Raw genomic sequence first — 56,615 nt, 5'->3', positions numbered from 1 at the left:
AGCGCAGACACTGCAGCAATGGCTGGACAGTCTGATTGACGGTCTGATTGCCAGCGGAGCTGCCGAGCGGAAGCACAACGCAGCTGGCGCACCCGTTTTATGCAATCAGTGATGCACGGTGGCGGCCACCAGCCGCATCACCACAGGGCGCACCAGCACCACACAGCAAAAGGCCGAAGGCATGGCCACGGCATAGGCCTTGAGTACCGTCCACCAGTAACCCGCGCTCAACCCGCCATTGACGGCCACGATGATGCAGCACATGAAAAACGCCATGATCAGCGCCATGTAAAAGGCAAACACCAAGGGCGTAAAGCGCTTGTGCAGCTTGCGGCTCGGCTTCGCGGCCGATTGGCCCAAGCAGTCTGTTTCCGTCACCTCAGTCATTGGCATTCAGCTCTTCATGGTGAGCCGCTTCGCCTTGCTTCCAGTACGAGGCAATGCGCATGCGCCTGCGGTTGGCACCGGGCTTGGCCAGAATGCGCTGGCGCAAGTCGGCCATGGCGCGGTTCTCGCCAGAAGCCCAGATAAAGCCATCGCCCGCAGGCAGCTCCAGCACATCCGCCGCGTCTGCCAGCGAGGTCACCCACTGCAAATCCAGCGCGGCGGCGCTCGCCCATGCGCGTTGATCGGCAGGGTTGCTGATTTGCACCCGCACAATGGCACGGCTACCGGCGGGCAGCTCGGCCAGCCTGCGTTCCATGGCGGGCATGGCACTTTCATCGCCCAGTAGCACATGCCAGTCCAGATCAGCAGGCACGACCAAGCTGCCGCGCGGCCCGGCCAGACCCAGCCACTGGCCTATGGGGGCCGTGCGCGCCCATTCCACGGCGGGGCCGGTGCCATGCTCGGCAAACTCCATCTGCAGCGTGTTGCGCGCGGCGTCGTAGTTCAGCGGTGTGTAGTCGCGCATGGTGGGGCGCTCGCCATCGATGTGCGGGCGGCCATCAACCATCTGCGGCAAATTGGGCTTCTCCAGCCCCGCCTGCGGCAGGATGAGCTTGGTGTGGTCGTCAAAACCGGCGCTGACAAAGCCTTCCAGTTCAGGGCCGCCCAAGGTCAGGCGGATAAAACCGGGACTGATTTGCTCGCGTGCCAGCAGTTGCACATGGCGGGCGCGAAATTCGTGGCGTACACGTTGCATGATGGGTGTTACTTCGGTGTTGGACATTTTTCTGAAGAAGTTGATAAAGTCCACTAAATATCATTCAATAAGTTGACTAAGTCAACAAATAAACCTTTCCCACCATGAGTTCATCCCTTGCCGCCGATGTGTTTGAAGTGCTGCACGACCTGATGCACCTGTTTCGCGCGCGACTGCTCCAGTCCCTGGAGCGCATTCAGCCGGGGCTGACGTTCAATGAGTTCCGCATCCTGATGCACACCGGCCGCCACCCGGGCATTACGCAAAAAGAGCTGGTTGAGCACAGCCACACCGACAAAGCGCAGATGGCGCGCATGCTGACTCAGTTGCAAGACAAAGGCTGGCTGGAGCGCTCCGCCAGCGAGGCCGACAAGCGCGTGCGCTGCCTGCAGCTCAGTGCGCAGGGGCAGCAGTTGTTCGCTCAGCTCAAAAACCAGCGCGAACAAATCGCCGCCGAGCTGCTGGGCGACTTCCCCGCCAATCAGCAAAAACAGCTGCGCGAACTGCTAACACTGGCACTGAACAGCGCCCGAGCGACGGATTAATGGCACTTTGATGCATCCGCCGCAAGCGCCCACCCATCAATGCTTTTGGGCATAGCTACGCGCGGTGAGCGCATGTCTCCTTCTTCTGGGCCCAGAGCATGGGACGCGATGACGCCAAGCGTGTGCTGCTGTTCGACAGCTATCAGGCCGCGCAAAGCTTGGAGAAATGCCGAAAACCCTGAACCTGTCCAGCCACGATCACAACCTGCTGCGCATGCGGGTCGAGATCTGAAGCCCAGTCACAAGCTCAAGGCATGTGCTTTTCTATACATCCCAGCAGATGGTTGTGCATGCTGGTCATGCACTGGTACATATCGCGTGAACGGCCGGTAGCCGCCTTGCAATCGCTGACCGAAGCTTTGGTGCGCAGGTTTTTTAAACCTCCTGCCGTGCCGTCATGTTGCGCCTGGGTGATATAGCCGCTCTTGAGGTTTTTCTGGCCGTTTTCCAGCATGGTCTCGATCTGGCTGCGGATATTGTCCAGCGCCAGCGCGCAATTCAGCGGTACCTCCTTGCCATCGACTTTTTTCAACCCCTTGGTCAGACCATCGACCAGCTCCTGCGCCTCCTTGGGCAGTTTCTTCGTCCCGTCCGTGTTGCGCTGTTCACCAAAGCGCCCCGCGCCTGCTCCCGAGCTGCCATTGGGCGAAACCTTGAGCTGAGCCGCATCGGCCTGCTGCGGCGGCAACTGCGAGCCGTAATGCGTCTGGCCCTGCGCATCCACCCACTTGTAGACAGGCTGCGCCACCAGGGCACCGGCCCAGACCAGTCCCAGCACGGCGATGAACACGCGGCCTCTTGCTACTGACATTGCGACTTTCTCCCTCACTGGGTGACTGTCTGCAACATGCAGACTTGGCACCATGTAAGTAAGTGTAAACAATTGTTCGCAGATATAAAAAGGAGCTGCCAGCGCTTATTCATCATGCGCTTCAGAACTAAAAAACCCTGAAACCCTTGATTCGATTGCGCTGGCAGCTCCTGATTTACAGGCTCATGCCGCTATGAGGCGCTCAGCCTCAGAACTTCATGTTTGCCGTAACCCAGAAGGTACGACCTGCCTGTGTCACGCCAGACACGGAAGATCCGCCCTGGAAGTAGCTATTCACCCAGGTCGGCGTGCCGTTGACGCTGACCTGCTGGTACTTGCGGAAGTCCTTGTCGAACAGGTTGAAGATATTGGCGTTGATGCTCAGGTTCTTGTTAACCTGATAGCTGCCACCGAGGTGGAACAGCGCATAACCCTTGATATCGCCCACGGCGTCAAACACGGCCTTGTTGGCGTTGCTCAGGTTGTCGTAGGAGCCGCTGAAACGGGGGCTCTTGCTGCGGTACTCGCCGCGCGCCCACAGACGCCACTGGCTGCTTGGTGTCCAGTCCAGCTGGGCGCTGGCAATGTGCTTGGCGGTATTGGCCAGCTGACCATTCTTGCGGCCTCCCTCGATCACCTCGCTGTTGGTCCAGGTGTAGCCAGCCTTGACCGACCAGTCCTTGGTCAGCTGTGCGCGGCTGCTCAGCTCCATACCCCAGGTCTTGGCCTTGTCTACGTTGATCTCGTATTCGGCGGTGGGGTTGTAAGCGCAGCTGGAGATGTAGACTGCACCAGGCTTGCTGGCATCACAGATACCTCCCGAGGCAATCTTGTCCTTGACATCGTTATGGAAGAAGGTGGCCGCGCTGGTCCAGCCTGCCTTGTTGTCGAACAGGGCCGACAGCTCCACATTGGTGCTGGTCTCGGGCTTGAGGTTGGGGTTGCCGATGCTGATAGTCTGGCCTTGGCCGGTGACGCCTCTGACGCCGTCGATCAGCTGGTTCAGGCGCGGTGCCTTGAAGCCCTGGCTCACGCCGCCCTTGAAGGTCCAGTTCGTCGTCGCATCCCAGACCATATAGGCGCGGGGGCTGAACTGGCCGCCAAACGCATCGTGGTGGTCATAGCGGCCGCCCAGCGTGGCCGTCAGACCCTGGGCCAGACGCCATTCGTCTTCGGCAAACAGCGACCACATGGTCTGCTTGTGGCTTTGCGGCAGCAAACCATCTTTGAGCTTGGCATCCCAGAACTGGCCGCCCACAGTCAGCATATGCGCGTCGCCCAGAGGTGCGACCAGCTTGGAGTCCAGCACCAGATTGGTGGTTTTCAGCTCGCGGTCTGCGCCGCCACGCGGATCACCCTTGGGCACCGAGGCGCTGGGAATCGTGCGGCCAATGGTCTCGGTCTCGGTATGCATCAGGCTGCTTTCCAGCGTGCCAAAGCCCAGGCGGCTGGTGTGACCGATGCTGACCTGATCGCGGTTGAAGCGCAGTGCGTCACGGTAGCCAGGCAGTGCTGGATCACCATTTTTGTCGACAGGATTGAGTGCATCACGGCTGCCCAGTCGACCGTCTTCGTTGTTGTACCAGGTGCGGGCCTGGTCCACATCCAGCCAGATGTCATGATAGCGGTTGGGGGTCAGCGTCAGTTTTGCGCCCAGGCTGTGCTGGCGGCTCTCTGCCGGTGCAGGGTTGCGTGCCGCCGCGGGCTGGTTTGCGCCCGGCGCCAGCACCCAGTCCGAAGCGTCACGGCCACTGTAGCTGCCGCGCACGGCCAGGCCCAGCAAGTCTTGCTTGATGGGGCCGTTGATGTAGAAGTTGCTCTTGTACTGATTGCCCCATTCGCTGTCTTGCGGAATGCCAGCGCCGACGCTGACTTCGCCGCCCCACTCTTTGCTGACCTTGCGGGTAATGATGTTGATCACGCCGCCCATGGCGTCCGAGCCATACAGGGTAGACATGGGGCCACGAATCACTTCAATGCGCTCAATGGCCGACATCGGCGGCATGAAACTGGTCAACGCTGCGCCAAAGCCGTTGGGCGTCACGTCGCCCGCCACGTTCTGGCGGCGGCCGTCGATCAGAATCAGCGTGTAGTCGCTGGGCATGCCGCGAATGCTGATATCCAGGCCGCCGGTCTTGCCGGTGGCACCCATGACGTCAATGCCTTCCACGCCCTGCAGGGCTTCGGCCAGATCGCGGAAGTTCTTGGTTTCCAGTTCCTTGCGGGTCACGACGGAAATCGAGGCCGGAGCGTTTTTGAGCTCTTGCTCGAAACCGCTGGCAGAGACCACCACCTCTTCCATGGTGGATTCATTGGCTTGGGCGAATGCAGCCGTACTGGCGCAGGCAGCGGCTGCGGCCAGTGCCAGCAAACGGGGTTGCCAATAGGTGTGACGAGCGCGGCTTCGAGCTGCGTTGGACATGATGACTCCTCGACCTGACAGATCAGGTCGTTGCTATGTATTGAGAAGATGAGTCGGCCCTTGATGGACCTTTGGGACAGCTGGCGGGGCAGCTAAAGGGAGACAAAGCCGAGGTTGTATGTGGCGTTATGGGCTTTGACGGTTGCAATTATGTACTTTTGTAAACACAAACCAATCTCATTCGCCTTAGCTCTGCAAGGTATTCACCTACAAACAGTCTTGCGTGCTATTCACGCGCGCTCCGGCGCAGGCCTGCGCGGTTTTTTCTTGAGCCCATGCACACGCAAAAAAAGCGCTCAGCCCCATAAGGGATGAGCGCTTTTAGCGACCAATGAATGAACGATCAGCCCATCATGCAAGATCTTATGGCATATCCTTCATAGGCTCGGCCTCGTTACCGGGGCGTGGGCCAACGGTGCCCAGACGGCTCTTGAGCGATTGGGGCTGACCCGTAATCAGCGCCGCGTAGTTGGTGGTGTTGGAGAGCACCTTCTTCACATAGTCGCGCGTCTCGCTGAACGGAACATTTTCGGCCCAGATGGCGGCGTCCAGCGTGGGGCCGTTGCGCCAGTTGCGGGGACGACCGGGGCCCGCGTTGTAACCTGCGGCGGCCATGGCCATGGAGCCGTCAAAATCGTCCAGCGCCAGCTTGAGGTAAGACGTGCCGATGGTGATGTTGGTATCGCGGTCGTTGATCATGTCAGGCGTAAAGCCGGTCATGCCGATCTTCTTGGCCGTCCAACGTGCCGTGGCAGGCATGACTTGCATGAGGCCCGAAGCGCCCACACCCGAGCGCGCATCCATGATGAAGCGGCTTTCCTGGCGTATCAGGCCATAGACATAGGCCGGGTCCAGGCCGATGTTGCGCGACTTGGCCAACACGGTGTCGTGATAAGGCATGGGATAGCGCTGCTTCCAGTCCGCAAAAGTCTTGGTTCGCTCGCTGGTGTTGATGCAGCGGTCCCAGATCTGGCGCTCACAGGCCAGATCGGCCGCGGCATACAGCTCGCGGTCTTCCAGGCCCCCGGGCTGGTGCAGGTTGGTGCTGTAGTTCCACTCGCGCACGCCTTCGCTGCGCAGGCCCATGCCAATCGCATACAGGCTGCGGGCCAAGCCCGGGTTGCTGCGCGCTGCGGCCTTTTCCTGCGCCGTCAACGGTGCGGGGGCGGGCGGCACGGTAATGCGCTGACCGATCTCTTCAAGCGCCAGTTGCTCATAGAAGCTGCCGCTGCCCGCCGTGTCTTCCAGCAGCTGACGGGCTTCCGCCTTTTCTTCGGCACTGGGGCGGCCAGCCAGCATGGACTTGGCCTTCCAGTAAGCCCAGGTCGGGTCAGTGCGCTCGGAGCCCATGGCATCGACTGCGCGGCGCACGGCTTTCCAGTCACCCGCGCGCAGGGCGGCACGCACCTTCCAGCCCAGCAGCTCATCGCTCAGGTCTTCATTGCGGCGCACTTTGCCAAAGTAAGTGTTGGCATCCGGCGAGAGCTTGAACGCGGCTTGCTTGCCCGCCACGGCCCAGGCCCAGTTGCGCTCTTCAGCGCTGAGCTGTGCGCCCCAGCCACCTTCAATCTGACCGGCCGCGCCATCGGGGTCACTCGCAGCCATGCGAATCAGGGCCAGCAGCGCCAGCTCCTTGCGCTCGCGGCCACGGGCCTTGCTCTGCCCAGCCAGGTATTTCGCGGGTGAGGCGAAAACCTGCGCCACCTGGTCTGCCGCCTCAGGCGCGACGATGGCCACTGCATCACGCGCAGCCTTCTGGCGATTGCTCTCAGTCGCTACGCGGGCGCGGCGCCACACGTCTTCGGCGCTGATGAGCTTGCTGGCGTACATCTGGCCAGCGGCGGTGGTGCAACCGTCATCCGCATCTTTTTGCGCCATCCACAAATCGCGCACCTGCTGTCCCACATTGGGCGCGCCACGGCCTTGCACGGCATCGGCCAGCAAGGCGTAGCAGGTGACGGACTTGTCATCGCGCATGCGGAACTGCGGGTAGACACGACTGAAAGTGCTCCAGTCGCGCTGCTTGCCCAGCAGCAGCAGCCAGTCGTTGCGCAGGCGATCTTCCTGGTAGGTGCCGGCGTAACGGGTCAGGAAGCCCTGAATTTCATCTGGTGCCGAGGTTTCAAGGCGGTTCTTGAGTTCCCAGTAAGCGGCCCAAGGTTGGAGGGGGTGGCCGCTGGCCTGTGGCAGCAGCTGGGTCAGGGCCGCCTGATTGCGCGCGCGGAATGCTTTTTGCATATCCAGCAACACGGCATCACCCGAATTTTGTGCCTGCGCAAACGGAGCAGCTACAGTCAACATGGAAGCCGCACAAAGCGGTGTCAAAATCTTCAGCCAGTGCATGGAGGAAATTACCCGATGGACAAAGCAGCGTTACGCCGCAAGTTGATTGAACTGCGCCTCAACCTTCCAGATCGCCTGCAGCGTGCAGATGCGCTACAGCAGGTGATGCGCTTTTGGCTGATGGAGCGACCCGATACCGTGATTGGCGCCTATTGGCCCATCAAGGGTGAATTCGACCCGCTGCCTGCTCTGCATCGCTGGAAAGAAGATGGCGAGCTACAGGGTACCCCACAACGGCGCAGGATTGGGCTGCCGGTGATCGACAAACAGCGTAAGACGCTGAGTTTTCACGCCTGGTATCCCGGCTGTCCTATGGAAGAGGACGCCTATGGCATCCCCAAGCCCAAGGACACCGAGCTACTGGTACCCACGCTGCTGTTTGTGCCCTGCGTGGGCTATGCCGCTGGCGGCTACCGGCTGGGCTACGGCGGCGGTTTTTATGACCGCACGCTGGCCGAGCTGACCCCGCGCCCATTTACCGTGGGACTGGGCTACACCAATGGCTATGTAGATGACTTCCATCCTGAGGTGCATGACTTGCCCCTGGACGCCATCCTGAACGACAACGGTGTAGTCTGGCCCGTCTGAACCTTTGAACTGTTTTGCCATGAGTCGCCCGAACAAGAATATTCCCCAGCGCCGCTACCGCCCGCGCCCTCCTCTCACCGTGATGCAGCTACCGCTGACCCGCGAAGAAATGCACAGGCTGCAAGCCCATATGCGCCGCCACGGCGCGCTGAGCCTAACGCCGCGCCAGCACAACGCCATCTGGGATTTTCTGTTTGAAACGCCCGAGAGTCAGGCTTGGCTGACCAACATGACCAAGCAGATCCGCGCCGGGCAGATCGCGACACGACCTCACGTTTAAGGCAAAAAAAATGCTCCTCATTAAGGAGCATCTACCGCCATCATTCAAAGGACTTCAAAGGTCAATCGCCTTGAAGTCCTTTTTTATTGATCGCTATCAGCTATCAAATTCAGGTGACCACTTCTTCAAGCCGACTGGCTGGCGCGCCAGTTTTTCCATCCCGAGGCACGCAGCTCGCAGGCAGGGCAGCTGCCGCAGCCATAGCCCCATTCGTGTAACGCATCGCGCGTGCCCTGGTAGCAGGTGTGGGTCTCGACGCGGACCAGCTCCACCAGCGCATCACCGCCCAGGTCATGGGCCATTTGCCAAGTCTGGGCCTTGTCCAGCCACATCAGCGGGGTGTCGATACGCAGACGGCGCTCCAGTCCTAGGTTCAGCGCCAGTTGCTGCGCCTTCATGGTGTCGTCGCGGCAGTCGGGGTAGCCTGAGTAATCGGTCTCGCACACGCCGGTGACGATCACCGTCAGCCCACGGCGATAGGCCAGCGCACCAGCCAGGGTCAAAAACAGCAGATTGCGGCCCGGCACAAAAGTGTTGGGCAAGCCATCGGCCTGCATTGCAAAGGCCACATCGTCCGTCAGCGATGAGCCGCCAATCTGCTTGAGCACATCCAGCGACAGCACATGGTCTTCCCCCAGACGCGGTGCCCATGCCGGAAAGCGCTGCGCCAGTTGCTCGCGCACACCGGCGCGAACGGCCATCTCCACGCTGTGACGCTGACCATAATCAAAGCCCAGCGTCTCCACACGGTCGAACATGGCCAGCGCCTGCGCCAGACAGGTCGTCGAGTCCTGCCCGCCAGAGAACAGCACCAGCGCGCCCTTGTGATGACCGGCACCGGCCACATTGGCGGAGACATTTGCAGAAGTAGTGGAAGTATTTGCCATAGGTGTGCAATTACATCATTTGCCGCACAGCCCTGTGCATCAGTGCGGCGCTCGGAACGACAGACCGCCGCCAGCCAGCGTAATATGCTGAAAAGTATTGAAATTGGGGAACCGTCATGCTCAAGCTCTATATAGGCAACAAGAACTACTCTTCGTGGTCTATGCGACCCTGGATGCTGATGCGGCAAAGCGGCATTCACTTCGATGAGGTCAAGCTGCGCTTCGACAGCTTTGCACCGGACTCCCAGTTCAAGCAACAGGTGTTATCGCTGTCACCCATCGGCAAGGTGCCGCTGCTGGTCGATGATGAGCTCATCATCTGGGACAGCCTTGCGATCTGCGAATACCTGGCCGAACGCTTTCCCGAAAAACATCTGTGGCCCCAGCATGCCGCCCAGCGCGCCCGCGCGCGCAGTCTGGTGTCCGAAATGCACAGCGGTTTCAGCAGCCTGCGCAGCCTCTGCCCCATGAATATCGAAGCGCGACTGCATGAGGTCGGCGCCCAGCTCTGGGAGCAGCATGCCGATCTGCGCGCCGATGTGCGGCGGCTTGAAGCGCTCTGGCTGCCCCAGCTGCAAGCTGCCCATGGCCCCATGCTGTTTGAGCAGTTCAGCATTGCCGATGCATTTTTTGCCCCGGTCTGCATGCGCCTCAACAGCTACGGCCTGCCCACCTCGCAGATCGTCACCGCCTATGTGCAGCGCATCTGCCTGCTGCCATCCACACAGGAATGGGTGCAGGGCGCGCTGGCCGAAAATGATTTTCTGCCATTTGAAGAACCTTACCGCACGCAGCGCTGAGCAAAAAACCCGCCTGCACCGCGCCGAGTAACCACTACCATTGCAGCATGAGCGAATTCAAGGTTTACAAGGTGGGCGGTGCAGTGAGAGACCAGTTGCTGGGCCTGCCCGTCAACGACACCGACTGGGTGGTGGTGGGTGCCACGCCAGAGCAGATGACAGCGCGCGGCTTTGTGCCCGTTGGGCGCGATTTCCCGGTGTTTCTGCACCCCAAGACCCATGAGGAATATGCGCTGGCCCGCACCGAGCGCAAGAACGGCATGGGCTATCGCGGCTTTGTGGTGCACACCGCCGCTGATGTGACCCTGGAAGAAGACCTGGCGCGGCGCGACCTCACGATCAACTCCATCGCTGCCCCTGCAGACTGGAAAAGCGCCAGCGAGCTCAAAGACCTGGTAGACCCCTATAACGGCCAGCAGGATCTGAAAGATCGCGTGCTGCGCCATGTGACCGATGCCTTTCGCGAAGACCCGGTGCGCATTCTGCGTCTGGCCCGTTTTGCAGCGCGCTTCACCGACTTTTCCGTGGCACCCGAAACCATGGCGCTGATGCGAGAGATGGTGGAAGCTGGCGAGGTGGATTCCCTGGTTCCAGAGCGCGTCTGGCAGGAAATCAGCCGCGGCCTGATGGAAGCCCAGCCCTCGCGCATGTTCAGCATCCTGCGTGACTGCGGGGCACTGGCAAGACTGCTGCCTGAACTCAACAAACTCTGGGGCGTTCCCCAGCGCGCCGAATATCACCCCGAGGTGGACACTGGCGTGCACGCCATGATGGTGCTGGACATGTCCGCCCGCCTGCAGGCACCGCTCACGGTGCGCTTTGCCTGCCTGTGTCATGACTTTGGCAAGGGCACCACGCCCGCCGATGTGCTGCCCCGCCACATTGGCCACGAGCAGCGCAGCGCCCGTCTGCTGCTGCAGGTCTGCGACCGCTGGCGCGTGCCCAATGACTGCAAGGAACTGGCCGAAGTCGTGGCCCGCGAGCATGGCAACACTCACCGCAGCAATGAGCTGAATGCCGCCGCGCTGCTGCGATTGCTGGAGCGCTGCGACGCCATACGCAAGCCCGAACGTTTTGAAGAAGCCCTGCTAGCCTGCGAATGCGATGCCCGTGGCCGCCTGGGTTTTGAAGAAGCGCCTTACCCGCAGCGCCAGCGCCTAAGCCGTGCACTGAACGCCGCGCTGGCCGTAGAGACTGCCCCCGTCGCACAGGCCGCCGCCCAGCGCGGACTCAAAGGCAAAGCCATTGGCGATGCGGTAAGCCAAGCGCGCGAACAGGCAGTTGCACTGCAATTGCAACAACCACAAGTGACTGCAACCCATTGCCCCGACTCGGCAGCACCTGCCGCCTGAGCAGTCTCACACCAAGGGAAAACCCGCAGAGGGAAAACCGCCTCCATAGAGCACCAAGTCAGGCAGGAATATGCAGGACTGCAGGCTTCACGACCGCCGTGAAGCAAGGCCTGCACACCTTTTTATTCCCCCTGCTCTCTTGCTCTGGAGGTTACCCATGGCTTACGCCCTTCCCGGCCAGTCCGATGCGCTGCATACATACCAAGACCGCTATGAAAACTTTATTGGCGGCCAATGGGTTCCGCCCAGCGGGGGCGAGTATTTCGACGTAGTCACGCCCATCACCGGCAAGGTCTACACCCGAGCCGCGCGGGGCACGGCAGCCGATATTGAAAAAGCCATCGATGCCGCCCACGCCGCCGCTGATGCCTGGGGAAAAACCAGCCCCACCGAGCGCAGCAACATCCTGCTGCAGATTGCCGACCGCATTGACGCCAACCGCGAGCTGCTGGCCTATGTGGAAACCATAGACAACGGCAAAGCCATCCGCGAAACACTGGCCGCCGACATTCCGCTGACCGCCGACCACTTCCGCTACTTTGCCGGTGCCATTCGCACACAGGAAGGCGGTATCAGCCAGATTGATGGCGACACCGTGGCTTACCACTTTCACGAGCCGCTGGGCGTGGTCGGCCAGATCATTCCGTGGAATTTCCCTATCCTGATGGCGGCGTGGAAGCTGGCGCCCGCGCTGGCGGCAGGCAACTGCGTGGTGCTCAAACCTGCGGAGCAAACGCCCATCTCCATTCTGGTGCTGGCTAAATTGATTGGTGATTTGCTGCCGCCCGGCGTGCTCAACATCGTCAACGGCTTTGGCCGCGAGGCCGGCATGCCCTTGGCGCAAAGCAAGCGCATTGCCAAGATTGCTTTCACCGGATCCACCAGCACGGGCCGCGTGATTGCACAAGCCGCCGCCAACAGCCTGATTCCCGCCACGCTGGAGCTGGGCGGCAAGTCGCCCAATATCTTCTTTGCCGATGTGATGGATCAGGACGACAGCTTCCTCGACAAAGCCATCGAAGGCCTGGTGCTGTTTGCCTTCAATCAGGGCGAGGTCTGCACCTGTCCCTCCCGCGCGCTGATCCACGAATCCATCTACGAAAAATTCATGGAACGCGTGCTCAAGCGCGTGGCCGCCATCAAGCATTCCGACCCGCTGGACCCCACCAGCATGATGGGCGCGCAGGCCAGCAAGGAACAATTGACCAAGATCCTCTCTTACCTGGACCTGGGCAAGCAAGAAGGTGCCGAAGTACTGTGTGGCGGCGCGCAGGCCCAACTAGGCGGCGCACTCGATGGTGGCTATTACGTGCAGCCCACCATCTTCAAGGGCCACAACAAGATGCGCATCTTCCAGGAAGAAATCTTCGGCCCCGTGCTGGCCGTGACCACCTTCAAAACCGATGAAGAAGCGCTGGAGCTGGCCAACGACACGCTATACGGTCTGGGCGCCGGTGTGTGGAGTCGCAACGGCAACGTCGCCTACCGCATGGGCCGAGCCATCAAGGCTGGGCGCGTGTGGACCAACTGCTACCACGCCTACCCCGCACATGCAGCCTTTGGCGGCTACAAGGAATCGGGCATCGGCCGCGAGAACCACAAGATGATGCTGAACCACTACCAGCAAACCAAGAACCTGCTGGTGTCCTATTCCGAATCCAAACTCGGCTTCTTCTGAAGATGAGCGCCACATGACATCGTGGCGAGAGCGAGGCCTGTTTGAGCAGCATCAAATGCCTTTAAACACCTGAGGCTTCATAGTGCATGGAGATCGTTGCCCTCTCCCAGGGAGAGCAACAGTCTTCTGCACAGGGCCATCCGACCTGCGTACAACATCCATGCCTACCCGCATGGTTCTTTGACAAGGTGCACGCACAGTCCACCGGCTGTGGTCGTGCTCCCTACTTCAAAAAGGTACTCTGATGTCTTTACCCCAGACCATGAAAGCTGCCGTGGTGCGCTCCTTCGGGAAGCCCCTGACCATTGAAGAAATGCCCGTACCCCGCCCGGCGGACGATCAGATTCTGGTCAAGATCGCCGCCTCCGGCGTCTGCCACACCGACCTGCATGCGGCAGAAGGCGACTGGCCTGTCAAACCCCACCCACCCTTTATTCCCGGACACGAGGGCGTCGGCCATGTCGCCGCCGTGGGCAAAAACGTCAAACATGTCAAGGAAGGCGACCGCGTGGGCGTGCCCTGGCTGCACAGCGCCTGCGGCTTCTGCCGCCACTGTATCGGCGGCTGGGAGACCTTGTGTGAATCCCAAACCAATACCGGCTACTCGGTCAATGGCGGCTTTGCCGATTACGCGCTGGCCGACCCCAACTATGTGGGCCACTTGCCGTCGAATATAGGTTTTATCGACATCGCTCCCGTACTCTGCGCCGGGGTCACCGTGTACAAAGGTCTGAAGGTCACCGATGCCAAGCCCGGCGACTGGGTGGTGATTTCGGGTGTTGGCGGCCTGGGCCACATGGCCGTGCAATACGCCAAGGCCATGGGCTTCAATGTGGCGGCAGTGGACATTGACGACTCCAAGCTCGCCCTGGCGCGCCAATTGGGCGCCACCGTCACCGTCAATGCCATGACGACGGACCCGGCAGCCTATCTGCAAAAAGAGATTGAAGGCGCCCATGGCGTGCTGGTCACGGCCGTGTCGCCCAAGGCCTTCGAGCAGGCGTTGGGAATGGTGCGTCGCGGCGGAACGGTTTCCCTCAATGGCTTGCCACCAGGAGATTTTCCACTCCCGATCTTCTCCATGGTGCTTCAGGGCATCACGGTGCGCGGCTCCATCGTCGGAACCCGGCTGGATCTGCAGGAGTCACTGGACTTTGCCGCCCAGGGCAAGGTCAAGGCGACGGTATCGACCGACAAACTGGAGAACATCAACGATATCTTTGCCCGCATGCACCAGGGCAAGATTGAAGGCCGCGTAGTGCTGGACATCGCCGCTTAAAGCAACGCCTAATATGCATTGCTGCGCCACCCTAGCCCATGCTCGGGTGGCGCACTCTCACAGGGAGAGCATCATGGTCTACCGCGTCATTGCCACCCCGGCCACACTTGCCTTGATCGACGTGCTGCGCGCCAAGTATGGGCCGCATCTGTTCTTTCATCAGTCCGGCGGCTGCTGTGACAACAGCGCGGCCAATTGCTATATCGAGGGCGAGCTGACCATCGGCCCCGGCGACGTGAAGCTGGGCGAAATTGGCAGTCTGCCGTTTTACATGAGCGTCTCGCAGTTTGAGTACTGGAAGCACACCCAGCTCATCATCGACGTGATCGACGGTCACGGCGGCGGCACGCTATCGCTGGAGGGGCCAGAGGGAAAAGCATTTCTGACCCGCTCCCGCGTATTCAGCGATGAGGAAGTAGCTGCATTGCGCCAGCAAACGCCGGGGTGAAGCCTCTCAGATCACCGACTGCACCCAGCGCACGATCTCACCCGCAGGCATGGCACCGGAGACGCGGGCCAGCTCTTTGCCTTCCTTGAAGATCACCATGGTGGGAATGCTGCGAATGCCCAATGGCGCGGCTGGCAGTGGATAAGCCTCGGTATCGAGCTTGGCCAGTTGCGCCTGACCGGCAAGCTGCTGAGCGGCCTGCGCAAAGGCAGGGGCCATCATGCGGCAGGGACCGCACCAGGGCGCCCAGAAATCCACCACCACCGGCAACTGGCTGCGGCCAATATGCTTGGTAAAGCTGCTGTCATCCAGCGCCAGGGGCTCGCCCGTGATCAGGGGCTGGTGGCAGCTGCCGCAGTCAGGCTGATTGCCCAGCTGCTCTTTGGCGATACGGTTGGTGGTGTGGCAGTGGGGGCAGACGTAGTGCAGGGATTCGGACACAGGACAACCTTTCTGTAGCGGTGCATGGCTTGTGCAGGTGGGCACAAGTCGGGTTCATGCCGGTATTTGCTGTCAGTGCTGGCAGATTCAAGTCAGCAACTCACAGTTTCACAAAGCGCGCAATCAGCGCCGCGATCACACTGAGAAGCACGGTGCTGGCGATGGGCAGGAAGAACTCGCGCCCGAACAGCCGAAAGCGAAAGTCGCCGGGCAGACGCCCTAACCCAATGCGCTGCAGCCAGCCATGCAAGCCGTTGATGAGCAACAGGGCCAGAAAAATGACGATCAACCAGCGAATCATGATGAAAGTGTATGCCTAGAGCAAGCGCCGAAGCCTGCTGGCTCCAGTCCAGAGACATCCGCGAGGGCCACCCCGCAGCGAAGTTGTCGTCCCCCTCCCGATGCAACGCATCGAGAGAGGGGGAAGGCGCAAAGCGCCTCAGGGGGAATCACAACCGATGCGTTCGGTCACCCTGCACAAAGCCCAGCGGTCGCCAGGGCTCTACGCCCTTGCACAAAGCGATAACCTTGAACAGCTCACCCATCTCATGCTCCATCACCAGCTTGGACGCCATGGAGCGCGCCTTGAGGTTGGCGGCGTCCAGCTTGGGCGCCAGCCCGCAGTTGATGAGGAAATAGGCCTGATTGGTGTAGCCCAGCACATCAAAGCCCGCATCCTGTGCAGCCACCGCTGTGCCGGTGAAGTTGACGTGGGCCGTAATGTCCTTGAGCCCCACCAGCACCAGCGGATCGCTGTCGACCTGGTGCTGGTAATGGCAGACCACGGTGCCCATGTGGCGCTGCTCGTGGTAGTACTCACTCTCACCAAAACCATAGTCAATGAAGAAGGCTGCGCCGCGCGTCAGCCGCTCACCCAGCGTGCGGATAAAGGCTTCGCCCTGCGGGTGAATTTCGGTCAAATAGTCTTGCGGGCCACCAATATCCACCGGTGCGCGTAGCTCGGTGGGGCGGTCTTCCCAGGCAAATTCATCACCGTTCATGACCACGCCGCGCTCATGCCACTGGCCTTTGGTGCGCTGCAGCAGCTGCACCGGCATGGCGTCCAGCACCTCGTTGCCGATGATCACGCCCTCCATGGCATCAGGCAGCATGTCCACCCAGCGCACGACCTGCTCGTATTTGGCCAGCGCCAGCCTCTGGCGTGCGCGCAGCGTGCCAGAGAGATCAACGATGGTGTAGCGCTCGGGCAGCGCGCCCAGCAAAGCCATTTCATCGAGGATCTGCAGAGCCAGCGCGCCGGTGCCGGCACCGAACTCCCAGATCTCGTTGGTATTCGTTTTTTGTAGCGCTTCCCGCAATTGGGACGCCACTAACTGGCCAAAAATAGGGGAAATTTCAGGAGCGGTCACAAAGTCGCTTCCCGACTCTGGCATAGCCCCGAATTTCGCCGTCTCATTGGCGTAATAGCCCAGACCCGGCGCATAGAGCGCAAGCTCCATGAATCGGTCAAAAGGCAGCCAGCCGCCCACGGCGGCAATTTCCTTGGCAATGCGAGATTGCAAGGCGCTCGTTAAACTGGTGGATTCTGTCGTCACAACACGCATTTTCCACGAATGTCCTCAACCGCCCGAACACGCACAGTATTGGTGACCGGTTCTGCCCGTCGCCTTGGTCGCGACATGGCCCTGGCTCTGGCCCGCGCGGGCTGGCAAGTGGCTGTGCATTACCGCGATTCACACGAGAGCGCTATGCAAACCGTAGCTGCTTGCGCAGAATTGTCAGGCGATAGCGCGGCTTTTGATGCAGATTTCTTTGACGAGGAATCTGTGCGCTCGCTGGTGCCTCGTGTGGTGGAGCGCTTTGGCCGCCTGGATGCGGTGGTCAATAACGCTTCGCTGTTCGAGCATGACGATGCCCAGAGCTTCAGCTATGTGGCCCTGGAAGCGCACCTGCGCAGCAACACGGCCGCTCCGATCTTGCTGTCTCAGGCTCTGCACACCCACATCCTGGCGCGCATTGCCGCTGGCGATGAAGGCGCGCATGGTGCCGTGGTCAATGTGCTGGACCAGAAGCTCTGGAACCAGAACCCCGACTTTTTGAGCTACACGCTCTCCAAGGCGGCTCTGGAAGCAGCCAACACCATTCTTGCACTGGCGCTTGCGCCCCAGGTGCGGGTGGTTGGCGTGGCCCCCGGCCTGACTCTGACCAGCCATATGCTGAGCCAGGAAAAGTTCGAAGCCCTGCACTCCATGAGCCCACTGGGCCGTTCGTCCTCGCCCGAGGACATTGCGGCCGCCGTGTGCTTTGCGCTGGAAAACCGTTCGATGACGGGCACGACCATGCTGGTCGATGGCGGCCAGCATTTACAGCGCTTTGAGCGCGATTTTTCGATGATGTGAGGCCTCCCGGCCGCACTCCTCCCTCTTTCCATGACTTCCTCTTCCGGACAACAGATTCTCACGCTCTCCGGGCTGCGCTTTGACGCCAGCCTCGGCATTCTGGCGCACGAGAAACAAGAGCCTCAGCCGATTCAGGTCGATGCCGAACTCAACCTCGGCCCCCAGCCCCTGACGCCGCGTGACGACGATATTCTTCACGTGCTGGATTACCGCAAGGTGCGCCAGATCATCATCGACGAGTGCACCTCCGAGCATGTGAACCTGCTCGAAAGCCTGATCGGCAAGCTGGCCCAGCGCCTGCTGCAGTTGCCCGGCGTTCGCGGCGTACGTGTAAAAATTGCGAAGCTGGAAATTTTTGACGACTGCGAAGTAGCCATTCGCATCGAAACCGGACAATGGTGAACCCCATGAATGCAGTAAACGACAACCCCTGGATTGCCGAAGAGGCCGAAGCCGCTGACGCAGCCGCCGCGCAAAATGCGGGCGAAGAAGCTGGCAAGCCCGGCAAGATCAAGATCGAGCGCGAGCAGATCAAGCTGGAAAAGCGCCTGTGCCGCGAAGTAGGCAAGGCCATCGTCGACTTCAACATGATTGAAGAAGGCGACAAGATCATGGTCTGCATGTCCGGCGGCAAGGACAGCTACACCATGCTCGACATTCTGCGCAAGCTGCAAAAGCGTGCGCCCGTGAAGTTCGATCTGGTCGCAGTGAACCTGGACCAGAAGCAGCCCGGCTTCCCCGACCACATCCTGCCCGAGTACTTCAAGAGCCTGGGCGTGGACTACCACATCGAAACGCAGGACACGTACAGCGTCGTCAAGCGCGTCGTTCCCGAAGGCAAGACCACCTGCGGCCTGTGCTCGCGCCTGCGCCGGGCCATTTTGTACAAGGTGGCTGACGAGCTGGGTTGCACCAAGGTTGCACTGGGCCACCACCGCGATGACATCGTACAGACCATGATGCTCAACATGTTCTACGGTGGCCGCATGAAGGGCATGCCGCCAAAGCTGGTGTCCGACAACGGCAAGCATGTGGTGATCCGTCCTCTGGCCTATGTGCCCGAGAAGGACACCGCCCGCTGGGCCCAGTACCAGAACTTCCCCATCATCCCTTGCAACCTCTGCGGCAGCCAGGACGGCCTGCAGCGAGTGGTCATCGGCGAGATGCTGCGCGAATGGGAAAAGAAGTTCCCCGGCCGTATCGAGAGCATGTTCCGCGCCATGGGCAACATCGTGACCACACACATGATGGATCCCCTGTTGCACGACTTCAAGGGTGCCAAGGCCACCGGCATTGCCGACCCGAACGGCGACATGGCGTTTGACCATGAAGAGCTGCCAACTATGGCTGCCCTGCCCGGCGGCTTGCAGGTGGTACAACTGTCCTGATTGGACTTTTGAACTAAAACGGGACGCACCAGTCCAAACAAAGGCCCATTCGATGGGCCTTTGTCGTATCAGAGAGAGAATCACCATGAACCTGCGCAACACTTCATACCGCTGGCTTGGCATCGCCGCCCTGACGGCAACTGCCTTGCTGGCTGGCTGCAGCACCGTGCGTGAAGTCAACAGCACGGTGCAGAGCTTTTCCTCGCTGCCGGGCATTCCCGTGCCGCCCACCTACCGCCTGGAAACCCTGCCCTCGCAGCAGGGCCAAGTGCACTTTCCCGCGGTCGAGGCCCAGGCCCAGCATGCGCTGGCCCGCGTGGGCATGATCCGAGATGACTCGCGCCCCAGCCTTGTGGTGCAGATCAGCGCCGTGGCCCGCTATGCGCGCGACTACGCCAGCTGGCCCTATTACGATCCTTACTGGGGCCCACGCTGGGGCTGGGGCATGAGCTACGGTCGCGGCTGGGGTATGGGCTTTGGAAGCAGCATGATGATGATGGATGGCCCGCCGCTGGAGTACTACCGCGCCGTGAGCATCGTCATGCGTGACATCAAGACCCAGCAGATCGTCTATGAAACCTCGGCCCAGCGCCAGGACGTGTGGACGGATGACCCCGCCATCTTCGGCATTCTGTTTGATGCCGCACTGACGGGCTTCCCCAATCCACCACAAGGCCAGCGCAATGTACGCACCGTGATTCAGCCGCAGCCCGCTGCGGGCGCGCCACAGGCACCGGTGAATACCCCTGCAGCGGCCACCATGCCAGCAGGACAGCAAGCACCCGCTGCGGCCAGCCCTGTGCGTTGAATAGTTTGCAATCTTCAACACTTTGCCCCCTGGCACACGTGCTAACGTGCAGCTCGGTTTGAACCGCTGCCTTACCGGCCCCGCCTTGAAAAGGATGACAGTCATGAAGAAACTTGCCCTCTCGACTCTGGTTTGCGCGGCTCTGGCCGCTGGCGCGTTCAGCGCCCACGCAAGCGGCCTTGGTGATGCCCTTCGCGGCCAGCTGGGCGGCGCGACTGAAGGCAGCTCGTCGTCTTCTTCGGGCCTGGGCAGCATGCTTGGCGGCGGCAGTGCGGGTGCTGGTGGCTCTGCCCTGTCGGCTCTGGGGCTGGGTGGGTTGACTGGCTCTGCCACGGCCAGCAACGCGGCAGGCGTCATCACCTACTGCATGAAGAACAACTACCTGAACGCTGACAAGGCCACGCAGGTCAAGAATCAACTGCTGGGCAAGCTGGGACTGGGTCAGAAAGAAGAGCCCAAGGACACCGGTTACCAGAACGGCCTGATGGGCATGGTCACCGGCTCGGACGGCAAGAGTTTCAGCCTGGACAAGGTCAAGAGCAGCGTGAAAGAAAAGGCATGCGACTTTGTACTGAATAACGCTAAATCGCTGATCTGATTGCTATCACATCAATAGCTGCTAGCGCTTTATGAATAAGCGCTACAACCACAAAAGGCTTGCATTTCTGCAAGCCTTTTTGTTGAGGTGAGAAAGCAGCTCAAGAGCCGCACTGATTCATAAATCACGCCGAATCAAAGCACCCTTGAACAACACCGGGCCTGTAGGCCCTGTTTCACTGGGCACACCGCCCTTGGGCTCCAGACTGATGGCCAAGGCAGGCACAGCTTTCACATCACTCTCATGTGCTTCAAGCTGATCCAGCTTGCCCTGCCCCATCACCCCCAAAGAGCGCGGAGCTCCTTGTGGTGGCAAGGCCCAAAGCTGCAGGGACTGGTTGGCGGACTCCTTGAAGCCACCGACACGCTGCAGCACCAGCTGATTGTTTCGAGGGTCGAACGTTACCAGCATAGATGGATCTGCCTTGCCATCGGCCAGCACCGCCACGTATTGAATCTGAGGAGCCGCCTGCAGCGCAGCTTGCGTGGTCTGTAGCTGGGTTTGCAGCGAAGACATTTGCTGCTGTGCCGTGTCTGTGAGCCAAAGACCCACGCAGACAGCTGCCACCGTCGCCAGACTGCCTGCCACGGCCAGCCCACGCCACCATGCCAGTGCCCGGTTGGGCCGCTTTGTTGTCGCAAGCTCTCGCTGCTGTGCCAGCTTTGCATGGGTTTTTTCAGCCTGCAGCAGGTTGTCGATACGCACCCATACCGCTGCATCGGGCTGCACCGGCTCCTGGACTTCTGAAAAAGCCGACCAGCGGCCTTGCCACAGCAGCGCTGCGGCGCGCACTTGCGCATATTCGCGCGCCAGTTGCTCAAAGCGCCGCCTCGCTCCACCTCGCAAAGAGCCCAGCGCGTAGGCCGCAGCCAGACGATCTAGCAACTCTGGTTTTTGGGTCAGGTTCATGATGACTGCTCCTGCCACTCAAACATGGCGGGCCATGCACTTGCGCAACTGTTCCAGGCTTCGGCGCATCCATGTCTTGACGGTGCCCAGTGGCAGCTTGAGATAGCTGGCCAGCTCACTCTGACTCAGGTCCTTGAGGTAGGCCAGACTCACCACCTGCCGCTGAGCCTGCTCAAGGCGCTGCAGGCATTGATGCAGAGCGGCCGCCTGCTCACTGGCCTGCGCCCATTGCAAGGGGCTTTTCCCATCGCTGTCAGGCAGCAGCTCCTCCATGTCCTCAATCGGCACATTGAGGTGCAGGCGCTCGGCGCGGCGGCGGCGCAAAAAATCCAGCGCCCGGCTTCTCACCACCATCCCCATCCATGCCAGGGGCGGACTGAGGGAGTCGCGGTAAGTGCCTGCATTGCGCCATATGCCCAGAAAGCTCTCTTGCAGCACATCCTCGGCCCACTCTTTGTTGCTGACGATGCGCAGCGCCAGACCATAGAGCCGGGAGGCGCTCCGGTCGTACAACTGTTTGAGAGCAGCCTCATCCCGGGCTGCTACGCGGTCTAGTAAGTCCATCAGTTCGGTGTCCGGTGTATTGGCGCTCATGCTCCCATTGTGATCAGGCGCACCTGCTTGCGGCGGTGCTGTTGCATTGCTGCCAAGGTGTATTGCTTGCCCCCTTGCTTCTGTATACGCAGCAGCGCGGCTGATGGATTCACCCTATGCGGGAAATTACTGGAAAAATAATTGAAAAAACCTGAATCCAGTGGCTCTGGGGCTGCGTATCCCCAATGTCGGACAGCGCAATTTGTCGACACTGCCCCGCAGCTTGGCTCGGTGCACTTCTTCACCCCTTGTTCGAGGAAATACTCATGAAGCATCTACGTACCGTCCCACTGGCCGCTGTTTGCCTGTCCGTGTTGGGTCTGACCGCCTGCTCATCCACGGGAATGCACTCCATGTATTCGCAAGCGGAACTTCCGGCCGCCGTGCAAGTCCCCGCAGGGCACAAAGTCGCCATGGAAACGGTGGGCGTTGGCCAGATCACCTACGAGTGCAAGACCAAGAAAGATATGGCGAGCGAGCATGAATGGATCTTCATCGGCCCCGATGCCAAGCTGCAGACACGCAGCGGTGCGGTCATCGGAAAATACTGGGGCCCACCCGCCACCTGGGAGAACAACGATGGCTCCAAGGTCACCGCCACTCAGGTCGCGGTTGCTCCGGCCGGTGCAGGCAACATCCCGCTGCAACTGGTCAAGGCCAACCCGGCCAGCGGCATGGGTGCCATGCAGGGCGTGAGCTATATCCAGCGCGTAGCCACCAAGGGCGGCGTTGCACCCGCCATGGCCTGCGGGCCCACCAACCTGGGCAGCAAGCAAGTCGTGCAATACCAGGCCGACTACATTTTCTGGAAAGCAGTCTGATCGCGGCCCTGGCACATCACCGGGGACCGGCCCCCAATTCCAAAGGCTTGCCTGCTTCTAGGCAGGCCTTTTTTCATGCTTGCGCTGCGCCCGTCAATGCAATACATGGCACCGATCTCCCACGCTCCCTCTCGCACATCTTGTTTGCAAGACAATGACAGTCTAAAAACCACTCACGCAGTACGAGCTTTCGCCATGCACGCCACGCGCATCATTGCCATCCGCCACGGAGAGACAACCTGGAACGTCGACGGACGCATTCAGGGGCATCTGGACATTCCCCTCAACGACACCGGCATCTGGCAGGCCGAGCAAGCCGGTCGCGCACTGGAGGGCGAGAGCATTGCCGCCATCTACAGCAGCGACCTGCAGCGTGCCCATGTCACGGCGCAGGCCGTGGCCAAGGTATCCGGCGCGCCTCTGTACACCCATCAAGGTCTGCGCGAGCGTTGCTTTGGCGACTTTCAGGGCCGAACCTTCAAGGATGTGGAGGCCAGCCAGCCCGAAGACGCCCAGCTCTGGCGCACGCGCAACCCCGCCTACGCGCCTCCGGGCGGCGGCGACTCGCTGATTGCGCTGCGCGACCGCATCGCGAGCACTGTCGATGAAATCGCCCGCCAGCATGAGGGTGAGCAGATTGTGCTGGTCGCCCACGGCGGCGTGCTCGACGTCTTGTATCGGCTGGCTACGCGCCAGGACTTTCAGGCACCTCGCACCTGGGAGCTGGCCAACGCCGCCATCAATCGCCTGCTTTGGACTCGCGAAGGCCTTTCTTTGGTAGGCTGGGCCGATACCGCACACCTTCAGCAAGGCAGTCAAGATGAAGCACATTCCTGAGCATTTGCAGGCCCTGGTCGGCCAGGCCATCAAACGCATAGACACACCGGCGCTGATTATTGACCTGGATGCCATGGACCGCAATATCGAGCGCATGGCCCGCTTTGCCCAGCAGCACGGCGTGCTGTGGCGCCCCCACGCCAAGCTACACAAAAGCGCGCTCATTGCGCACCTGCTGGAGCATGCCGGGGCCAGCGGCCACTGCGTGCAAAAAATCAGCGAAGCCGAGGCCTTGGCCGAAGGCGGCATTCGCAACATCTTCATCAGCAACGAAATCGTCGCCCCCACCAAGCTCGAGCGCGTGGCAAAACTGGCCAAGGCATTGAATGCCGAGGGCGGACGCCTGGCGATTGCCGTGGACTGCGAAGCGGGCGTGAGCCGTCTGGCGCAGGCCCTGCAGCAGGCTCAGGCAGGCGATAAAGCGATGGATGTGCTGGTGGAAATCAATGTGGGCCAGAACCGCTGCGGGGTCGAGCCCGGCGAAGCTGCCGTGGCCCTGGCACAGGCCATTGCCGCCCAGCCCAGCCTGCGCTTTGGGGGTCTGCAGGCCTATCACGGCGGAGCCCAGCATCTGCGCACCGCTGCCGAGCGCAAGGCGGCCATTGAGCAGGTGCTCAAGTATGTCAACCGCACGTGCCATGAATTTGACCGCGCCCGCATCGCCATCCCGCTGATTACCGGTGCCGGCACCGGCACCATGGTCAACGAAGCCGCCAGCGGCGTGTACTGCGAGATTCAGCCCGGCTCGTTTCTGTTCATGGACGCCGACTACGCTTCCAACCAGCGTGATGCGGCCCAGCCCCTGTTCGAGCACGCGCTCTACATCAAGACCCAGGTCATGTCGCTGAGCGCCGACCACGCCGTCTGCGACGCCGGCCACAAGGCCCACGCCATTGATTCAGGCCTGCCCCGTCTGCATGCCCTGCCGGCTGAAAACGCGCTGCGTTTTGCCAATGGTGGCGACGAGCATGGCGTGCTGCACCCCGATGCCGAAGCCGGCAACACCAGCGGCTGGCTACCCGCCTTGGGCGAGACGCTGTGGCTGATTCCCGGCCATTGCGACCCTACGGTCAACCTGCACGACTACCTGATCGGCGTGCGCGGCGGACGACTCAAAGGCGTGGTGGAACGCATCTTCACCGTCGATGGGCGCGGTGCGCTGACCTGAAGGCCGCTATCAAAAGAAAAGCTGCTAGCGCTTTTTAGATATCGGTTTCAAGCAGTTAATGCACTGAAACCCATATCAATCAAGCGCAAGCAGCTATCAATTAGTGCAGTAGCTCAGACGCTTTCTGGCCACCAGCCATCGGCACGACGCTCCATGCGCGGGCAGTCGTACGCGCCGACCACCGGAATGGGCGAGCCATCGGCGCGCACCAGCTTCTTCTGCCACTGCGTGCCCTGGCGCATGGCCACGGCAATGGCGGCCACCTCGGCACCACAACGCGCCAGCAGATTCAGGCCCGACACCATGGTCGTGCCTGAGCTCACCGCGTCGTCGACCACCAGCACGCGCTTGCCCGCAATCAGGCTCAGCTGGTTGGGGTCCACATAGAGCAGCTTACCCTTGCCCGGCGTGGTGATGGAGCTGACAGGTTCGCTCAGCTCGTCGCGATACCAGTACTTGCGCGAGTAACCCAGCGGCACATAGCGGCTGTGGCCCAGATGTTTGGCGACCAGCGGTGCAAACGCCAGGCCCAGCGTGGGCAGGCCAATCACCACGTCAAAGTCATGCACCTTGGCGGCGTTGGCCATGTGCAGCGCCAGTTGCTCCGTCACATCCATCGATGCCTGATTGGCAATCAGCGAAGCCACGCAGCGGTCCGGGGCCGATCCGTCCGCCGTGGGCATGCCGCGCAGCGGCAGCAACAGATAGCGTCCATCAGGCAGTTGGGCCGGATAGCTGCGGGCGTAGGGCGGCAGGGGCGACTGGGCCAGCTCGGCCTCGGTCACGGTGGTTTGCCAGTAGTCGGTCGTGGCATCAAAGCCAGGCAGGTTCTGGCCGGTCAAATCAATGGGGTTCATATCAAAATCAGTCGCGGCGCAAATAGGCCTGGGCAAGCTTGACCCAGTAGCTGGCCGTCACCGGCAGCAGGTTGTCGTTGAAGTCATAGGCCGCGTTGTGCACCATGCAGCCGCCTTCGCCCATGCCGTTGCCGACGATGAAGTAGTTGCCCGGCACGGCATTGAGCATGATGGCGAAATCATCGCTGGCCTGCAGGGGTTGCAGATTCGGAATCAGCCATTCCTCCCCCAGAAACTCACGGGCCACCTCCACTGCAAAATCCGTAGCAGCCACGTCATTCATGACGGGCGGATAACGCCATTTGTACTCAACCTCGGCGGTAGCGCGGTGCACCGCCGCTTGCGCATGGGCCATGGCCGTGATGCGCTCGCGCAGCAATTCGCGCACGCCAGGGTCACGGGCACGAATGGTGATGCGCAGCTCGCAGGTTTCGGGAATCACATTGGGTGCATCGCCCGCATGAATCGCACCAATGCTGACCACGGCCATGTCATTGGGGTCGATCTCGCGCGAACGTATGGTTTGCAGCGCCAGCACCAGATGCGATGCCACGACGATGGGGTCCACCGCCACATGGGGCATGGCACCGTGGCCGCCCTTGCCGTGGATGGTGATGATGGCCGTGTCCGAGCTGGAATACATCACGCCCGAACGAAAGCCGAACTGGCCCGCCGGGTAGCCGGGCTCGTTGTGAAAGGCGTAGAGCGCATCGCAGGGGAACAGCTCAAACAGGCCCTGATCGACCATCTTCTGCGCACCACCATGGCCTTCTTCGGCGGGCTGAAAAATCAGGTTGATGGTGCCGTTCAGCTGGTCTTGGCTCTCGGCAATCACCTTGGCCGCAGCCAGCAGGGTTGCCGTGTGGCCGTCGTGGCCGCAGGCGTGCATCTTGCCGTCATGCTGACTCGCATAAGGCAGGCCTGTGGTTTCGCGGATCGGCAGCGCATCCATGTCAGCGCGCAGACCCAGACGCTTGCCTGTAGATTGACCATTCGCATGGTCACCACAGCGCAGCTGGCCGACCACGCCGGTATCGCCCAGACCGCGGTGCACCTCATAGCCCCATGCGGCCAGCTTGGCCGCCACAATGTCGCCCGTGCGGTGCTCTTCATAGGCCAGCTCGGGGTGGGCATGCAGGTCATGGCGCAGGGCCAGCATGTCTGGCGCAATGGCAGCCACTTCGGGCAGCACCGGCGGGTGGATTTCAGCGTGAATCTTGTTCAGCGGCACAACCATGACTTATTCCGCCTGAATGCCGGCGGACTTCACGATCTGTGCATAACCCACTTTTTCCTTTTTCAGGAACTGGGTAAAGCTGGCGGGCGTGCCCGTGCCGGGTGTCGCGCCACCGTCTTCAAGGCGCTTGCGCACATCGGGCATCTTGAGCACGGCGTCCAGCTCGGTAGCCAGGCGGGTGACCACGGCTTGCGGGGTCTTGGCAGGCACAAACAGGCCGGTCCAGGTATTGAGGTCAAAGCCCTTGAGCTCAGGCGTTTCGCCAAAGGTCGGTACTCCGGCAATGGCGTCGATGCGCTTGGCCGATGTCACGCCCAGACCTTCGAGCTTTTTCTGCTGAATCATGGGCGTGGCACTGGTGGTCGTCAGCATGCCGATATCGACCTGGCCACCCATCACATCGCTGGTGATCTGGGCACCGCCACGATAAGGCACATGCACCAGCTTGATCTTGGCACGCTCTTGCAGCACTTCCATGGCCAGGTGCAGCATGGTGCCCACGCCCGAGGTGGCATAGGTGAGCGATCCGGGCTTGGAGCGGGCCAGTGCGATCAGCTCGTTCAGGTTGTGCGCTGGCAGGCCGGGGCGGGCCACGGCCACCACAGGCGCAATCGTGACCAGGCCCACGGGGGTCAGATCTTTTTCCGCATCGTACTTGACGGCAGAGTTGACCAGCTGGGCGATGCTGATGGGGCCATCAAAGCCCATCAGCAGGGTGTAGCCGTCAGCAGAGGCCTTGACAGCCTTGCTCACGCCCAGCACGCCACCGGCTCCGGGCACGTTGTCGATGACGACAGGCTGCTTGAGACGCTCGCCCAGCTTTTGCCCGATCAGGCGGGCCGTGGTGTCCACATTGCCACCAGCGCTGAAGGGAACGATCAAGGTGATGGGCTTGACCGTAGGCCAGTCACCAGAAGCCAAGGCAGGAACAGACAGACCAGCCGCCATCAAGGCAGCGGCCGCAACAAGAGAGCGACGGAGTGTGGACATGGACAGGCAAGCAGTTGGACGGCGATGCAGAGCCAGAGCAATCTGTGGCGCAGCATGACCGCAAGACCGGAGGCGACGACTGAGCGTCCCCTTCGGTAGATGGACTAGGCTGTCGATTATCCCAGAGCTAAAAAATCGCTGCCATAACAGGATGTTCTTGGCAATGCTGGTTCACCCTAGACACCTCGGCATACCCTGCTTTTCAGGGTTCACGCCAGCCCGCACTCAAAGGCCAGCGCTCCAAAATTGCTGCCATGCTCACCCCCAGCCAAGTCATTGTTCTGGCCACGCCAGTCTTTTTTGCACTGATTGCCGTGGAATGGTTCATCGGCCTCAAACGCGGGCGCAACGCCTATGCACTGGCCGATGCCATCAGCTCGCTGAATCTGGGCGTGCTGAGCCAGACCAGCGCTGTTTTCACCAAGCTATTGACGCTGGGCATTTACACCTTTGTCGCCAGCCATGTGGCGCTGATCGAGGCTGAAACCTTCTGGATGAGCCTGCCGGGCTGGGTGCTGGCCCTGCTGTTTTACGATTTTTGCTACTACTGGCTGCACCGCATGGGCCACGAGGTGGGCGTACTTTGGGCTGCCCATGCCGTTCACCACCAGAGCCAGGCCTACAATCTCTCTACTGCGCTGCGCCAGACCAGCTCTGGTGCGTTGTTGGGCTGGCTTTTCTACCTGCCCATGGCGCTGGCCGGCGTGCCGCCCCTGGTGTTTGCTGTGGTGGGCCTGATCGATCTGCTCTACCAGTTCTGGGTGCATACCGAGCAGGTCAAAAAGCTGGGCTGGTTTGACCGCTGGTTTTGCTCGCCCAGCAATCACCGCGTGCACCATGCCGTCAACGAGCAGTATCTAGACAAAAACTACGGCGGCATTCTCATCATCTGGGACCGTCTCTTTGGAACCTTCAAGGAAGAAGATGACAAAGAGCCCTGCGTCTACGGCACGCGCGGGCTGCTGCAAAGCTGGGACCCGCTGTGGGCCAATGCCACCGTCTACCGCCAGCTTGCGCATGACAGCTGGCATGCCCGCAACTGGCTGGACAAGGTCCGCGTCTGGCTCAAGCCACCGGGTTGGCGACCTACCGATGTAGCGCAGCGCTTCCCCAAGCCGGTCTTTGACCTGGATGCGCACCGCATCCTTTACGCGCCGCCCATGAGCCGGCCACTGCGCTGGTTTGCCGGCCTGCAGTTTTTGGCTCTGGTGACGGGCACAGCGATCTTTCTCTGGCAGGCTGACCAGTCGCCGCTGGCCAGCAATCTGATCTGGTTTGGAGTGCTGTTGACCGGGCAATGGGCGCTAGGCGCTGCCATGCAGGGACGCATCAGCCCATGGATGGCCCTGATGCTGCAAAGCGGCGCACTGGCCACGGCCACCGCCGCCCTGGGAATGCGTGAATGGCACTGGCTGTTCAAACCAGCGACCATGGGTTTTGCTCTTTTATGCATAGCTACATGCGTCAGCCCTGCATGGATTTCAATACAAAAAACATCTAAAAACCATGTCTATTTGCTGCTGGCAGCTATTGTTTGTTCGTTGAGCGGCGATGTCTTTCTGATGCTCGACGGGCAGTTCAGGCTGAGCCTGTTCATTCCCGGCCTGATCAGCTTTTTTCTGGCCCATACCTGCTACATCGCTTTATTCAAAACCGATACCCCATGGTTTGCCAGCCGCCGCGCGCTGTGGCTGATTGCAACCATTGGCGCAGCCATGTACGCCTACCTGTTCACGCATGGACTGCCAGCGGCCATGCGCATTCCCGTGGCGGTGTATGTCAGCGTCATTGCGCTGATGGCGGCTCAGGCCTGGGGCCGCTATCGGGTGCAGCAAGACCGCTCTGCATTGCTAGTCGCGCTGGGTGCCAGCGCCTTCATGGTCAGTGACAGCATTCTGGCTATCAACCGATTTGTGCAACCGCTACCGTGGGCAGCCATCTGGGTGCTTGCCAGCTATTACGTTGCGCAGGCGCTGATTGTGCAGGGCAGCCTGCGCTGGCAAGCCCGACCGCACACAGCCACCGATTTGTCTGCGCAACCTGAAAGATTGCCATCGACACAGCCCACGTAAGTTCGCCGCCGTACCAGCTCGCTGGCGGGCTAGCCCCGGGGTCGTCTGGTACAGCCTCCAATCAAGACAAGGGTTGACCCTAGCCCGCACTCTGCGGATAATCAAAGGATTGCAATTTCAGGAGTCCCTACGTGGACAGTGCCAGTTCAACCAGTGATTTATCGCACGCCGCAACGGCTGCGCAGCTGGTCGCCTGATAGACTCCCCGGACCGGGTGTCGTCACCGACCGACCCGCTCCTTGCATCGCGCCTTCACCTCAACCTGTTTTTCGGGCCATCCTCGTATGGCGGCTTGTTTGCACGTTCGCAAACCCGAAGCAGTGATGGTGTATCACTGAAAACTCGATGTGCGTCGCTGCGGCCATTTCCGGTCGGCAGGCGACCACAACGCAGAACTTGTGCGTTCCGTTCCTGCTCGCCGAGAAAGGAGTACGCCATGCGCCAACAACTCAACCGCTTCATCTGCCGGTTTCGCCGCAGAGACACTTTGCCGTCCGCTCCCCGTAATGCAACGACAGCACATCCGCCACTAACGCCCCCCAAGGCCTTACAGCAGACTGCGGAACTCGATGCCCGGACCGACTGGCCCACACATCGCATTCGCCGCTTTTGGCTGATGTAAAACTGCTGCGAGGACGCTGACCCAAGCGCCGCAGACCATTGTCAATCCTTCACAAAGGACCACGTATGGATCCCGACCCAAGTCGATCTTGCTGCACACCTGCCGCCTGCATGCAGGTGTCAATCATTGCCGCGTGCGTGTCCATCGGCCTAAGCCGTGACATGCATTTGTTTTGCCATTTGCCATCGAGGCCGGATCGCGCATGACTTTCTGAAGTCTGGCGCTAGCTCTGGCCCACAGGCCATCAAGGAGTTAGCCCATGCAACGCCTTCTGCAGCTCAGCCTGCGCCCCTCTCATACCCCCACGGCCTCGCAAGGCCTGCAAAAAGCCGTCGTTCGCGCCCTGGAATTGCGCCATGCCGATGTATTACGCCATCTGGGCTCAAACCAGCAGCACGCTGAATTCGCCTCGGTGCTTGCCGCGCTCCCGCCCCGCAAGCGGGCGGATGCACTGTCTCTGCTGGAGCCCCGGCAACGCGAAGTCGTACTGAACCAGCTCCCCCTGCATGCGCAAAGGCAATGGCAAAGCCTGAGTGCCCCTTCCGCCAAGCATCCCACGAAGCGCCGCAGCTGGTTTCGCAGTCTGCGCCGGTCTTTGCGGCAGGCGTGAAGCACTGCTCAAGGCGTAAGCCTTCTCTGATGAGATGAATGATCTGCGCCTGATGAGCTGAAGTCCGACAGGCAGCGCCAATCTCACCGAACGTCATCTGCCTGGCCTATGCTGTGCGCAGCACCTGCCAATCTCCACCCCAACCGCTGCGACCACAGGCGCGCTAACAGAAACCCAACGCATGCAAGCTCTGCAAAACTTCAATCTCCTGGCAACGCTCAACACCGTGCTGTGCCTGCTCGTGGCCTTTGTCTGCGGCAGCATCATCGGGTTGGAGCGGCAGATACGCCAGCGCACGGCGGGTTTACGCACCAACACGCTGGTGGCCGTAGGTGCCGCCGTATTCGTGGACCTGGCCATGCGCATCTCGGGGGCCGACGGATCCACCCGGGTAATCTCCTATGTGGTCTCGGGCGTCGGCTTTCTGGGCGCTGGTGCCATCATGAAGGAAGGTGCCAATATCACGGGTCTGAACACAGCTGCAACGCTCTGGGGATCAGCCGCCGTGGGTGCCTGCACTGGAGCAGGGATGCTGCCAGAAGCCGGAATCGCCACCCTGTTCGTGCTGGCCAGCAATACCTTGCTGCGCCCCGTCGTCAACTACATCAACCGCCACCCCGTGGCCGAGCATGCCAGCGAAGCGACCTACTACGTCTATGCCATCTGCCAGCAAGCCGTACAGGCCGATGTCCGCGAGCAGATGCAGGAGCTGCTGGAGGCTGCCAACTACCCGGTACGCACGATCGAGAAACACGACATTCCGCCCCACAACAGCGAAATCGAGGCCGAGCTGTTTGCCACTGCCGTGCATGCCGAAGAACTGGATCAGGTGCTGGCGCAGATCGAAGCCATGCCCGGTGTCATTCAGGCTTTCTGGAATGCCGGACCGCAGAACTGATCCGCAGTCCTTCAGGCATCACCACCTGCATCGGGCACTTTGAGACCCAGATGCAGGTACGCAGCCTTGGTCGCCATGCGCCCACGCGGGGTGCGCTGCAAAAATCCTTGCTGAATCAGATAAGGCTCAATCACATCCTCAATCGTGCCAGACTCCTCACCAATGCTGGCAGCGATATTGTCCAGCCCGACCGGGCCGCCATCAAAGCGGTGCACCACGGCTTCGAGCAGCTTGCGGTCCATGATGTCAAAGCCCTGCGGATCCACATCCAGCATGGCCAGCGCCTTGTCGGCAATCTCACGGGTGATGCGGCCATCACCCTTCACATCGGCATAGTCACGCACGCGGCGCAGCAGACGGTTGGCAATCCGCGGTGTGCCGCGTGAGCGGCGGGCGATTTCAAAGCAGCCTTCATCATCAATGGGCGCTTTGAGCAGGCCTGCGCTGCGGCGCACGATACGGGTCAGCTCCTCCGACGAATAAAACTCCAGCCGCGCCACGATGCCAAAGCGGTCGCGCAGCGGGTTTGTGAGCATTCCTGCCCGCGTGGTGGCTCCCACCAGCGTGAAGGGCTGGAGATCGAGCTTGATGGAGCGGGCTGCCGGGCCTTCGCCAATCATGATGTCGATCTGATAATCCTCCAGCGCCGGGTAGAGAATTTCTTCAACCACCGGGCTTAGCCGATGAATCTCGTCAATGAAGAGCACATCGTTGGGCTCAAGGTTCGTCAGCAACGCCGCCAGATCCTTGGGCTTTTCCAGCACCGGGCCGCTGGTCTGGCGCAGATTCACCCCCAGTTCGGCCGCAATGATGTGGCTCAGCGTGGTCTTACCCAGCCCTGGAGGACCAAACAGCAGCACATGGTCAAGTGCCTCGTTGCGCATCTTGGCTGCGCCGATAAAGATCTCCAGCTGCTCTCGGGCCTTGGCCTGCCCCACATATTCGTCGAGCAGCTTGGGGCGCAACGCGCGCTCCTGCGCGTCCTCCCCCACGAAGGCGCTGCCCGCCGAAACCACGCGCGGCATTGGCTCGCGTAATGCGTCACGCGATGAATCACGCGCAGGCTTGGGGGCGGGAGTTGCCGCAAATTCGTCCACATGAATCGTCATAGACCTCAATTGTGCCGCGCATTAGCGCCGCCCTGTTGCGCCCAGGCTGTTCGCGCCGCATTCATGTCACAGCTTCGTCATGGGTGTTTCACAGAATGCAGTGCAAACGCCTCACGCAATTCTGCGCGGTAGATACGTCGGTGCGCTTGCACCGTTCTCTCCATCACCTCCTCTTGAAGTCCCCTCCATGCGCCTCAACTCTCCTGCGCCAGCTGGCGCTGTGCTCCGCAGCCTCGCCCAAGTTTCCGTTCTTGTCGCAGCCTCGGCAACCCTCGCGGCCTGTGGTGGTGGTGATGGATCACCAGCCCCGGCACCAGCTCCAGCTCCAGCACCAGCTCCAGCACCAGCACCAGCACCAGCTCCAGCACCAGCTCCAGCACCAGCACCAGCTCCAGCACCAGCACCAGCACTGGCTCCGCTTGCAGGCAGCAGCAGCTACCTGGGTACGCTGAGCTTTGGCGATACTGTGGCATTGAGCCTGGACAGCACTACCAAGCAGATCACACTGCGCTTTGTGGATTCGCGCTTTGGCCTGACCGGAGCCATCACCAGCGTCTACAGCGTGGATGCCAACGGCCAGTTCGTGGCCCAGAAATTCCAGCCCGTGACGGGCAGCAATCCCCCCGCCGCTCTGGTGAGTCGTCTGAGCGACATCGCCCTGCGCTTTGCAGCGGAAACCGGTTTGGTCAACGGCAACATTGACGGTTTGCCCAATTTGCTGGATACCCCGGCCACCTCGACGGCATCGCTGCAGGGTGTGCTCACCGCCTCCAACCAGGGGGCAGCACAGATCAGTGCCCTGGCCGGCACCTACAACTATCTGCGCAATGAGGCAGTCTACTCCGCCTCGGGCAAGCCCGCTGCCCCCAGCTCCAGCGCGGGCCAGTTGCGGATTGCCAATGATGGCGTTGTGCGCGTCTGCCCCGGCCAGGGCGCAAGCGACAGCTGCACCGACAGCATCACCGGTCGCGTGACAGTAGATCCCGATCAGACCACCTACCCTGGCGCCCTGGTGCTGGAGCTGGGCGGCCAACGCATTGGCCGCGCCGTGGTGGGCAAGCGCAGCGACGGAGCTGCCATATCCGTTGACGTCTACAGCGCCGGTGCGGCTGGCAGCTTCACCTCGGGTAACTGGACCTTGCAGTCTGCCGCCATGGCCCCCGTGGCCGCCACAGCGCTGGATGGCGAATGGCTGTGCACACATCCCGAGCCAGGAAGCTCGGGCCGCAGCATGCGCCACTATGTCTCCATCGGCAACGGCCTGCTGCAGACCGACACCATCGACATTGACCTGAAGCTCAGTGCCAACACGGCGTCCGGCTCCGGCAGCGCGGCCAACGGCTTGTTCGGCGGTCAATGGGCCAGCGGCAACAGTTCGGCGCGCACGCTGCTGCCGGTCTCGGCCAACAGCTTCTACTACGCGGGCAGCAGCGGGCCCGCAGATACCGACACCAGTGCACTGGGCGCGTGCCAGCGGTTGCCCGAGCAAGCAGTGCTGCCCAAGTACCTGGACAAGAGCGCAGCCAGCACCGACCCGGTCATGATCACGCTGGCAGATGCCCTGCCCACGCAACCCGCCATCGGCTTCGACCAGATCTACTACAAGCAGGGTCGCTATACCCACACTGCGACCGGCAGCGCGGCCTCCACGCAATGGCAAAAAGCCTTTGACGATTTGTGCGAAGACAGCGGCCAGGACTCCACGACCAAGAGCGGCATTACGGCCAGCTCCAAGCTCAACGACCGCAGCAGCTTCACCTGCAAGGCCCAGGTCGCCAACTACCAGAGCCTGCTGAAGACCGCCGTGGTCGGCCCCAAAGGCCAGCTCTTCCTGACCGACGGACACCACAGCTTCACCAGCCTTTGGGAAGCACCCAACAGCAACGGCAATGTGGCGACCGGTCTGGCCGGTGGTCAGGTGCAAATGCCGGTGATGATCAAGGGCAATTACAAGGACGCCAACAACGCCAGCTTCTGGCGCACCATGCGCGCCAATAAGTTCGTCTGGCTCAAGCTGCCTGATGGTTCGTCCATCACTCCCGCAGATCTGCCGCGTCAGTTGGGCCTGTCCAATGGTCTCAAGGACGACCCCTTCCGCTCGCTGGTCTACTTCACCCGCGAAGTGGGCTACAACAAGCCGGTCAATCCTTCCGAGTTTCTGGAGTTCTACTGGGGCGAATGGCTGCAGGCCTCACCGCGTAATTTCAAATTGAGCCAGTACAACCTGAACCTGGCGGGCAACGGCTCCGACGGAGGCTATATGCAGGCCATCAAGGATGCATCCAACCTGATGCTGGCCGCCAACCCTGCGGAGATGATCGGCGCTTCGGGCTACAACGCCGTGCAGATGGGCCAGATGACGGCCTTTGGCACGGCAACCTATACCGAACTGCCCACGCCCAAGCCTGCGGATGGCAAAAAGGCCGGCAAACTAGCCTATGCGCTGGAATACCGCACCTCGCTGGGCAGCGCGAAGTAAGCACGCAAGCAAAGGGGCTAGCAAAAGTGCAGTAGGCAGGACAACAGCAAGGCGAATGAAGGATGACGAACAATCCATGGCATCGTAGAGGCCGCACACACGTTCTTAAAGGCTTTGCCATGTTCAAAATACATCCGCTCGCCCCCTGGCTGCTCGCCGCCCTGCTAGCCCCCGCAGCTCAGGCGGCGCTCAAAGTCGGCGATGCCGCGCCCAGCTTCAAGACGTCGGCGGCAGTCGCTGGTAAGGCGTTTGACTTTGACATGGCCGCCGCGCTGAAAAAGGGGCCGGTAGTGCTGTACTTCTTCCCCAAGGCGTTCACCCAAGGCTGCACTTTGGAAGCCCATGCCTTTGCCGAAGCCACGCCTCAGTTCACCGCCATGGGTGCCACGGTGGTAGGCATGTCGCATGACGACATCGACACGCTCAAGCGCTTTTCCACCGAGGCCTGCCGCGACCAATTTGCCGTAGCCTCCGACCCCAAGGCCCAGACCATCAAGGCCTATGACGCTGCAGCCGCTGCCAACCCCGCCATGGCCAACCGTATTTCCTATGTCGTGGGACAGGATGGCAAGGTGAAGTTTTCACTCATCAGCAGCGACCCTTTGGCCCATGTGCAGCAAACCGAAGCCGCGGTCAAAAAATTGACCGGCAAATAACGCCCTTGTGGGTCCCTCCGGACTGCTACTGCGCCAGCCAGTTCCCTATCGGGCTATTGAAAGCCCGGTCGAAGCGGCTATAGACATCGGATCCGCCGCTGGCCGTACATGAACTGCTGCCGCCAGACAGCGTTCCCACTACGCGGCCGTTCACAAAAATGGACGATCCGCTGCTGCCACCTTCGGTGATGCCCTTGCTCCAGCTGATATTCAGATAATCGCTTTGCGCATTGCCAGGGCTGCAGGTGACACCACCATTGCCAACCGTACAGTTACTCAGACGCTGTACCTGACCTTCGCTGTACTTGAGCCAGTCGCCCTGCGGATGATGCAGGCCGTAAATGGCCGTACCCGCCACCGCTGTGCCGCGAGCGTCCCAGCCAGTCAGCGTGGCACCAGCTGGTGGCGCTTCATTGAGTCGCATCAGCGTGGTATCAGTGGCTGCCGCCGCATAAAGCAGGGTCGCTCCACGCTGTAGTGCGGTGGTCTGGGCATTGGGCTCAAAGCTGTTGCAGCTGGCCGAACGAAAGAACCAGTCGGTACGCAGCGAAGTGGCCGATGCCTGCGTAGAGATGCAGTGGTTGGCCGACAGGAAGTACGGCGTGTAATCAAGCCTGGTGTTGTTCAGCAAAGAGCCTGTGCAGTAGTAATAACGGTTGTCTGGACCCACATAAGTCATGCGCGCCAAGGCATTGCGTTCGGTCGCATACTGGTTGGCACAGCTGGCATCCTGCTCGCAGTCACCTGCATCGCCCACATTCCTGCTGACGAAATTCTCACGCAAATCAGCCTGCATGGGCAACGCCAGATTGATATAGGCGTGAGTGAGCGCGGGAAGGGCAATCCGTAGCTGCGAAGTGGGCACCCCTGCGGGCAGGCCGATTTCCAGAGTGACCTCTTCGGCCCCCTGGTCAGGCGTCCACCAGATGCGGGCCGCCTGCGTATTGCCATCGACGCGACGATTTCGAGCAATGGCCTCGTTGATGGCCTGGCCCGTGGTCTCAAATCCCGTCTTGGTGCGGTCCTGCCGGTACAAACGAATCTGGGCCGCATCCGGCAAGGCATCAACAACCAGCCCCAGGCGCACCCCATAGGCACCGGTGGAGGTAATGCTGATCGCCGCGACCAGCCCGCCATCGGGTTCCTCGGTCCACTTCAGCATTCGGGACATGTCTCCTGCAGACTGCAACGAAGACAAGTCCCGAGGCGCACCTATTTGCATGGGCAGACCTGGCACAGGCATTAAAGGCAGCGGGGCATTACTCCACTGCGGTAACGCCAGACTGACGGCCTGAGGCCGCACAGCGGCAGTGGACAGCGCCACGCCTCTGGTCGCTGCCGCAGATTCCGCCGCAGGAACCACCAGCGAATCCAGCACATAGGCTTTGGGCGGACCTGACGGAGGGTTGATGTCTTCAGTGCCGGCAACACCACCGCCACCTCCTCCACCAACGCCAGGGCCATCGTCCGGCCCCGGTCCTGGATCAGGAACACTGCCCCCTCCTCCTCCGCCGCAAGCGGTCAGCAGGACCAGCACCACACTTGCACATCGAGGGGCGATGCGCCTGCCCTGTCTCCACCACCTCATATCGTGTCCTCCTGCAGTTCACGACCGGGCTGGCGCAGGGCCAGCAAGCTATTTCGTCAAAGCCTTGAGCGCGAGCTTAATCCCCTCGCTCACCCCTACATCGGGTGGGAGTTTCTTGAGGGCGGCAGACGCTTCCTTGTCCGAGTAACCCAGCGCCATCAGCGCCTGCTGAATATCGTTCTGGTCATTGTTATTGGCAAAAAGCGACTGCGCGCCGGTATCTGCCCCGATCTTGCCCTTGAGCTCGAGCAGCAGGCGTTCGGCCGTTTTTTTGCCAATACCCGGCACTTTGACCAATCGCCCTGCTTCCTGCTGCGATACCGCATCCGCGAGATCATCAATGCTCAGACCACTGAGCACGGCCAGCGCCATGCGCGGGCCCACGCCAGTGATCTTGATGAGTTCGCGAAACGTCTGACGCTCGCGGGCTGTGGCAAAGCCAAACAGCAGCTGGGCGTCTTCGCGCACTACAAAATGGGTCAGCAAGGCCACCTTGGTGCCGTTGGCGGGCAGGTTGTAGAAGGTGCTCATGGGCACTTGCACTTCGTAGCCCACACCGCCGCAGTCCACCAATACCTCGGGCGGGTTTTTTTCCAGCAGCGTTCCAGTCAATTTGCCTATCATTGAAGTCCTTTGCCGCACTGTGCGGCCATCTTTTGAGAAATTATCCGCGTGATCCTGCGCCACTCTTTCACTCCCCACCACAACTCACGCCTGTCCCATCTCTGCGGACCGACGGACGCGCACCTGCGCACCATTGAAATTGCGCTGGGCGTCAAGATCGCTCACCGCCACGAGCAGTTCAAGATCGACGGCCCCAAAGCCAAGGCCAATGAAGCGCTGGAACTGCTGCAAGCCCTGTATGAGCTGGCTGACGACGTCATCGCCGACGATACCCTGCAACTGATGCTGGCTGGCGATGTCGAAATGCTGGAAGCCGACCTGACCGCGCCCCAGCTGACCACGCGCCGCGCCGATCTGCGGGCTCGCACGCCCAATCAGGCGCTGTACCTGGAGAACATTGCCAAGCATGACATTACCTTCGGCATTGGCCCCGCAGGTACCGGCAAGACCTATCTGGCCGTGGCCTGCGCCGTCGATGCGCTGGAGCGCAGCGCCGTGCAGCGCATTGTGCTGACTCGCCCTGCTGTCGAGGCTGGCGAGCGTCTGGGCTTTCTGCCCGGCGACCTGACACAGAAGGTAGACCCCTATCTGCGCCCGCTGTACGACGCGCTGTACGACCTGATGGGCTACGAGAAAGTGCAAAAGGCTTTTGAGCGCAATGTGCTCGAGATCGCGCCGCTGGCCTTTATGCGCGGGCGCACGCTGAACAACGCCTTTGTGATTCTGGACGAAGCCCAGAACACCACGCCCGAGCAGATGAAGATGTTTCTCACCCGCATCGGCTTTGGTGCCAAGGCCGTGGTGACAGGCGACGTGAGCCAGGTGGATTTGCCCAAGGGTGCGCCCAGCGGCCTGGTCGATGCCGAGCGCGTGCTGCGCCGCGTCAAGGGCATCTCCGTCAATCACTTCACCAGTGTGGACGTGGTGCGCCACCCGCTGGTCGCCCGCATTGTGGATGCTTACGACGCCCGTGGCCGTGTGACCGAAGGCACGAGCGCACCCAAAGCCCCCAAGCCCCGAGCCAGCCGCCCGCTGCCTACGGCAGATGAGCTTTAATCAAACTTCATAGCTACCAGCGCTTACCAAATAAGCGCTACAAGCCAAAATGTCTCTAAATCAACTGCAACTGTCTCTGCAATTTGGCCCCTCTGCCGAAGCCACAGCCCACCGCGAACTGCTGACCCGCAGCAAGGTCACGACCTGGATTCGCCACGCGCTGGCGGTGGATGCCGAGATCACCGTGCGCATTGTCGACACCGAAGAAGGCCAGAAGCTCAACCGCGAATTCCGTCAAAAGGATTACGCGACCAATGTGCTGACCTTTGACTACCAGCAAGAACCAACCGTGATGGCCGACCTGGTTCTCTGCGCCCCCGTGGTGGAGCGCGAAGCCAAAGAGCAGAACAAGACGCTGGAAGAGCATTACGCCCACCTGCTGGTGCACGGCACGCTGCATGCGCAGGGCTGGGACCATGAGACCAGCGAGGAAGATGCCGAGGAGATGGAAGCCTACGAGAGCGACATCATGAAAGAGATGGGGTTTGAGGACCCGTACGCTCAGTAAGCTGCTGAGCAGCATTGACGCTACCAAAAACAAAGCGGTCTGGCCAAGCTAGTGCTTGGACAGACCGCTTTTTAATGCTGAGACTGTTTACTCGACGCTCAGGCCAATGGTGCGCACCAATTGCGCTACGCGCACATCTTCAGTCTTGATCTGCTTGGCAAAGATCTGCTGGCCTTCACCCACAGGCGTAATGCCTTGCTGCAGCAGACTCTTGCGCAGCTCTGGGTCCTTCAGGGCGCGGTCCGTATCCTGTGCAATGGCTTGCACCAAGGCGGCGGGCGTGCCCTTGGGCGCAAACAGACCAAACCAGGCTCCGGCCTCAAAGCCTTTGTACGTCTCAGCCAGCGTCTGCACCTGGGGCAGCAAGGCATGGCGTTGCAGGCCTGACACGGCCAGCGCGGTCAGCTTGCCGCTTTGAATCTGCGTGATGGCGGGTGCCACCGCAATCAACATCACATCGACCTGACCCGCCAGCACATCCTGAAGACCTTGGGGGCCACCGCGATAGGGAATATGCGTGGCGAAAAAGCCTGCGCGCTGCTTGAACTGCTCCATCGCCAGATGCTGGGCACCGCCCGTACCGGACGATGCGTAGTTGATCTTGCCGGGGTGAGCCTTGGCATAGCTCACAAAGTCCTGCACGGTCTTGAAACCCTTCTTCGGGTTGGCCACCAACACAAAGTCGGACTGGCCGAGCTTGGTCACCGGCACCAGGTCGTTCTTGACGTCATAAGGCAAGTTGCGCTGCACATTGGGCATGATGGTGATGGCACTATCGCCGCCCACCAGCAGGGTGTAGCCATCGGGCTGGGCCTTGACTACGGCATCCACGGCCGAGACGCCGCCTGCTGCGCCCTTGTTCTCCACCACAACGGCCTGCTTCCATTCCTTGCCCACCACATTGCCCACCTGGCGCGCCAGCAAATCAGGCGCGCTGCCCGCGCCGTTCGCCACCACCAGCTTGACGGAGCGCGCCGGAAAATCAGGCTGCTGAGCCATGGCTGCACCCTGCACGCCAGTAGCGGCCAGCAAGGCCCACGCGGTGCGAGAGAAGAAACGGGGCAGATTCACGACAACACTCCTTAACGTAAGAAGTGATTGTCAAAACATTGGTTTATTTCTCAAAATACTGTTTTTACATTTTTTTATTTCTAAAAATAATTAAGTGGTTCGATCTCCAATAGATCGGCGCACCACAAGATTCCCAATCAGGAGACCAATCCATGGACAACCTGGGCCACCTCGCCCTGCTGCTGGTCGCTGCCTTTGCCGCTGGCGCGCTCAACGCCGTGGCTGGCGGCGGCAGCTTTCTGACCCTGCCTGCGCTGGTCTTTACCGGCGTCCCCCCTGTGGTGGCAAACGCCACCGGCACCGTGGCCTTGCTGCCTGGCTATATGGCGGGCGCCTGGGGCTTCAAGGACGATATGCAGTCGCCGCCCGGCCTGTCAATGAAGCAGGTGATCGCTCTATCGCTGGTTGGCGGCTCTGCGGGGGCCGCGCTGCTGCTGTTTACCCCCGATGAGACCTTCCGGAAAGTCGTTCCCTGGCTGCTGCTGGCCGCCACCGCCATGTTTGCCTTCGCCCCGCAGCTGCGTGCCTGGGCCTCGGGCAAGAATGCCGGCAGCGCCACACTCAAGGCAACCAATACCAGCAAGGCTGCTATCGGCATGCTGATCGTGACGGTGTACGGAGGCTACTTCAACGGCGGTCTGGGCATCTTGCTGCTGGCCCTGTTCGGCCTGCTGGGCCAGACCCAGCTGAACGCCATGAACGGCATGAAAAACCTGGTCTCAGCCCTGCTCACGGCCATTGCCGTCACCATCTACGCCGTGGGCGGGATCGTGCAATGGGAGCAAGCGCTGGTGATGATGGTCGCAGCCACTGCAGGCGGCTACGGCGGCGCACGCGTAGCGCGCAAGATTCCGGCCCACATCCTGCGCTGGGGCATTGTGGCCACGGGGCTGGTGATGGCGGGACTGTTCTTCGCCAGAGGTTGAGCCCTACGCCAACCCAAAGCAAAAAGCCTTCTCAGCAACGAAAGGCGTCGAGAAGGCTTTTTAGGAGCACTCAGCGCTTTACACAAAAGTGCTTGAGGCCAATTTGACTGATATTTTTACAGCAGACGTGCGCGCACCGTCTTGCCCTTGACCTTGCCACCATTGAGCTTGGCACAGGCTGCCGAGGCAATCTTGCGGTCCACCGCCACATAGGTGGAGAAATCGTTGACGCTGATCTTGCCGATCTGGTCACGGCTGTAGCCAAAGTCGGCACACATGGCTCCCATCACGTCGCCAGCGCGGATTTTCTCCTTGCGCCCGCCAATGATCTGAATGGTCATCATGGGGGGCAGCAGCTCGCCACCAGCCGCGGGGGTCAGCTCATCGACAGGGAAGAACTGCGACGCACGGCCTTGCAATTGCTCGATTTTGCCCACGCTGCCCATCTCGTCCATGCTGACCAGATTCAGCGCCAGACCTTCTGCATCGCCGCGGCCTGTGCGGCCAATGCGGTGGATGTGCACTTCCGAATCCGGCGTCACATCCACATTGATGACGGCGGACAGGTCGGCAATATCCAGGCCGCGCGCAGCCACATCGGTCGCCACCAGCACGCTGCAGCTCTTGTTGGCAAACTGCACCAGTACTTCGTCGCGCTCGCGCTGCTCCAGCTCGCCAAACAGCGCCAGCGCGCTGAAGCCTTCGGCCTGCAGCGCCGTCACCACGTCACGGCATTGCTGCTTGGTATTGCAAAAGGCAATGGTCGATTCAGGGCGGAAGTGGGCGAGCAGCTTGGCCACGGTTGCCACCTTGTCGCGGGCGGCCACCTCGTACCAGCGCTGCTCGATCTTGCCGGCGCTGTGCTGTGCAGCCACCTTCACGGTCTGCGGGTCGCGCATGAAGCGATTGGCAAGACTGGCAATGCCTTCAGGATAGGTGGCCGAGAACAGCAGGGTCTGGCGATCTGCCGGGCACTGCTCTGCGACGGTGACGATGTCGCCGAAGAAGCCCATGTCCAGCATGCGATCGGCTTCGTCCAGCACCAGAGTCTTGAGGTTGCTGATGTCGAGCTTGCCGCGCTCCATCAGGTCCATCACGCGGCCGGGTGTGCCAACAACGATGTGGGCACCGTTCTCCAGCGATGCGATCTGGTTGCGCGAGGGCACGCCGCCATAGACGGTCACGACCTTGATGTTTTCCTGCGCGCGCGCCAGACGGCGGATTTCGGTAGCGACCTGATCGGCCAGCTCGCGCGTGGGGCACAGCACCAGGGCTTGGACGGCAAACCAGCGAGGATTGAGACGATCCACCATGGGCAAGCCAAAGGCGGCGGTCTTGCCGCTGCCGGTGCTGGCCTGAGCAATCAGGTCCTTGCCTTGCAGGGTCAGTGGCAAACTGGCAGCCTGAATGGGCGTCATCTGCGTGTAGCCCAATTGCTGGAGGTTGGCCAGCATTTCAGGGGACAGGGGCAGCGCCGAGAAAGCGGAGGAATCAGTGGCCTTGGCGGCGCTGGTGGAGGTATTCATAGGGCTGAATTATCCGGGGCCATTCCATCCACGCCTTGTCAGGCTTCAGCTTGGCCCCTGACTGCCATGGGGCATGCGCCCTCTAAGCCCTGATTTACGACTGTGGGTTTACCGCTGGCTCTATGCGCAGGGGAATAGTCACCGGCCCGTCGTTCACCAGATGCACCTGCATGTCGGCGGCAAATTCACCGGTCTGCACCGCGGGGTGGGCTGCGCGGGCCTTGTCCACAAAGTAGTTGTAGAGGCGCCGGCCTTCATCGGGGGTGGCTGCAGCAGTAAAGCTGGGGCGGTTGCCGCCCTTGGTATCCGCTGCCAGCGTGAACTGACTGACGATGAGCAGGCCGCCACCCACATCCTGCACGCTTTTGTTCATCTTCCCTGCCTCATCGCTGAAGATGCGCAACTTGAGCATCTTGGCCAGCAGCTTGTCGGCCTCCACCTCGGTATCGCCACGCTCGGCACAGACCAGCGCCAGCAGGCCTTGTTCGATCTGGCCGGTCATGCGGCCATCGACTTCCACACGCGCCTGCTTGACGCGCTGAATCACACTCATCATTCTCGGAAACCTTCCTGTGCCGCGCCTGGTGCTTCTCGCCCAACTTCAACGCCAGCGTCACCATCCGCGACTTCACTGACGGTGTTCATGCCCATGGGAAGCAACTCAATCCGGGCGTACAGACCCGGTATGGCCTGCAGTAGCGCCGCTTCAATTTCAGTGCGCAATTGTGCCGCGCGCTGCACGCTCCACTGGCCTGGAACATGCATGTGAAAGTCCACAAAGCTGCGCTCCCCCGCCTGGCGGCTGTAAATATTGTCAAAGCTCACCCCTTCGCTGCGCTTGGCGTAGCCATCCAGCAGCGTATCGATCTTGAGGCGCTGCGGCGCATTCAGCGCCTGATCCATCAAGCCTTGCGAGGACTGCCAGACCAGCTGCATGCCTTGAATAAAAATATGGATGGCGACAGCCAATGCGACCAGCGCATCGACCCAGAGCCACCCCGTCAAGGCAGCGGCCAGCAGGCCGACCACCACGCCGATCGAGGTCCAAACATCGGTGAACAGATGCTTGGCATCCCCCGCCAGGGCCATGGAGCGAAATTTCCGCGACGAGCGCAGCATGACCCAGGCCAGCAGGCCATTGAAAACGGTGCTGACCAGCGACAGCATCAGGCCCCAGCTCAGTTGCTCCAGCGGCTGAGGGTTCCACAGTCTCGACAGCGCGGCCCATGCGATAGCCAGGCTGGCCCCCATGACCAGCACGCCCTCAAACCCGGCCGAGAAGTACTCCGCCTTGTGGTGTCCATAGGGATGCTCGGCATCCGCTGGGCGCTTGGCCACAGTCACCATGGTCAGGGCGAACATGGCTCCGGCCAGATTCACAAAGGATTCCAGCGCATCCGACAGCAAGCCGACAGAGCCCGTCAACCACCAGGCCAGCGTTTTCAAAACAATGGTCAGCAGCGCGACCCCAACCGAGATTTTCAGCAGGTTGTGCGGCTGCAGCCATTGGGAGGATGTGAATGCTCTGGAGTTGTTCATGTTCTTAAGCGGCTATCAGGCGGTGTGACTTAAATTCCAAAGACCTAAGCAATGGTGTTGGCAAAATCAAGAATCGTTGACTATGGGAGACCAAAATCCCCCGGGGCCGAAGCGATTCCTATATAAACACTCCCAAAAATGAGGGAGGCGCATGCCTGACAAATTCATCGCTCAGCCATCGAGAGATGTGAATGCCATTGTGAGGCTGGTCGCAGATACGGCACCGGCCATGCTGGCCTATTTTGATGCCGACACCCGAACCTGTCGCTTTGCAAATTCCCACTATGCCGAACACTTTGGCTACACGCCGCAGAGCATTGTCGGCCTTGATGTACAAGAGATTGTGGGGGAGCTGGTCTGGGCGCAGATAAAACCGTATCTCGACACGGTTTCAGTGGACAGTACGCAGACCATGCGCTACACGCGCCAGTTCAAGAATGAAATCGGCAAGGTGCAGCATATCGAGGCCGTGCTGCGCCCTCATGCAGAAAATGGCGTGCTCAAGGGTCTGGTGGCATTGATGACCGATGTGAGTCACCACCATCAGGTGACTCAGCAAATACGTGACAACGAAGAGCGCATGCGCAAGTTTGCCGCCATCACCACCGAAGCCATCGTGCTGCACCGCGACGGCATCATCATGGATGGCAATGACGCCCTGTCACGCCTGGTCGGCTACACCATTAACGAACTGCGCGGCACCGCCATTCTTGATTACGTGGGCCCGGAAGTCCGCCTGCGCGCACTGAAAAACTTGCGCAGCGAGAGCGAAGACCGCCATGAATCCATTGCCGTGCACAAAAGCGGCCTGCATATTCCCGTAGAGGTCGAGGCCAAGACCATGCCCGGCGAGAACGACAGCCACCGCATCGTCGTTCTGCGCGATATGACGGACAGGCTGCAAACCCGCCAGCGCATTGATTTTCTGGCCCAGCATGATTTGCTGACGCATCTGCCCAACCGGGCGCGCCTGAACCATTTGCTGAGCGATGTGATTGCCAAGGCAGCCGGTCAGCAATCACGGCTGGCCGTGCTGTCGCTGGATCTGGATCAGTTCAAATTCGTCAACGACTCGCTCAGTCACCGTGCGGGCGACTTGCTGCTGTGCGAGATGGCTCAGCGCATTCAATCAGCCCTGCGCCCTCAGGACATCGTGGCCCGTGTCGGTGGCGATGACTTTGTCATCGTGCTGCCCGACAATCCCAGTCTGCTGGAAACCGAGGCGCTGGTGGCACAGCTTCGAACGCCGGTGGAAGCCCCTTATCAGGTCGAAGGCACTCAACTGAATGTCTCGCTGAGCGTAGGCATTGCCATGTACCCCAATGACGGCCAATGCCCCGAGGCACTGCTGAGCAATGCCGAAGCCGCTCTACAAATGGCCAAGGCCCGTGGCCGTAGCTTCTCGCAGTTCTACACCCCCGCGCTGGAAGGGCGGGCCACCCGCATGCTGATGCAGGAGCAAATGCTGCGCAATGCCGTTGAGCGCGGCGAGTTCGAACTGCACTATCAGCCGCAAACCTTGATACAGAGCGGCGAGCTGGCGGGCTTTGAGGCGCTGGTGCGCTGGAAGCACCCGCACCGAGGTCTGGTTTCGCCCAATGAATTCATTGGCTTTGCCGAGAACCGGGGCCTGATCGCGGCAGTTGACCGCTGGGTGCTCAATCAGGCCTGCCGCCAGGCCAAGACCTGGCAGGATGACGGCTACCTACCCGTTCCTGTGGCCGTCAACCTGTCCGCCCAAGAGTTCCGCCAGCGTGATGTGGTGCAGGAAGTGGCACAGGTGCTGGACGACACGGGGCTGGACGCTCGCTATTTGCATATCGAAATCACCGAGACCACGCTCATGCTGTCGGGTACGCATATGCAGCAGACCCTGCATGCACTCAAGTCACTGGGCGTGGGCCTGGCGATAGATGACTTTGGCACCGGTTACTCGTCGCTGGCCTATCTGCGCAAGCACCCCATAGACCGGCTCAAGATCGACCGGTCCTTCGTCTCCGACCTGCCTCACAACCCCGATGCAGCCGCCATCGTCAACGCCATCGTGCAGATGGGGCAAAGCCTGCATCTCGAAATTCTGGCCGAAGGCGTAGAAAGCCCTGAACAATTGCACATGCTCCGTCAGATGGGCTGTGCCATGATGCAGGGGTTTCTGGTGTCTGCGCCAATGCCTGCCGATCGCGCGGCCGCATGGATGTCGCAGCACTGTCAAATGCTACAAAGACAATAGCGTCCATGGCCATCAATACACCGACTCCATCGCATAAAAGCAGCAGCATGTTCCATACCGATGCACCCCAGGCTCTGGCCCATGTGCAGCAGTTGTACCGAGAGCAAATCGATCACCTGCGCGCAGCCATGCAGCGCTTTGTGGCGGGTGAAACGCCTGCCGCGCCGGTCCACGCCTACTACCCATTTGTGCGGATCAAGACCACCACCGTGGCCCATGCCGACACCAAACTGACCTATGGTTTTGTGGAAGGCCCCGGCACCTATGAAGCCACGCTGACCCGGCCCGATCTCTTCGCCAGCTACTTCGGCGAACAGCTGCGCCTGCTGATCCTGCATCACCAGGTGGCCATCGAGGTGGGCCTGAGCGACAAGCCCATCCCGATTCATTTCTCGTTTGCCGATAACGACCATATCGAAGGCTCTCTCTCACCCGAGCGCCGCATGCTGATGCGCGATGTGTTTGATCTTCCGGATCTGGAGTCGATGGACGACGGCATTGCCAACGGCACCTGGCGCCCTCATCCAGGCGAGGCCCTACCGCTATCGCTGTTTACCGCTCCGCGCGTCGACTACTCGCTGCACCGCCTGCGCCACTACACAGGCACGGCGCCCGAGTGGTTCCAGAATTTTGTACTGTTCACCAACTACCAGTTCTATATCGACGAATTCATCCGTCTGGGCCATGCCGAGATGGCCAATGAGGACAGCGACTACATCGCCTTTGTCGAGCCCGGCAACGTCATCACCCGCCGTAAAGGTCTGCCTGCCGAAGCCGTGGACGAGCTGGGCACCGCCCCACCCCGCCTGCCGCAGATGCCCGGCTACCACCTGGTTCGCGCCGACAAAAGCGGCATCACCATGGTCAACATCGGCGTCGGGCCAGCCAACGCCAAAACCATCACCGACCACATTGCCGTGCTGCGCCCCCATGCATGGATGATGCTGGGTCACTGTGCAGGCCTGCGCAACAGCCAGCAACTGGGTGACTATGTGCTGGCCCACGCCTATGTGCGTGAAGACCATGTACTGGACGAAGAGCTGCCGCTTTGGGTACCGATTCCGGCCCTGGCCGAAATTCAGGTCGCTCTGCAGCAGGCCGTGGCGGATATCACGCAGATGGAACGTCCCGACCTCAAGCGCATCATGCGCACCGGCACCGTAGCCAGCACCGACAACCGCAACTGGGAACTGCTGCCCGACAACCTGCCCCAGCGCCGTTTCAGCCAGAGCCGCGCCGTGGCGCTGGACATGGAGTCGGCCACCATTGCCGCCAATGGTTTTCGCTTCCGCGTGCCCTACGGTACCTTGCTGTGCGTGAGCGACAAGCCGCTGCATGGCGAAATCAAGCTGCCCGGCATGGCCAACCATTTTTACCGCGAACGCGTGGATCAGCACCTGCGCATCGGCATGCGTGCAGTAGAGATTCTGCGAGAAGGTGGATCCGATCGACTGCATAGTCGCAAACTACGCAGCTTTGACGAAGTGGCCTTCCAATAATCGCCTCCATGCATGATGTAGATCAGTTTTCCATGGCGCTCATGGTGGCCGTCAATCTCATGACGATCGCCTTTGCCTTGCCATGGTTCATGGGCCAAAGCCAGAAGATGAGCCGCCCCGCCCTCAATGCTCAGCAATTTCTGTTGCTGCAGGGGCTCTCTTGGCTGCTCATCTTCGGCGCGGGGCAAGTCGATACCTTTGGCTGGAATGCACTGCTGTCTACATCCGCAACGGCCGCCTCACTGGGTGCTCTGTGGCAATTGCACAAGGCACTAAAAGGTTGGTTAGGACAACGCTGCAAAGCACTCACCATGGCTTTGCCTGTCTTGTGCATGCTGACGCTGGCAGGCGTCATGGCACTGATTCAAAGCAAGCCTTACCAGGTGGCATGGTTCGACATCGGTTACGGCCTGAGTCTCATTGCGCTGATCAGCATGGCTCTCTACCCCCGCACCAAGGTTGCTAGAGCATGGCGCTATCTTTTCTTTGGCGCTGGGCTGTGCATTGCACTGAACCTGATAGCCCGTGGTTACTCCGCACTACATGCCTCATGGCTGCACAGCTTTGCGACGGAGCCTAGCACCCACATCACCCTGTATTGGTTAATGCCAGTCTTCAGCGGACTGTGTTTCGTGTCGATACTGATGGCCTGCCGTGATGAAGAGCTACGACTGCAGCAGACGGATGCCCCCGAAGACCCTCTGACAGGCTTGCCTTTGCGCCAGGCGATCAAGGGTCAGGCACGCTTCATGCTCCACCGCTCACTGCGCGAGAACCTGCCTCTGGCGGTGATTCTGATCGACATGGATCATTTCTCCCGCGTCAACAAGCGTCATGGCTATCAAACTGGCGATGAAGCCCTGCAGTTGATGTCTCGTGCGCTGAAAAAACAGATGCGCGGCGACGAGGTAGTCGCTCGCTGGCAAGGCGAGTCTTTCTGTCTGATGGTTCATGCAGACCTGATAGGTGCACGCGCCCTGCTCACCCGCATCAAGTCAGCCATTCAGATGGGCGCTCAATATGAGCTTCAGGTAGATCTGGACTTCAGCGCCGGCTGCGCACTCGCACCCAGCGCATGGAGCGGTCTGAAGCTGGACGAGCTGACCAAGCAGGCAGACATCGCCCTGCAGCAGGCCAAAAAAATGGGACGCGGACGCACTGAATTCATCACCCTGACACCCCCGTCTCAAGACGGTGCGGATTCAACTCTATCCTCCGGGGCTTAAACGCCCATTGAGATCGCCCGTTTACAACGGCCGCTACGCCGTCAATTTGATCAAGTCCGCCACCTTCTCGGCAATCATGATGGTGGGCGCATTGGTATTGCCGCTCACAATACGCGGCATGATGGACGCATCGACCACACGCAGCCCCTGCACGCCATGCACGCACAACTGGGCATCCACAACATCAAGCGGCCCCGGCCCCATGCGACAGCTACCTACGGGGTGGTAGATGGTGTCACCGTAATTGCGGATGAACTGTTCAATCTCCGCATCGCTGCGCGCCTGCGCTGAATGCGCTAGCTCATTCCCACCCAACCCCGCCAGCGCCGGCTGACTCAGGATCTCACGCATGCGATGCACGCCGCGTACCATGCGCTGCATGTCGTCGGCTTCCGCAAAGAAAGCGGGGTCGATCAGCGGCAAAGCACGTGCATCATTCGCGGCCAGCCTTACCCTTCCACGGCTCTTGGGCTGCAAGATGCAGACATGGCATGAATAGCCATGGCCCAGCACCGTCTTGCGCCCGTGATCCACCAGCTTGCCGACCACAAAATGCAGCTGCAGATCAGGGGCCACCTCTTGTGGCTGACTGCGGATAAAACCGCCCGCCTCCGCAAAGTTGCTGGTCAGCATGCCTCTGCGCTCATTGCGCCAGCGGCTCACCCCCTGCCAGACATTTTTGAGACCCGTCAGCGAGACACCAAAGCTGTCCCTCATCTGCGGGCCATTCACCACCTGCACCACATCGGGGTGATCATGCAGATGCTCACCCACTCCGGGCAAGTCATGTTCCACCTCAATCCCCATCTGCTGCAAATGCTCGCCCGGCCCAATGCCAGAAAGCATGAGCAGCTGCGGCGACTGCAACGCGCCCGCGCACAGCAACACCTCGCGGTTGCAACGCAGCTGCTGCACCTGTCCGCCCTGCGCATACTCCACGCCCACTGCCTTGCGCCCCTGCATCAGCACCCGCAGCACCTGCGCGCCAGTAATGACTTGCAGATTAGGCCTGCTGCGCACCGGCGTCAGATATGCCTTGGCCGCGCTACATCGCTCGCCGTTGTGGTGTGTGACCTGATACAGACCCACACCTTCCTGACTGAGACCGTTGAAATCTGTGTTGTGCGCATGGCCAGCCTGCACGCCCGCCTGCACAAAGGCCTGTGCCAGCGGGTTGGGGTCACGCAGGTCGGACACATGCAGGGGACCGCTGCCGCCATGCAGCGCATCCGCGCCACGCGTGTTGCATTCGGACTTCTGAAAATAAGGCAAAACATCGCTCCAGCCCCAGCCGGTATTACCTTGAGCGCTCCAATATTCATAGTCTGAAGGCTGGCCACGCGCATAAATCATGGCATTGACAGAGCTGGAGCCCCCGAGCACCTTGCCGCGCGGCTGGTAGCCCTTGCGACCATTCAGTCCGGCCTGGGGCACGGTCTCCATGGCCCAGTTCAGCGCTTTTTGCTTGGCGACCAGCGCCAGCCCGGCAGGGCAGTGAATCAGCACACTTTTGTCTTCGCACCCCGCCTCCAGCAGCGTGACGCTGACGGCCGGGTTTTCGCTCAGGCGTGCAGCCAGCACCGAACCTGCCGAGCCGCCGCCGATCACCACATAGTCGCGCATAGAGCCTCCCGCTTTGAGCGCTCATTCTGGAGAATCTGTCCCAGCGCTGGAATGCGCACTAACACGGTCGTGCGGAAATTTTTCAGCCCCTGCAGGCGCATATCACGCCACAGATGCCCGACTAGGGCCAAACCCGCTCAGAACCGGGATACCATTTTCCCGTTCAATCGCACTTATCTAAATGGAGACAAAAATGATGGCAATCCAAACTGTAGGCATCATCGGCGCAGGCACCATGGGCAACGGCATCGCACAGGCGTGCGCCGTGTCGGGTATCAATGTGGTGATGGTCGACATCTCTGACACCGCCGTGCAAAAAGGCCTGTCCACCGTGGCTGGCAGCCTGGACCGCCTGATCAAGAAAGAAAAGATCAGTGAAGCCGACAAGGCCGCAGCGCTCTCCCGCATCAAAGTCTCGACCAGCTACGACGACCTGAAAGCCGCCCAGCTGGTGATCGAAGCCGCCACCGAGAACTACGACCTCAAGGTCAAGATCCTCAAGCAAGTCGATGCGCTGGTCGCCCCCGAAGTCATCGTGGCCACCAACACCTCGTCCATCTCCATCACCCAGCTGGCCGCCGCCACGCAACGCGCCGACCGCTTCATCGGCATGCACTTCTTCAACCCCGTGCCCATGATGGCGCTGGTGGAGATCATTCGCGGCCTGCAGACCTCTGACGCCACGCACGACGCCGTCAAGGCCATGGCTGAAGCCCTGGGCAAGTCACCCATCACCGTCAAGAATGCGCCCGGCTTTGTGGTCAACCGCATTCTGGTGCCCATGATCAACGAAGCCTTCCAGGTGCTGAGCGAAGGCACGGCCAGCGCCGAAGACATCGACGCAGGCATGAAGCTGGGCTGCAACCAGCCTATTGGCCCGCTGGCTCTGGCCGACATGATTGGCCTGGACGTGTGTCTGGCCGTGATGGAGGTCTACCTCAAGGAATTCGGCGACAGCAAGTACCGCCCCTGCTTCCTGCTGCGCGAAATGGTGGCCGCCGGCCGTCTGGGCCGCAAGACCAGTCAGGGCGTCTACAGCTACTGATCGGCGATCACTGGCAGGGTCAGGAGGCCGAGGCGGTAGCAAAGCCTACTCACGCGACTCCCTAACCTCTGCCAGCAGGCGGCGCACAGCCATCGCCAGAGCCTGAGGCTCGCTGACCCAGAAATGGGTTGTTGCGCCCAGTCTTTGCGCCGCTTGTTTCAACGTCTCCAGCACCCGCTCTGGCTGGGTGCTGGTCACACGCACTTGGGCTGCGCCTCGGTAGCCCTGTTCCACCTGCAGCGGCACGCCGGGCCACAGGCTTAATCGCAGTTCATCCTGCAATAGCGCAATGTCGATGGAGGGCTGAACCGCACGCCTGCCCTTTTGCCTGGGCAGTTCAGGCAACACGAGCCGCGCACTCACCTGCAGCTCGGCCGCATCCAGAGCCCCGACAGTCGCTCCCTGGCGATACGCCAGCACCGCCAGCCGCTTGCGCCGGCTCAGGCCCGAGATCAACACACAGGCAGCCGCCGCCGTCACTTCAGCCTCAGTCACCATCTGGGCAAAATGTGCAGCCTTTTTCTGAGCCACCGCAGGATCCCCACCCCAGAACTGCAGCACCAGTCTTGGTGTCTGGTGGATTGGCGCGCCCAATCGCTTCATCACCTCCAGCATGCTCTCACTGCTGACAATGTCAGAGTGCACTTCAACGGCCAAAGGGCGCCCATCCGCCAAGGCCTCCAGACCGCGCTTGCAGGCCTCCAGCTCGCCCTCTTGACCCATCAGACCCATGACCAGCAACAGCGTATCGCCATAAATGAATGGACGAGCCGAGAACTCATCCGCCCACTCGACTGCGGCGAGCTTGCGGGCCTCATCGGCACTGGCAGTGCGCACTGCCGCCAGCAGCGTCACCTCGTGGCTGTGTATGCCACCGGACATTGACGCTGCACCCTGCTTCCAGGCCAGCGCCCGCAGCTCTGGGAACTGGTCTTCCAGACCGTAGCCCATTGCCAGCACAGATCGGCCAATGGCCAGCAAGTCTCTCGGCATCTCGCCATAGGCAAGCCCCGGCCCGGCCACGGCCTGCGCCTGAAAGAGCTGCAACCATTCAGGGGCATAGTCTGCTTCCGGCTTCCAGGCGGGTAGCAGCTGCGCCAGATAGCTGTTGGCGTCGTTAATGGTGTCGAATCGGGCCACCATCACACATTCACCGCTGTTATTGCCCGAGAACGCCTGCCACACCCGTATAGAAGGTGAAGGCATGGAGGGATCGGAGTGAGCACGCTGACCCTGCGCCAAGCCAGCCCGTTTGCGGCCCGCACAGCCATGGCGCAAGCTGGGTTGCGCCAGACGTGAGCGCTGATGCTGCCAGCCCGCCAAAATTTCCTGCGCATTGCGAGCGGGCAGGCCGCCGTCTTGAAACGAGCAGCCCTGCATGCGTTGATCGGGGGTGATGGATACAAAATCCACGCCCGCGCCACAGTCCCCGCTGCCGTCCGCGCCATCAAACAAACGGGGCAAGGGCACGGTATTGCCAAAGCACACCGACAGGCGGCAAGGCAGTGGCGCATCCTGCACGATGGCCGCCAGCTGCAGCCGCCCCTCTGCCGTCAGATGCCTGTGCATATCGGCACCGATATACGACAGCAGCGACACGTCGTGGCAACCCAGTGCTGTCAGCTCCGCCAGCAGGCTGGGCAACGTCGCCAGCACTCCCGCATCGATCAGCAGGTTGGCACCCCATCTCTGCCCATAGCTGGACAAAAGCTGCGCCGTATCGCGCCAGCGCGGGTCGTCATAAAGAGAGATTCGCACTTGCCCCAGGCGGCCCGCATACGCCGCAAAATTTCCGGGCCGAATCAGCAGACCATTGGTGGTGACATTCAGCGCCAGCGGCGTGGTCTCATGCAGTTGCTGAACCAGGTCGGCAAAGCCGCGAAAGGCAAACGGCTCGCCGCCGCCAAACGCCACTTCCAGCACACCGGCAGCGCTCAGGTCTTGCAGCACCTGCGCAGCGGAATTGACTGTCCATGCGCTCTCGCGCTGCACATCGCGTGAGCAGAAATCGCAGCTCAGATTGCATTTATTGGTAATGCCAAACATGGCCACCCGGGGTGCCACGCGCTGCAGGTGCCGGGTTTCCGTATTTTCAATGCGGATGCTGGTTCCGCTTTCGGGGTGGAAACGCAGCAGCGCGCCATCCAGCGGGTAGTCTCTGAACAGTTGGCGGTGCGGCGCTTCTGGCATCTTTTTTCCATTTCGTGGGATCACGGCTAAAGCATAGCTGCGTGTCAGGCGCTGGCGTTAACACCTAGCCCGAAAAGCGATGCCTCGTCCTGTACGCGACTGCTAGCGCAAGCGCTGAGGTCTATCGTTTTGCGCAGGAGATTCACCATGCAAATCGACATCCCCAGCCCACCACCCGAGGGCTGCATTTCCTGTGAGGTTCTTGGCCATGTGCTGCTGATCGGCATCAACCGCCCTGCCAAGCGCAATGGCTGGACGCCGGCCATGTTCCAGCAACTGGCCCAGGCTTACACCCGGCTGGAAGACGAGCCCGAGTTACGTGTGGGCCTGCTCCACGCCTTTGGCGAACATTTCACGGCGGGGCTTGATCTGCCCCTTATCGCCGAGTTCATGAAAGCCGGCCAGAAAGTCATTCCACCCGGGCTGGTGGAGCCGCACGATTACGGCCTGCCCGGCTACCGCCGCCGCGCCAAGCCCATGGTCGCTGCAGTCAAAGGCATCTGCTTTACCGTCGGCATCGAATTGATGCTGGGCGCAGACATTGTGATCGCCGCGGACGACTGCCGCTTTGCGCAGATGGAAGTGCAGCGCTGCATCATGCCCACCGGCGGCGCCACCCTGCGCATGGCCGAGCGCGCAGGCGTGGGCAATGCCATGCTGCACCTGCTGACAGGCGATCCGTTTGACGCCGCCGAAGCCTATCGCTGCAACTTTGTGCAAAAAGTCGTACCCGCAGGCAGGGAGCTGGACGACGCCTTTCGCATTGCAGAACGCATCTCGCTGCAAGCCCCGCAAGCCGTGGTGGCCACCCGCCTCAATGTGCTCAAGGCCATCGAGCTGGGCCAGGCCGCCGCCGTGGCCGACTTCATCCCCGTGCAGCAGCTTCTGTCCCACAGCGAAGATGCGGCCGAAGGCGTGCGCTCCTTCATTGAAAAACGCCCCGCACGTTTTACGGGCAGATAAACCCAGCCGAAGAGGTTGTCATGAATTTCAAGAGATATTCCCGTCAAGCGCTTATTCCATTTGCGCTGACAGCTATTGTTTCTGCAGCATCTGCGCAGACTCCAGCCCCCGCATTGCCTGACCCGGCCAGCACCACGGTGCAGGCTCTGGGGTGGATGCAGGGCTTTCCGCCTGCGGCAGACAAGCTCATCACCTTCGACAACCCTGTAGGCAATACCTTTCCGCGCATCCGCTGGACCTTCTCCCACATCCGCGAAATCGTGCCCACCAGCAACGTCTGGCGCGGTCCGGGCGCACCCAGCGCTTTGCGTGCAGCCCCGGTGAATCTGGACAACGTGCGCTTCAAGGTCATGGGCACAGGCGAAGAGCTGACATTCGCCCAGTCGCTGGACCGCAACTACACCGACGGCATTCTGGTGTTGCACAAGGGCAAGGTGGTCTATGAGAAATACCTGGGCGCACTGGAGCCGCAGCGCCCGCATCTGGCCATGTCGGTCACCAAATCCTTTGTCGGCACGCTGGCTGCGCTGCTGGCACATGACGGCAGCATCAAACCTGAGGCGCTGGTGACCGACTACCTGCCCGAGCTGAAGAACACCGCCTATGGCGATGCCACAGTGCGCCAGGTGATGGATATGACGATTGGCGTGAAGTATTCCGAGAACTACGCCGACCCTAAGGCCGAAGTCTGGGACTACGCCAGAGCGGGTGGCATGATGCCGCAGGGCAAGGATTACGCGGGCCCCAAGAGTTTTTATGACTTTCTGCAGACCCTGCAAAAAGAGGGCGAGCACAACCAGGCCTTTGCCTATAAAACCGTCAATGCCGAAGTGCTGGCATGGATTGTTCGGCGCGCCAGCGGCAAGTCGCTGGCCCAGCTGCTGTCCGAGCGCATCTGGAGCCGCATCGGTGCCGAGCAGGACGCCTACTTCATGGTCGACCGCATTGGTACCGAGTCGGGCGGTGGCGG

55 protein-coding genes (2 of these 55 cut by a window edge) are annotated in these 56,615 nt (G+C 60.9%); 31 read left to right on the top strand and 24 right to left on the bottom strand.

The features are described from left to right. Positions 1–112, top strand: the final stretch of a protein-coding gene (locus HF327_RS08125; RefSeq protein WP_169107747.1) for an MBL fold metallo-hydrolase. The gene continues 842 nt to the left of window position 1, outside the view; the window shows 112 of its 954 coding nt (coding positions 843–954); its start codon lies off the left edge, out of view; the stop codon is at positions 110–112. Here HF327_RS08125 and HF327_RS08120 read toward each other — a convergent pair. Together HF327_RS08120 and HF327_RS08115 are read right to left on the bottom strand one after the other, a co-directional pair. Continuing rightward, a complete protein-coding gene (locus HF327_RS08120; RefSeq protein WP_169107767.1) occupies positions 106–387 on the bottom strand; it encodes a DUF2798 domain-containing protein in 282 nt (93 codons plus the stop codon). The two genes, HF327_RS08125 and HF327_RS08120, sit on opposite strands and share 7 nt — an antisense overlap. Then, positions 380–1,171 (bottom strand): siderophore-interacting protein, encoded by a 792-nt coding sequence (locus HF327_RS08115; RefSeq protein WP_169107766.1) that lies wholly within the window; start codon positions 1,169–1,171, stop codon positions 380–382. Before HF327_RS08115 ends, HF327_RS08120 begins: the two co-directional genes overlap by 8 nt. A 77-nt stretch (positions 1,172–1,248) precedes the next feature. On the opposite strand from HF327_RS08115, the gene HF327_RS08110 reads away from it, so the two are divergent. Then, positions 1,249–1,689, top strand: a complete 441-nt coding sequence (locus HF327_RS08110; protein WP_169107746.1) for a MarR family winged helix-turn-helix transcriptional regulator — start codon at positions 1,249–1,251, stop codon at positions 1,687–1,689. 247 nt (positions 1,690–1,936) lie between these two features. On the opposite strand, the gene HF327_RS08100 is transcribed toward HF327_RS08110, so the two are convergent. From HF327_RS08100 to HF327_RS08090, 3 genes are all read right to left on the bottom strand, one after another. Then, on the bottom strand, positions 1,937–2,500 hold the full coding sequence (locus HF327_RS08100; RefSeq protein ID WP_169107745.1) for a DUF4124 domain-containing protein: 564 nt from the start codon (positions 2,498–2,500) through the stop codon (positions 1,937–1,939). A gap of 208 nt (positions 2,501–2,708) precedes the next feature. Then, complete coding sequence (locus HF327_RS08095) at positions 2,709–4,922, bottom strand: TonB-dependent receptor domain-containing protein (protein WP_169107744.1); 2,214 nt, start codon at positions 4,920–4,922, stop codon at positions 2,709–2,711. A gap of 363 nt (positions 4,923–5,285) precedes the next feature. After that, positions 5,286–7,265 (bottom strand): lytic transglycosylase domain-containing protein, encoded by a 1,980-nt coding sequence (locus HF327_RS08090; protein WP_169107743.1) that lies wholly within the window; start codon positions 7,263–7,265, stop codon positions 5,286–5,288. 15 nt (positions 7,266–7,280) lie between these two features. Here HF327_RS08090 and HF327_RS08085 point away from each other — a divergent pair, with 15 nt between their 5' ends. Next, entirely contained in the window at positions 7,281–7,853 is a 573-nt protein-coding gene (locus HF327_RS08085) for a 5-formyltetrahydrofolate cyclo-ligase (RefSeq protein WP_169107742.1), read from the top strand. A gap of 19 nt (positions 7,854–7,872) precedes the next feature. After that, on the top strand, positions 7,873–8,133 hold the full coding sequence (locus HF327_RS08080) for a hypothetical protein (RefSeq protein ID WP_169107741.1): 261 nt from the start codon (positions 7,873–7,875) through the stop codon (positions 8,131–8,133). A 125-nt stretch (positions 8,134–8,258) separates the two neighbouring features. On the opposite strand, the gene queC is transcribed toward HF327_RS08080, so the two are convergent. Continuing rightward, the gene (gene queC, locus HF327_RS08075) at positions 8,259–9,020 is read right to left on the bottom strand and encodes a 7-cyano-7-deazaguanine synthase QueC (protein WP_198460442.1); all 762 of its coding nucleotides are present in this window, start codon (positions 9,018–9,020) and stop codon (positions 8,259–8,261) included. A 116-nt stretch (positions 9,021–9,136) separates the two neighbouring features. Here queC and HF327_RS08070 point away from each other — a divergent pair, with 116 nt between their 5' ends. The 5 genes from HF327_RS08070 (at position 9,137) to HF327_RS08050 (ending at position 14,577) form a co-directional block, all read left to right on the top strand. Further along, positions 9,137–9,820 (top strand): glutathione S-transferase family protein, encoded by a 684-nt coding sequence (locus HF327_RS08070; RefSeq protein WP_169107740.1) that lies wholly within the window; start codon positions 9,137–9,139, stop codon positions 9,818–9,820. Between the two features lie 47 nt (positions 9,821–9,867). Next, positions 9,868–11,172 (top strand): multifunctional CCA addition/repair protein, encoded by a 1,305-nt coding sequence (locus tag HF327_RS08065; protein ID WP_169107739.1) that lies wholly within the window; start codon positions 9,868–9,870, stop codon positions 11,170–11,172. Positions 11,173–11,329: 157 nt separating this feature from the next. Beyond that, complete coding sequence (gene exaC / locus HF327_RS08060; protein ID WP_169107738.1) at positions 11,330–12,850, top strand: acetaldehyde dehydrogenase ExaC; 1,521 nt, start codon at positions 11,330–11,332, stop codon at positions 12,848–12,850. A 244-nt stretch (positions 12,851–13,094) separates the two neighbouring features. Beyond that, positions 13,095–14,129, top strand: coding sequence for an alcohol dehydrogenase AdhP (gene adhP, locus HF327_RS08055; RefSeq protein ID WP_169107737.1), 1,035 nt, complete (start codon positions 13,095–13,097; stop codon positions 14,127–14,129). A gap of 73 nt (positions 14,130–14,202) precedes the next feature. Then, the gene (locus tag HF327_RS08050) at positions 14,203–14,577 is read left to right on the top strand and encodes a DUF779 domain-containing protein (RefSeq protein ID WP_169107736.1); all 375 of its coding nucleotides are present in this window, start codon (positions 14,203–14,205) and stop codon (positions 14,575–14,577) included. Between the two features lie 6 nt (positions 14,578–14,583). Here HF327_RS08050 and trxC read toward each other — a convergent pair whose 3' ends face one another. From trxC to HF327_RS08035, 3 genes are all read right to left on the bottom strand, one after another. After that, positions 14,584–15,018, bottom strand: a complete 435-nt coding sequence (gene trxC / locus HF327_RS08045) for a thioredoxin TrxC (protein WP_169107735.1) — start codon at positions 15,016–15,018, stop codon at positions 14,584–14,586. 100 nt (positions 15,019–15,118) lie between these two features. After that, positions 15,119–15,319: a DUF2905 domain-containing protein gene (locus HF327_RS08040; RefSeq protein WP_169107734.1), complete on the bottom strand. Its 201-nt coding sequence runs from the start codon at positions 15,317–15,319 to the stop codon at positions 15,119–15,121. A gap of 148 nt (positions 15,320–15,467) precedes the next feature. Continuing rightward, entirely contained in the window at positions 15,468–16,583 is a 1,116-nt protein-coding gene (locus HF327_RS08035; RefSeq protein ID WP_198460441.1) for a class I SAM-dependent methyltransferase, read from the bottom strand. A 9-nt stretch (positions 16,584–16,592) separates the two neighbouring features. On the opposite strand from HF327_RS08035, the gene HF327_RS08030 reads away from it, so the two are divergent. The 5 genes from HF327_RS08030 (at position 16,593) to HF327_RS08010 (ending at position 20,172) form a co-directional block, all read left to right on the top strand. Continuing rightward, complete coding sequence (locus HF327_RS08030) at positions 16,593–17,378, top strand: SDR family oxidoreductase (protein WP_169107733.1); 786 nt, start codon at positions 16,593–16,595, stop codon at positions 17,376–17,378. A 30-nt stretch (positions 17,379–17,408) separates the two neighbouring features. After that, complete coding sequence (locus HF327_RS08025; protein WP_169107732.1) at positions 17,409–17,780, top strand: dihydroneopterin aldolase; 372 nt, start codon at positions 17,409–17,411, stop codon at positions 17,778–17,780. A gap of 5 nt (positions 17,781–17,785) precedes the next feature. Further along, positions 17,786–18,766, top strand: a complete 981-nt coding sequence (gene ttcA / locus HF327_RS08020) for a tRNA 2-thiocytidine(32) synthetase TtcA (RefSeq protein WP_407927029.1) — start codon at positions 17,786–17,788, stop codon at positions 18,764–18,766. 85 nt (positions 18,767–18,851) lie between these two features. Next, positions 18,852–19,574 (top strand): DUF4136 domain-containing protein, encoded by a 723-nt coding sequence (locus tag HF327_RS08015; RefSeq protein ID WP_169107730.1) that lies wholly within the window; start codon positions 18,852–18,854, stop codon positions 19,572–19,574. 103 nt (positions 19,575–19,677) lie between these two features. Continuing rightward, positions 19,678–20,172 carry a DUF2501 domain-containing protein gene (locus HF327_RS08010; protein WP_169107729.1) on the top strand — a complete coding sequence of 165 codons (495 nt, stop codon included), beginning with the start codon at positions 19,678–19,680 and terminating at the stop codon, positions 20,170–20,172. A 117-nt stretch (positions 20,173–20,289) separates the two neighbouring features. Here HF327_RS08010 and HF327_RS08005 read toward each other — a convergent pair whose 3' ends face one another. Next, positions 20,290–21,081, bottom strand: a complete 792-nt coding sequence (locus tag HF327_RS08005; RefSeq protein WP_169107728.1) for an anti-sigma factor — start codon at positions 21,079–21,081, stop codon at positions 20,290–20,292. Between the two features lie 18 nt (positions 21,082–21,099). Beyond that, positions 21,100–21,675, bottom strand: coding sequence for an RNA polymerase sigma factor (locus HF327_RS08000; protein ID WP_169107727.1), 576 nt, complete (start codon positions 21,673–21,675; stop codon positions 21,100–21,102). A 266-nt stretch (positions 21,676–21,941) separates the two neighbouring features. Here HF327_RS08000 and HF327_RS07995 point away from each other — a divergent pair, with 266 nt between their 5' ends. From HF327_RS07995 to HF327_RS07985, 3 genes are all read left to right on the top strand, one after another. Further along, entirely contained in the window at positions 21,942–22,496 is a 555-nt protein-coding gene (locus tag HF327_RS07995; RefSeq protein WP_169107726.1) for a DUF3455 domain-containing protein, read from the top strand. Positions 22,497–22,691: 195 nt separating this feature from the next. After that, a complete protein-coding gene (locus HF327_RS07990) occupies positions 22,692–23,333 on the top strand; it encodes a histidine phosphatase family protein (protein WP_169107725.1) in 642 nt (213 codons plus the stop codon). Then, positions 23,317–24,501: a DSD1 family PLP-dependent enzyme gene (locus HF327_RS07985; RefSeq protein ID WP_169107724.1), complete on the top strand. Its 1,185-nt coding sequence runs from the start codon at positions 23,317–23,319 to the stop codon at positions 24,499–24,501. The genes HF327_RS07990 and HF327_RS07985 overlap by 17 nt, the downstream gene beginning before the upstream one ends. A 113-nt stretch (positions 24,502–24,614) precedes the next feature. Here HF327_RS07985 and HF327_RS07980 read toward each other — a convergent pair whose 3' ends face one another. Genes HF327_RS07980 through HF327_RS07970 form a run of 3 tightly spaced genes read right to left on the bottom strand, consistent with a single transcriptional unit; the run spans position 24,615 to position 27,585 of the window. Beyond that, positions 24,615–25,358 carry a phosphoribosyltransferase gene (locus tag HF327_RS07980; protein WP_169107723.1) on the bottom strand — a complete coding sequence of 248 codons (744 nt, stop codon included), beginning with the start codon at positions 25,356–25,358 and terminating at the stop codon, positions 24,615–24,617. A 7-nt stretch (positions 25,359–25,365) separates the two neighbouring features. Further along, a complete protein-coding gene (locus HF327_RS07975; protein WP_169107722.1) occupies positions 25,366–26,595 on the bottom strand; it encodes a M20 aminoacylase family protein in 1,230 nt (409 codons plus the stop codon). A 3-nt stretch (positions 26,596–26,598) separates the two neighbouring features. Further along, on the bottom strand, positions 26,599–27,585 hold the full coding sequence (locus HF327_RS07970; RefSeq protein ID WP_169107721.1) for a Bug family tripartite tricarboxylate transporter substrate binding protein: 987 nt from the start codon (positions 27,583–27,585) through the stop codon (positions 26,599–26,601). A 254-nt stretch (positions 27,586–27,839) separates the two neighbouring features. On the opposite strand from HF327_RS07970, the gene HF327_RS07965 reads away from it, so the two are divergent. The 3 genes from HF327_RS07965 to HF327_RS07955 all read left to right on the top strand — a co-directional run bounded on the left by HF327_RS07965 (position 27,840) and on the right by HF327_RS07955 (position 31,787). Then, positions 27,840–29,657, top strand: a complete 1,818-nt coding sequence (locus HF327_RS07965) for a lysoplasmalogenase family protein (protein WP_169107720.1) — start codon at positions 27,840–27,842, stop codon at positions 29,655–29,657. 881 nt (positions 29,658–30,538) lie between these two features. After that, positions 30,539–30,889, top strand: coding sequence for a magnesium and cobalt transport protein CorA (locus HF327_RS07960; RefSeq protein WP_169107719.1), 351 nt, complete (start codon positions 30,539–30,541; stop codon positions 30,887–30,889). 181 nt (positions 30,890–31,070) lie between these two features. Beyond that, positions 31,071–31,787 (top strand): MgtC/SapB family protein, encoded by a 717-nt coding sequence (locus HF327_RS07955; protein WP_169107718.1) that lies wholly within the window; start codon positions 31,071–31,073, stop codon positions 31,785–31,787. A gap of 11 nt (positions 31,788–31,798) precedes the next feature. Here the strand turns inward: HF327_RS07955 and ruvB are convergent, their stop codons facing one another. Together ruvB and HF327_RS22295 are read right to left on the bottom strand one after the other, a co-directional pair. Further along, entirely contained in the window at positions 31,799–32,896 is a 1,098-nt protein-coding gene (ruvB, locus tag HF327_RS07950) for a Holliday junction branch migration DNA helicase RuvB (RefSeq protein ID WP_169107717.1), read from the bottom strand. A gap of 194 nt (positions 32,897–33,090) precedes the next feature. After that, positions 33,091–33,306: a hypothetical protein gene (locus HF327_RS22295; protein ID WP_198460440.1), complete on the bottom strand. Its 216-nt coding sequence runs from the start codon at positions 33,304–33,306 to the stop codon at positions 33,091–33,093. 56 nt (positions 33,307–33,362) lie between these two features. Here HF327_RS22295 and HF327_RS07940 point away from each other — a divergent pair, with 56 nt between their 5' ends. Both HF327_RS07940 and HF327_RS07935 read left to right on the top strand, forming a co-directional pair. After that, a complete protein-coding gene (locus HF327_RS07940) occupies positions 33,363–35,375 on the top strand; it encodes a ParB/Srx family N-terminal domain-containing protein (RefSeq protein ID WP_198460439.1) in 2,013 nt (670 codons plus the stop codon). Positions 35,376–35,494: 119 nt separating this feature from the next. Then, positions 35,495–36,031, top strand: a complete 537-nt coding sequence (locus HF327_RS07935) for a peroxiredoxin (RefSeq protein ID WP_169107715.1) — start codon at positions 35,495–35,497, stop codon at positions 36,029–36,031. A gap of 25 nt (positions 36,032–36,056) precedes the next feature. Here HF327_RS07935 and HF327_RS07930 read toward each other — a convergent pair whose 3' ends face one another. After that, positions 36,057–37,619 carry a trypsin-like serine peptidase gene (locus tag HF327_RS07930; RefSeq protein WP_169107714.1) on the bottom strand — a complete coding sequence of 521 codons (1,563 nt, stop codon included), beginning with the start codon at positions 37,617–37,619 and terminating at the stop codon, positions 36,057–36,059. A gap of 48 nt (positions 37,620–37,667) precedes the next feature. After that, positions 37,668–38,243: a Holliday junction branch migration protein RuvA gene (gene ruvA, locus HF327_RS07925; RefSeq protein ID WP_169107713.1), complete on the bottom strand. Its 576-nt coding sequence runs from the start codon at positions 38,241–38,243 to the stop codon at positions 37,668–37,670. Between the two features lie 48 nt (positions 38,244–38,291). Here ruvA and HF327_RS07920 point away from each other — a divergent pair, with 48 nt between their 5' ends. Beyond that, entirely contained in the window at positions 38,292–39,299 is a 1,008-nt protein-coding gene (locus tag HF327_RS07920; RefSeq protein ID WP_169107712.1) for a PhoH family protein, read from the top strand. A 49-nt stretch (positions 39,300–39,348) separates the two neighbouring features. Further along, positions 39,349–39,807: an rRNA maturation RNase YbeY gene (ybeY, locus tag HF327_RS07915; protein ID WP_169107711.1), complete on the top strand. Its 459-nt coding sequence runs from the start codon at positions 39,349–39,351 to the stop codon at positions 39,805–39,807. A gap of 87 nt (positions 39,808–39,894) precedes the next feature. Here the strand turns inward: ybeY and HF327_RS07910 are convergent, their stop codons facing one another. Further along, positions 39,895–40,878, bottom strand: coding sequence for a Bug family tripartite tricarboxylate transporter substrate binding protein (locus HF327_RS07910; protein ID WP_169107710.1), 984 nt, complete (start codon positions 40,876–40,878; stop codon positions 39,895–39,897). A 152-nt stretch (positions 40,879–41,030) separates the two neighbouring features. Between HF327_RS07910 and HF327_RS07905 the strand changes: the two genes are divergently transcribed. Beyond that, entirely contained in the window at positions 41,031–41,804 is a 774-nt protein-coding gene (locus tag HF327_RS07905) for a sulfite exporter TauE/SafE family protein (RefSeq protein ID WP_169107709.1), read from the top strand. A gap of 116 nt (positions 41,805–41,920) precedes the next feature. Here the strand turns inward: HF327_RS07905 and dbpA are convergent, their stop codons facing one another. The 3 genes from dbpA to HF327_RS07890 form a co-directional block, all read right to left on the bottom strand. Then, positions 41,921–43,330, bottom strand: coding sequence for an ATP-dependent RNA helicase DbpA (gene dbpA / locus HF327_RS07900; RefSeq protein ID WP_169107708.1), 1,410 nt, complete (start codon positions 43,328–43,330; stop codon positions 41,921–41,923). 94 nt (positions 43,331–43,424) lie between these two features. Then, positions 43,425–43,886 (bottom strand): D-aminoacyl-tRNA deacylase, encoded by a 462-nt coding sequence (gene dtd / locus HF327_RS07895; protein ID WP_169107707.1) that lies wholly within the window; start codon positions 43,884–43,886, stop codon positions 43,425–43,427. Beyond that, on the bottom strand, positions 43,883–44,869 hold the full coding sequence (locus HF327_RS07890; protein ID WP_169107706.1) for a cation diffusion facilitator family transporter: 987 nt from the start codon (positions 44,867–44,869) through the stop codon (positions 43,883–43,885). The genes dtd and HF327_RS07890 overlap by 4 nt, the downstream gene beginning before the upstream one ends. 151 nt (positions 44,870–45,020) lie before the next feature. Between HF327_RS07890 and HF327_RS07885 the strand changes: the two genes are divergently transcribed. Genes HF327_RS07885 through HF327_RS07875 form a run of 3 tightly spaced genes read left to right on the top strand, consistent with a single transcriptional unit; the run spans position 45,021 to position 49,824 of the window. Next, entirely contained in the window at positions 45,021–47,099 is a 2,079-nt protein-coding gene (locus HF327_RS07885; RefSeq protein ID WP_169107705.1) for a sensor domain-containing protein, read from the top strand. A gap of 47 nt (positions 47,100–47,146) precedes the next feature. Next, positions 47,147–48,598: an AMP nucleosidase gene (locus tag HF327_RS07880; protein ID WP_169107704.1), complete on the top strand. Its 1,452-nt coding sequence runs from the start codon at positions 47,147–47,149 to the stop codon at positions 48,596–48,598. Between the two features lie 8 nt (positions 48,599–48,606). Then, entirely contained in the window at positions 48,607–49,824 is a 1,218-nt protein-coding gene (locus HF327_RS07875; protein WP_169107703.1) for a GGDEF domain-containing protein, read from the top strand. A gap of 33 nt (positions 49,825–49,857) precedes the next feature. Here the strand turns inward: HF327_RS07875 and HF327_RS07870 are convergent, their stop codons facing one another. After that, positions 49,858–51,447 (bottom strand): GMC family oxidoreductase, encoded by a 1,590-nt coding sequence (locus HF327_RS07870; protein WP_169107702.1) that lies wholly within the window; start codon positions 51,445–51,447, stop codon positions 49,858–49,860. A gap of 196 nt (positions 51,448–51,643) precedes the next feature. Between HF327_RS07870 and HF327_RS07865 the strand changes: the two genes are divergently transcribed. Then, a complete protein-coding gene (locus HF327_RS07865; protein WP_169107763.1) occupies positions 51,644–52,492 on the top strand; it encodes a 3-hydroxybutyryl-CoA dehydrogenase in 849 nt (282 codons plus the stop codon). A 45-nt stretch (positions 52,493–52,537) separates the two neighbouring features. On the opposite strand, the gene HF327_RS07860 is transcribed toward HF327_RS07865, so the two are convergent. Next, positions 52,538–54,682 carry a radical SAM protein gene (locus HF327_RS07860; protein ID WP_169107701.1) on the bottom strand — a complete coding sequence of 715 codons (2,145 nt, stop codon included), beginning with the start codon at positions 54,680–54,682 and terminating at the stop codon, positions 52,538–52,540. Between the two features lie 147 nt (positions 54,683–54,829). Here HF327_RS07860 and HF327_RS07855 point away from each other — a divergent pair, with 147 nt between their 5' ends. Together HF327_RS07855 and HF327_RS07850 are read left to right on the top strand one after the other, a co-directional pair. Then, on the top strand, positions 54,830–55,645 hold the full coding sequence (locus HF327_RS07855) for a crotonase/enoyl-CoA hydratase family protein (RefSeq protein ID WP_169107700.1): 816 nt from the start codon (positions 54,830–54,832) through the stop codon (positions 55,643–55,645). 20 nt (positions 55,646–55,665) lie between these two features. Continuing rightward, positions 55,666–56,615, top strand: the 5' portion of a protein-coding gene (locus HF327_RS07850; RefSeq protein WP_169107699.1) for a serine hydrolase domain-containing protein. Its footprint extends 376 nt past the window's final position; the window shows 950 of its 1,326 coding nt (coding positions 1–950); its start codon is at positions 55,666–55,668; the stop codon falls past the right edge of the window.

Origin of the sequence: Comamonas suwonensis (genome assembly GCF_012844455.2) — a bacterium.
In the GTDB taxonomy this organism is placed as follows: domain Bacteria; phylum Pseudomonadota; class Gammaproteobacteria; order Burkholderiales; family Burkholderiaceae_C; genus Comamonas; species Comamonas suwonensis.
The sequence above is the reverse complement of the archived record's forward strand: the minus strand, read 5'-3'. Positions and strand labels throughout refer to the sequence as shown.

Coding starts and splice junctions, on each gene's coding strand:
- HF327_RS08025 (WP_169107732.1), top strand. CDS start 17,409: ATGACTTCCTCTTCCGGACAACAGATTCTCACGCTCTCCGGGCTGCGC.
- HF327_RS08015 (WP_169107730.1), top strand. CDS start 18,852: ATGAACCTGCGCAACACTTCATACCGCTGGCTTGGCATCGCCGCCCTG.
- HF327_RS07880 (WP_169107704.1), top strand. CDS start 47,147: ATGTTCCATACCGATGCACCCCAGGCTCTGGCCCATGTGCAGCAGTTG.
- HF327_RS07890 (WP_169107706.1), bottom strand. CDS start 44,869: ATGAACAACTCCAGAGCATTCACATCCTCCCAATGGCTGCAGCCGCAC.
- HF327_RS07995 (WP_169107726.1), top strand. CDS start 21,942: ATGAAGCATCTACGTACCGTCCCACTGGCCGCTGTTTGCCTGTCCGTG.
- HF327_RS07935 (WP_169107715.1), top strand. CDS start 35,495: ATGTTCAAAATACATCCGCTCGCCCCCTGGCTGCTCGCCGCCCTGCTA.
- HF327_RS07870 (WP_169107702.1), bottom strand. CDS start 51,447: ATGCGCGACTATGTGGTGATCGGCGGCGGCTCGGCAGGTTCGGTGCTG.
- ruvB (WP_169107717.1), bottom strand. CDS start 32,896: ATGACGATTCATGTGGACGAATTTGCGGCAACTCCCGCCCCCAAGCCT.
- HF327_RS08010 (WP_169107729.1), top strand. CDS start 19,678: ATGAAGAAACTTGCCCTCTCGACTCTGGTTTGCGCGGCTCTGGCCGCT.
- dtd (WP_169107707.1), bottom strand. CDS start 43,886: ATGATGAGTGTGATTCAGCGCGTCAAGCAGGCGCGTGTGGAAGTCGAT.
- HF327_RS08035 (WP_198460441.1), bottom strand. CDS start 16,583: ATGCGTGTTGTGACGACAGAATCCACCAGTTTAACGAGCGCCTTGCAA.
- HF327_RS07855 (WP_169107700.1), top strand. CDS start 54,830: ATGCAAATCGACATCCCCAGCCCACCACCCGAGGGCTGCATTTCCTGT.
- HF327_RS08110 (WP_169107746.1), top strand. CDS start 1,249: ATGAGTTCATCCCTTGCCGCCGATGTGTTTGAAGTGCTGCACGACCTG.
- HF327_RS08000 (WP_169107727.1), bottom strand. CDS start 21,675: ATGAGCGCCAATACACCGGACACCGAACTGATGGACTTACTAGACCGC.
- HF327_RS08115 (WP_169107766.1), bottom strand. CDS start 1,171: ATGTCCAACACCGAAGTAACACCCATCATGCAACGTGTACGCCACGAA.
- ruvA (WP_169107713.1), bottom strand. CDS start 38,243: ATGATAGGCAAATTGACTGGAACGCTGCTGGAAAAAAACCCGCCCGAG.
- queC (WP_198460442.1), bottom strand. CDS start 9,020: ATGGCAAATACTTCCACTACTTCTGCAAATGTCTCCGCCAATGTGGCC.
- HF327_RS07860 (WP_169107701.1), bottom strand. CDS start 54,682: ATGCCAGAAGCGCCGCACCGCCAACTGTTCAGAGACTACCCGCTGGAT.
- HF327_RS08070 (WP_169107740.1), top strand. CDS start 9,137: ATGCTCAAGCTCTATATAGGCAACAAGAACTACTCTTCGTGGTCTATG.
- HF327_RS07975 (WP_169107722.1), bottom strand. CDS start 26,595: ATGGTTGTGCCGCTGAACAAGATTCACGCTGAAATCCACCCGCCGGTG.
- HF327_RS08030 (WP_169107733.1), top strand. CDS start 16,593: ATGTCCTCAACCGCCCGAACACGCACAGTATTGGTGACCGGTTCTGCC.
- HF327_RS08100 (WP_169107745.1), bottom strand. CDS start 2,500: ATGTCAGTAGCAAGAGGCCGCGTGTTCATCGCCGTGCTGGGACTGGTC.
- exaC (WP_169107738.1), top strand. CDS start 11,330: ATGGCTTACGCCCTTCCCGGCCAGTCCGATGCGCTGCATACATACCAA.
- HF327_RS08085 (WP_169107742.1), top strand. CDS start 7,281: ATGGACAAAGCAGCGTTACGCCGCAAGTTGATTGAACTGCGCCTCAAC.
- HF327_RS07905 (WP_169107709.1), top strand. CDS start 41,031: ATGGACAACCTGGGCCACCTCGCCCTGCTGCTGGTCGCTGCCTTTGCC.
- HF327_RS07985 (WP_169107724.1), top strand. CDS start 23,317: ATGAAGCACATTCCTGAGCATTTGCAGGCCCTGGTCGGCCAGGCCATC.
- HF327_RS07865 (WP_169107763.1), top strand. CDS start 51,644: ATGGCAATCCAAACTGTAGGCATCATCGGCGCAGGCACCATGGGCAAC.
- dbpA (WP_169107708.1), bottom strand. CDS start 43,330: ATGAATACCTCCACCAGCGCCGCCAAGGCCACTGATTCCTCCGCTTTC.
- HF327_RS07885 (WP_169107705.1), top strand. CDS start 45,021: ATGCCTGACAAATTCATCGCTCAGCCATCGAGAGATGTGAATGCCATT.
- HF327_RS08090 (WP_169107743.1), bottom strand. CDS start 7,265: ATGCACTGGCTGAAGATTTTGACACCGCTTTGTGCGGCTTCCATGTTG.
- HF327_RS07960 (WP_169107719.1), top strand. CDS start 30,539: ATGCAACGCCTTCTGCAGCTCAGCCTGCGCCCCTCTCATACCCCCACG.
- HF327_RS07965 (WP_169107720.1), top strand. CDS start 27,840: ATGCTCACCCCCAGCCAAGTCATTGTTCTGGCCACGCCAGTCTTTTTT.
- HF327_RS08040 (WP_169107734.1), bottom strand. CDS start 15,319: ATGATTCGCTGGTTGATCGTCATTTTTCTGGCCCTGTTGCTCATCAAC.
- HF327_RS07930 (WP_169107714.1), bottom strand. CDS start 37,619: ATGAGGTGGTGGAGACAGGGCAGGCGCATCGCCCCTCGATGTGCAAGT.
- HF327_RS08050 (WP_169107736.1), top strand. CDS start 14,203: ATGGTCTACCGCGTCATTGCCACCCCGGCCACACTTGCCTTGATCGAC.
- HF327_RS08095 (WP_169107744.1), bottom strand. CDS start 4,922: ATGTCCAACGCAGCTCGAAGCCGCGCTCGTCACACCTATTGGCAACCC.
- ybeY (WP_169107711.1), top strand. CDS start 39,349: ATGTCTCTAAATCAACTGCAACTGTCTCTGCAATTTGGCCCCTCTGCC.
- HF327_RS08005 (WP_169107728.1), bottom strand. CDS start 21,081: ATGAACCTGACCCAAAAACCAGAGTTGCTAGATCGTCTGGCTGCGGCC.
- HF327_RS07955 (WP_169107718.1), top strand. CDS start 31,071: ATGCAAGCTCTGCAAAACTTCAATCTCCTGGCAACGCTCAACACCGTG.
- ttcA (WP_407927029.1), top strand. CDS start 17,786: ATGAATGCAGTAAACGACAACCCCTGGATTGCCGAAGAGGCCGAAGCC.
- HF327_RS07970 (WP_169107721.1), bottom strand. CDS start 27,585: ATGTCCACACTCCGTCGCTCTCTTGTTGCGGCCGCTGCCTTGATGGCG.
- HF327_RS07980 (WP_169107723.1), bottom strand. CDS start 25,358: ATGAACCCCATTGATTTGACCGGCCAGAACCTGCCTGGCTTTGATGCC.
- adhP (WP_169107737.1), top strand. CDS start 13,095: ATGTCTTTACCCCAGACCATGAAAGCTGCCGTGGTGCGCTCCTTCGGG.
- HF327_RS08080 (WP_169107741.1), top strand. CDS start 7,873: ATGAGTCGCCCGAACAAGAATATTCCCCAGCGCCGCTACCGCCCGCGC.
- HF327_RS07990 (WP_169107725.1), top strand. CDS start 22,692: ATGCACGCCACGCGCATCATTGCCATCCGCCACGGAGAGACAACCTGG.
- HF327_RS08065 (WP_169107739.1), top strand. CDS start 9,868: ATGAGCGAATTCAAGGTTTACAAGGTGGGCGGTGCAGTGAGAGACCAG.
- HF327_RS07875 (WP_169107703.1), top strand. CDS start 48,607: ATGCATGATGTAGATCAGTTTTCCATGGCGCTCATGGTGGCCGTCAAT.
- HF327_RS08120 (WP_169107767.1), bottom strand. CDS start 387: ATGACTGAGGTGACGGAAACAGACTGCTTGGGCCAATCGGCCGCGAAG.